This window comes from Roseobacter sp. MH60115 (genome assembly GCF_015644665.1).
Classification (GTDB): domain Bacteria; phylum Pseudomonadota; class Alphaproteobacteria; order Rhodobacterales; family Rhodobacteraceae; genus Roseobacter.
Genome location: NZ_JADOBQ010000008.1, coordinates 56,212 through 108,724, shown reverse-complemented (window position 1 = coordinate 108,724; position 52,513 = coordinate 56,212). Strand labels below are relative to the sequence as shown.

Sequence of the window (52,513 nt, the reverse complement as noted above, 5' to 3'; positions counted from 1 at the left end):
CGATCTCCTTGAAGCCGCCGATGTAGAGGTTGGAGAAAAAGCAAGAGAAATAGGTCCGCGACGGCTCCACCAGCGTGACCTCCACGCCGCCCTGGCTGTCCTTGGCAATGTAGCGCGCCGCCGTGGCCCCGCCTGCCCCCCCGCCAATCACCACCACCCGCGGTTTGCCATGCCCCTCGGCCAAAACCGAAGGCGCCGACAAGGCCCCCAATGCTGCAGCGCCGATGAAATCCCGTCTGTTCAACCCCATTGCAATCCCTCCCCAAGACCAATTTCAGTCCAGGCTACCGAAATACGCCGCCAGTGCGGCAATCTCCGCATCCCCCAGACGCCTGGCCACCATCTCCATCACCGCGTGCCGCCGGGTGCCACACCGGTAAGCCTGCAGCGCCGCGACAAAATCAGATGCCGCCAGACCGGTGATCACGGGGATGCCCGCCGCCGACCCCACGGGCCGGTGACAGGTCACACATTCGCCCGCCAGATACGCGCCATACTCCACATCGCCCGCCCCAGGCTCAGGGGCCGTGCAGGCCGCCGCCGCCCCGGCGCTCAGAGCGCCGATCACGCCCAACCCGATGAACCGCCAAAACATGTCAGACAGTATCGCGCGGCGATCGCAGCTGGCCCAGCCAAACTTTGGTCGGCGTCGCAGCGCCACCGCTGTCACGTGACCGCAATGGCTTTGCTGTCGGTGTAGACCGCCCCATCATCGTCATACCAGGCAAAGCTGAACACACCGCTGCGCGACACGCGCGCCCGGAACGCGAAAAACGGGTTGGTCGAAACGCCGGGATGCACCTGCACATCGACAACCGGCTCCCCCTCGAAATCGCAGGTAAAGCGGTGGATGATCGAGCGCGGGATGACCGCCCCCGCGTCGTCACGCCGCTGGCCGCTCTCCATCCGGTGCGTGATCAGCGTCTTGATCGTGATCACCTCTCCAGCGGCTGCCGTCTTGGGCAGTTTCACCCGTGATTTGACCCCTGTCGCCATACGCCTAAGCCCCGCAGCCGCCAACAACGACATCGACATGCTGGCTGACCTGCCGGACGGTGCCATCGGCCATCCGTGCCAGCGCCATGACCTCCTGCGTGCGGGCCAGACGGATGCGGGTCGCAAGTTCCTGTTCCACCGCCATCGGGCCGAACCGGGCCAGCGCAATCGGCGGCACCGGGTTTTCCGGCGCCACGATCATCAATGCCGCCGCCCCCTCTGCCGCCACCGTGACCGGCACCCGGAAACCATCCTCGGCCACCGCCTCCAGCGTCAGCGTCACGCCACCGGGGCTGATCGGGGCGCCTTTGGCAAAGGCCGCGATCGCCTCTTCGGTGGTGATCTCTTCCGCCGCAAGATGCCCCGGAAAGCCAAGCGCCAGAAGCGTGGCCGAGCCGGACACCAGCATCCCGCGCCGCGTGAGTTCCACGATATCGCCTCCCTGTGGCATGGGGCAAGGCTATGTCATCCGCCAAAAACCCGGCAATGACAACTTCGTGATGGGCGCGCACCGCCCTTTGCTGTTGCGACCAAAGGCTATGCCGCAGCGCTTGTCGCGCCCGGGCTTTCGGGGCAAGCTGCGGCCATGACGGGGCGGAGCCGGGAGGACGCGTGACCAGAATGATCCAACCGAGGTCACTGCGATGACCGGCGGCCTCAGCGTCCGCGACCTGAGCTTTGATTACGGGCCAAAACGCGCGCTGGATGCGGTTTCGCTCGATGTGGCGCCGGGGCGGTTCTGCGCCTTGCTGGGGCCAAACGGTGCGGGGAAATCCACGCTGGTCTCGCTGCTCACCCGCCTGCTGGTCGCGCCAAAAGGGGATATTCACATCGCCGGGCACGATCTGCGCCGTGCCCCGCGCAAGGCGCTCGCCGCCCTCGGCGTGGTCTTCCAGCAGCCGACGCTCGATCTGAACCTCTCCGTGCGGCAGAACCTCAGCTATTTCGCCGCCCTGCACGGGTTGCCGCGCAGCGAGGTGCCGGGCCGCATTGACGCCGCCCTCGACCGGCTCGACATGGCGGAACGCGCCGATGAAAAGGCCCGCGCGCTCAATGGCGGCCACCGCCGCCGGATGGAGCTGGCCCGCGCCCTGTTGCATGACCCCAAGGTGCTGCTGCTGGACGAGCCGACCGTCGGCCTCGACGCCGCCGCGCGCGCCGCGATCACCGCCCATGTGCATGATCTGGCCGATCAGGGGCTCTGCGTACTCTGGACCACGCATCTCACCGACGAGGTGCGCGACAGCGACGCACTGCTGGTGCTGCATCAGGGGCAGATCCTGCACGCGGGTACCACCGGGGATGTCCGCGGCGACATGCCCCTGTCAGATTGGTTTCTGGCGCAAACCGGAGCCCCGGCATGAGCGGTTTCTGGGGCGTCACCCGCGCCATCGTGGGCCGCGAATTCCTGCGCTTCATCCACCAGCGTGAGCGCTTCATCGCCGCGCTTGTGCGCCCGCTGGTGTGGCTCTTGATCTTCGCGGCGGGCTTTCGCGCGGCGCTCGGCCTGTCGATCATCCCGCCCTATCAGACCTACATCACCTACGAGACCTATATCGTGCCCGGTCTCTGCGCGATGGTGCTGCTGTTCAACGGCATGCAAAGCTCGCTCAGCCTGGTCTATGACCGCGAAATGGGGTCCATGCGGCTGCTGCTCACCTCGCCCTTCCCGCGCTGGTGGCTGCTCTTTTGCCGCCTTTTCGGCTCCACCGCCATCTCGATCCTGCAGGTCTACACCTTCCTCGGGATTGCCGCGCTTTTCGGGATCACCCTGCCCACGCTGGGCTATGTCGCGGTGCTGCCAGGGCTGATCCTGGGCGGTCTGATGCTGGGGGCGCTCGGCCTCGTGCTCTCCAGCTTCATCTCGCAGCTGGAGAACTTCGCCGGCGTGATGAACTTCGTCATCTTCCCGATGTTCTTCCTCTCCTCGGCCCTCTATCCCTTATGGAAGATGGCCGAAAGCTCCCCGCTTCTGCGCGACATCTGCGCGCTCAACCCCTTCACCCATGTGGTCGAGCTCATCCGCTTCCTGCTCTACCTGCAGATCAACCTGCACGCCCTGGCCTGGGTGGTGCTCAGCACCATCCTGCTCACCCTGCTCGCCGTCTGGGGCTACGACCCCGCACGCGGGCTGATGAAGCGCAAGGGCTGAGCCGGTGGCGTCAGGTCTCCCGTTCCGCGAAGGTGACGGTGCGGCAGCGCCAGCTCTTGATCTCAAAGTTGGGGTGGCCTGCCGACCACTTGGCCAGCTCCGGCTGCGCCCCCATCAGACACTGCATCGGCGAAATATCGGTAAAGACAAGGCTGCGCTCGCGGCACTCATCCGGGGCTGTCGAAAGACAGGCAACAAACAAAAGCTCAATCATGGTGCGGGTGTTCCTGTTCTTGTTTTCTGCTCGTGCGCACGGCCAAAACATAGACTAAAGTCGGTAAAATACTCCTTAACACCCCCCCCTGCCCCCTGTTTCAGGACCAAATACCGTCGATTGTGCAGCATTTTTGCGCATCTGCCTGCCGTCCGGGACCTGCGCGCATGACCGCGCTCTCGCTCAAGCTGCGGCTGACCATCGGCGCCGCCCTCCTGGGCGCAGGCACCATCCTGACCGCGCTGATCCTCTCTCTGGGTCTCGCCGAAGTGGCCCAACGCCTCGACACCGCGCTTGCCTCGGAGAACCGCATCGCGCGCTATGCCAGCCTCTCCACCCAGGCCTCCACCTTCCTCGTGGTGGCCACCGAGGCGGTACAGACCGACCAGCCGACCGACAGCCGCATGGCGCGCCTCGCACCCGTGATCGACCAGATGCGCCGCACCTTCGAACAGCTGCACGCCGATGTGGAGGACGCGGTGCAGGCCGCCGAGGCGCTCGGGCTCGACGAACAATCCCGCTATGGCACGCAATCGCTGGGCATCGCGCGGATGCAGGCCGCGCTCGACAGCGCCGAAACGGGCCTTGCCGAGGAAGGGGACGCGGCCCGGCTGCGCGCGCATCTCGACGGCTTTGCCTCGCGCGTCGACCAGCTGCTCAGCCAGGCGGTGAACACCGAGGTGCTCTTTCGCAACGACATCCTGTCGGGCATCGACGCGCTGCGCCAACGGCTGACGCGTGCGGCCCTTGGCATCGTCGCCGCCACGCTACTGGCCGTGGCCGCCTTCACCTTCGGGCTGATCCGACCACAGTTCACCCGCCTCGACAGCCTGCGCACCGCCGCGCATCAGATCGGCACCGGCGACTTTACTGTCAGTCTGCCGGTGACCCGCAATGATGAGATCGGTCAGCTCTCTTCTGAGACCAACCGCATGGCCGCCGCCCTGCTCGCCCGGCAGGAGGAGGTGCAGGCCGAATGGGCGCGCCTGAACGAAACCATCGCCGACCGCACCGAAGCGCTGCGCACCGCCAACGCGCAACTGGCCGAGATCGACGACAAGCGCCGCCGCTTCTTTGCCGACATCAGCCACGAATTGCGCACCCCGCTCACCGTGATCCTGATGGAGGCGGAGATCGGCACACGCGGCAGCCCGGACCCGAAAGCCGCCTTTGCCACCATCGAATCCCGCGCCGCGCGCCTGAACCGGCGCATCGATGATCTGCTGCGGCTGGCGCGCTCCGACACCGGCGAGCTGGCCCTTGACCCACAAGAGGTTTCGCTGCCTGACCTGATGCGAGAGATACGGCGCGAAAGCCAATCCGAGATCGACAGCGCCGGGATGGAGGTCGACACACCCGCCCCGCCGGATGTCGCGGTGCTTTGCGATCCGAACTGGGTGCGGCAGGTGATCGTCAGCCTGATCCGCAATGCCATCCGCCATGCCCGGGCGGGCAAGCTGCTGCGGATCACCGCAGAGGCATCGGCCACCGACGTCACCCTGTCGGTCTGCGACAACGGCCCCGGTGTCGCCCCGGAAGATCAGACGCGGATCTTCGACCGCTTTGCGCAAGGCACCTCTGCCACCGCCAACGCGGGCTTTGGTGTCGGTCTTGCACTGGCCAAATGGGTGATCGAGGCACAGGGCGGCGCGATCTCCCTGCAAAGCCCCCTGCCCCACGGCGCGGCGCTCGGCGATGCACCCGGGACGAAAATCGCGGTTCGCCTGCCGCGCAAGACCGATTAGACTTGGCCCCGTGAACAGGTTGCTGATCATCGACGACGATCCGGAAATCACCTCGGCGCTGGCCCGCGGGCTGGCGCTGCACGGCTATGAAACGGAGGCGGAAAACCGCGCTGATCGCGCACTGGAACGCCTGCAGAACGGCCATCACGTCGGCGCCATTGTCGATGTGATGCTGGGCGCGGACAGCGGTATCGACCTGGTGCGCAGCGCCCGTGCCGCCGGGGCCACGCTGCCGATCCTGATGCTCTCGGCGCTGTCGGAGGTCGAACACCGCACCGCCGGGCTGGAGGCCGGGGCCGATGACTATGTGGTCAAACCTTTCAGCTTTGACGAGCTTGTCGCCCGGCTGCGGGTGCAGGAGCATCGCGTTGGCAGCCAGCGGCCGCAACCGGCCCGTCTGCAGGTGACCGACCGGAGGCTGGAAAACGCAACCGATCAGATCACCCTCACCGAACGCGAATTCGACCTGCTGGCGCTGCTGATGCAATCGCCCGAGGCCCCGGTGCCCCGGAACGAGATTTTCGATACCCTCTGGGCGGCGGAAGGCTCCGGTAACGAAAACGTGGTCGATGTCTACATCGGCTACCTGCGCAAGAAGCTGGCAACGTCGGATTTCGGCATGGAAATCAAAACCCTGCGCAACCGGGGCTTTTGCCTGACCGGCAAGCTGCCGGTCCGGGTCGAGCCCTGAGGCGGGCCGCTCGTCACAGCCTTCTCATAAAATAAGAGTCGCTCAACATGTTCTGCTCTGTCACGGTTGCGGCAACGGATACATCCTTTGGAGGAGCCCCTCATGGCCTGGACAAAACCAACACTGCGCGAAATCGCCTGCGGCATGGAAATCAACATGTACGGACCCGGCGAGGACGACGAGCGCGAAACCCTGATCTAACGATCCGCGCGCGGCACCTTCTTGGTGCGGCGCCCCCACAACACCCACTTTTCTCCCTGACCGCTTTTGCGGTTCCCTGATGCGGTGCCTTACCGGCACCGATATCCAAACTGTTGCCGCAACGCCCATCTCTCCAGTCTACGGGATTGCGGCAACACACCTCCCCCTTCACAGATGCACACGCTTTTTCCGAGTGGCTCACACAGATTGGCGATCCGACGCATTAAGGTGAGCGACACTAGCCGATGAATAAGTTAACTTATTGATTTTATTTGTTTTATTATTATGAGCCCGGGTTACCCATGGGTAACCCGGAACCTCATCAAAGCACCCACCCGCGGATGTTACCCACGGGTAACCCACCGCTCTAGCGGATACGCGGCCCACCCTGCAACGCCTCTTCAAAGGCTTTCACCGCCTCCTCCAGACGCGCCTTGGGGATCGTCGCAAAGTCCCGCTCGCTCACGATACGGCACTCCCCTTCCCGCGCAGTGACCTTGGTCTTGCCCACGAAAAACTCGAACTTCTGCTTAGGCGCCGACGCCTCCCGGGACGCGCCTTTCCCGGCCCGCGCAACATCCAGAAACGCCGCCAGCACGCGGTTCTGCGCTTCCGCCGAGGAGCACCCCTGCAACTGACTGCGCAAAGCCTCCGCCTGCTCCGGCGACTTGATCGCCCGCGCCACATCGACACCAAGATTGCGGGCGATGTCCTTGGGCCATTGCACCGCGTCGCCCAGCACCGTCAGCAGAAAGACGAAGTTGCGGATATAGGAGCGCTTGGTCTTGTGCAGCGCGCCATAGAGCCGGTTGACCAGCTCCGCCGGATCCGTCTCCTCAATCCCGTCGTCCTGCGCCGCAGTGATCGCCACCTGCGCCATCTCGGCAAAGGTCAGGTCTTCGCGCACCACGTTCTCTTCAACCATATCGACATAGCGCGCGATCCGCTCCGCCTGCCCCGGCTCAACCCGCGCGACGATGGTGGCAAAGGCCTCCTCGCCCGTCTCGCTCAGCAGCTGCGACAGCGCCGTGAAACGCCGCCAGCCCTTCTTGAGCTGATAGCCGCCATCCGGGCCCACATAGACTTCGACCGGCTCCTTTTGGCCCCGCTCGCGGATCGACGCCTTCAGCTCCTCCATTTCATCGGAGGCCGCGACCGCCTCAAGTTCCAGCCGGTCGCGCGGCAGATCATCGGTGGAGATCTCACCCAGCGCGAGCCGGACCAAAACCCGGCCCTCATCCTGCGCGGCGCGAAACGCCTTGGCGTCCTCGGCATTCTGACGGCGCTGCGCCACCTTCGCCTCCGTGGTTTCCTGCAGGCTGTCGGCCACGTCCCGCACGGCAGCCCCCATGGGCCCCGGTGTACGATCACGTCGCTGACGAACGGCATCTGCTTCCACGGGCGCAAAACCAAATTTATTCTTACTGCTCATTCCGCAGCCTCCTTCCGGCTGTCATGTTCTGTCCAGGCCGCCAGGACCGTCTTGAGAAACTCGTCATAGGCGCGGTCGAAACTCTGCCGCGCGCGCTTCCAGGTCTCGCGGGTCATCTGCCTGTAATCCTGCTCGTAGACCGACATCTGGAACCGCCCCGATTGTTCCACGGCACGGGTCATTTCGATCGGGTTGGCGCAGACGTCCGCGCCGAAGACATTCTGGAAGGCTTCCATCATTGCCGCGTGCAGCGGGTTAGCGGCCTCGAAGCGGGTCATCAGCAAGCGGATATCGGAAAAGCGTTTCGGGAGCGTGATCCCCGCGTCCGCTGCCAGGTCCTGAAAACCTTCCGAAATATCCGCCATCGCATCGCCGAGCTGGCCCAGATAGCTCGTCGTGCTGTCGTATTCCCAATAGCCCGGGCCGGAGGGAATGTAGAGGATGTCCGCCGCAAAGGCCGCGTTCAGGGACTGGTAGCCAATCGCGGGCGGGCAGTCGAAAACGATGATGTCGTATTGGTCATCGGGCAGCTCATCGAGATAGCGCGCAACGCAGCCAAAAAAGCTCCACGCCTTGTGCACGGAGCGGTACTGCGCGCTGGCGAATTCCACGAAAGCGGCATTGGCGCAAGACGGGATGATATCGATGGTTGGCCAGCAGGTGGGCTGGATGAAATCCTGGAACCGCTGCGACCCGATGGAGCGCACGTCATCCGGCAACTCATCAGACGCGGGGTAGGGGCAGTCGTCCGGGTCATCGTAGCCTTCCATGATCCGGTCCGCCTCGCGGCAGAGATCGCGGCACATGATGCCCCAGACCGTGTTCCACTCCTTGACCTCGATGATGCCCATGGAGTGGGTGAGCGTGGCCTGGGGGTCGAAGTCGATGCAGAGCACGCGGTAGCCATCGAGCGCCGCGGCATGCGCCAGATGCTGGGCCACCACGGTCTTGCCAACACCGCCCTTGAAGTTCGAGACCGCCACCCGCATGGCGCGCCCCTTCGGACGCTCGGGCTGTAAGGACCGGCCGCGAAACCGCATCCGCCGGCGCAGCTCATTGATCTCTTCGAGCGAGAACCAGCGCTGGCGACCGTCCTCTTCCGTAAGACCCTGGGGCAGGGACGGGTCCTCGGCCAGCTTCTTGCGCAACGTGTCGGCGGGGACGTCGAACATGAACTGGCTGATCTCCCAGATGGAGAAGGGCCGCAGCTCCTTCACTTCCCCCGGCGAGAAGGTTGCCCTCCGAACGGCGGCCTGCTGAGCGAGGCTGCGTTCATTCATGGTCAGAAGGTCGTTGTGATTTCTCATGGCGCCTCTCGCGTTTTTACCTGCGCCTCCACGAATAACGGGATTTCAGGAATTGAGCAAAAAGAAATTTCTCATTTAGCCAAACGCGCGTTTTTCGGGTTATTCTCCGTATTAGGCAGTCAATACGCGGGGGGCGTCGATTATTTAGGGACAGCCACCCACCTGAATACGTAGATATGGTGTCAGCAGAGGGCCTATAGGGTGACGCTAGGCTGTCACCCTTAACCAATATACCTTTGATTTAAATTGATTTTGGAAAATCCGCAGAAATTCCCGCTATTCGCTTTGTGTTGACAGAAGACGGGATTTTGATGTTCTCTGAGGTCATAGCAGAATCGACCCGCAAGAGGCTGATCTGTGAGGCAGACATATGGCATGAAACAGGATTACCATCCACGATGGAACCGCAGAGATTGACCGGCCCAGAGGCCGGTGTACTGAAATACGATTTGCTGACAGCGCTGTCGGTGGCAGGGCTCAATGGCTCACCGACCCTGCAAACCTCCTTCATGCGGCTGATGGCGCTGGTGACGGCCCGATATAACTGGCGGGCGGATGAGTTCTGCGTCGGACAGCGTGACATGGCGCGGATGTGGTCGGTGAATGAGCGTACGGTGAAACGGGAGATCAAACGGCTGGTGTCTGCTGGCGTGTTGATCTGCAAACGTAGCGGTGTGCGGGGCAGGGTAGGGGCCTACCGGCTGAACTATGGCGAGATCGCCCGATTGTCGGAGCCGTCCTGGTCCCGCGTGGGTTCGGATTTCGAACAGCGCATGCGGGCCCGTTATCGGCAGATAGAGACGAAAGTCATCAAGTTAGAGACGTATTTGCGAGATGAGGAGCGCACGCCTTCCGCCCCGCTGAAGGGATCACCCTGGGGGCGTGCGATGACAGCTGTGGCTGCAGAGCATCCCAACCTCTACGAAGCCTGGTTTGCGCGTTTGACGTTCCTGACCTTTGAGGGCGGTCAGTTGCACCTGAAGGCCCCCAGCGGTTTTATCCAGCGCTATGTCGAGATGCATCACATGCCGGTATTGCTTGGCGCTGTGGAAAAGGAGCTGGGGCCGGTCGACCGGGTCGCCTTCGAAATCTAGGTGGAGACCGGGGCCCGGTCCTTTTGGGGGAGCCTGTTGCGGCAACGGGGCGAACGCCGCCGTATCACACCTCTAGAGGTATACATCAAATATATTTATTGCTGTATAGCTATGTGTGCCATATTATACATCAAAACATATTTCTGAGGTATAACGCATGCGGTTCCATTCCCAGATTGGTATGTCGGCCTATCACGACCTGCTGCGGCTGCTGCGGGATGACGTTGTTTCCGATCTGATCGGAACGCCGGTCGCCGTCACGGTCAAGGGCCGTGTCTTCTGGTACGATAAATACCGTATCGGGGCCAAGATGGGGCAGAAGTACATCGGCCCGGACAGCGAGGATCTGCGGGCGCGGCTCGCGCAGGCGAAAGAACTCAAGGCAGACGCGGAGGCGCGGCGGCGCGCGCGGACCCGGTTGGTGCGTCTGCTGCGCGCCGAGGGCTATACCTCCACCGATCAGCGGACCGGCAGCCTGCTCAACGCCTTCGCCCGGACGGGTGTCTTCCGGCTGGGCGGGACGCTGGTCGGCACGGTTGCCTTTCGGCACTACGAAGGGGAGCTGGGCGTGCAGCTGGGGGTCGATCACTTGGCGCAGACCGGCGACATCGACATCGGCAGTTTCGAGCGGCTGTCTTTTGCCGTGGATGATGTGGTGGAGACGCCTTTGGTGGAGGTGTTCAAATCCCTGGCCTTTGAGCCAGTCCCGTCGCTGGATAACGCACGGACCTGGCGCTGGTCGCAGGGTGGGGGGGAGACGCTGGTGGAATTCCTGATGCCTGCGCATCGCGATGAGGGCGTGCGGGATCTGCCGGCCCTCGGCGTCAGCGCCATTGCGCTGCGGCATCTGGACTACCTTTTGCACGATCCCATTCCGGCGGTCGCGCTTTACCGCTCGGGCGTGCTTGTCCAGATCCCGCGGCCGGAACGGTTTGCGATCCACAAGCTGATCGTGGCGGATCGCAGGGCAGGGGGGCCGGACGCGCAGAAATCCGCAAAGGATCGGGCCCAGGCGGCCTATCTCATCGACGCGCTGCTTGAACTGCGCCCGGATGAGCTCAGCGATGCGTATCTGGCGGCGCGGGCGCGCGGGCCAAAGTGGGTCGCGCGCATCGAGGCGAGCCTTGCCCGCATGCCGCGGACGGCGGATAGTCTTGCGCGCCTGTCCGGGGCGGTCGACGGAGAGGGCACGGGGTGACCGCTGGCAAAAATCGCACTGTTAAGGCAGCGGCAGTGGGCGGGGGGGTCTGAGAAGCCCGCTCTGGCCTCTCAGGGGCGCGGTGTGTGCCGTTCTGACGCGCCGCGACACCGACAGCGGGCGGGTCACGTGATGGCGCGTGACTGCTTTCCCTTGCGTTCGGGGTAGGCGACCCGCACCATCACATCGGCCAGACCGTCATACGCCTTGCCCCAGGCGATGCGGGCCTCATCGGAATAGGCGCTGTCGAGCACGATGCCGAGCATTCTGAACAGTGCCTCGCGCACCTGACCGTAGTGCTGCTCTTCCACACCGTAGGCCAGATGCCGCAGCGCCAGATCCTTGACGACAGGTTCCAGCGCCTCGGAGTTCTGCAGTTGCGACACCACCAGCCCGATGGTGCTCATCAGCTTCATCGCCTGCGAGGACATGTCGGCCAGAAACAGCTCCCGCGTGTCGGGGGCAATGTCGAACAGCGCCTCGTAGAACACGTCCCCCGACCGCTGGAGATCGGAGGACAGCTGCATGTAGGAGGCGCGGATAATGTCGATGTCGTCCTGGGTCAGGTCCATTGAACATGCTCCCCCTTTTTATTCATATGCGGGTCGATCCTGGCATGCCACGTGGCCGCCGGGATGAACACGCTGGCCTCTCCGCCCGGTGCTGAACTCTAGATTTTGCACCTGCGTCGAACAACCTGCAGATCTGCATAAGGGTCCGGCAAAAATGCATGGGGCGGAACACGGCGCGGCGACGACAGGACATGGTGACGGCCCGGCAGATGGGTGCACCTGGCTGGCGCAATACCTAGAAGTCTGAAATCAAATGGAATTTATTGACGTAAGGCGAGATCCTGCACCCGTGCATGACCTGCTTGCAGCGCTGCGGGTTCTGCGCTCACAGATCTGTGAGTATCTCGTCAGACAGCGAAAGCCCGGCCGGTATGGTCCGGCTCATTTGAACAAGTGATTTAATCGGTAAAGCGTCGAGGAGAAACAACGTGCCTGCCCCAATGCCTTTTCACGGGTCTGATTTAAGAGACTGGATCTTCATTCATAATCTGCCCAACTGGTTCGAAGGCCCTCCGAACGGCTGGTTTTATGGACACGGCGGCGACGACGAGTTCAACTATGAATTCAGTCTAGCCAACGGGACCCGCTACGGCTTTACACATCATTACGACGGCGGATCCGGCACCGACCGGATCAACTACAACTGGACCACGCATGATGTCAGCGTGGATTTGTCCAGCGGCGTCGGAGGAATCCACGGCCTGATCGCCCATGTGTACAACCCGGTCACCAGTCACTTCGATCCTACGCCTTACGTCGCACAGGAACGGTACTATTCCATCGAGAACGTGGAGGGTGGCCTGGGGAATGACACGCTGCTTGGGAATGATGTCCAGAACAGGATCTACGGGTCCGATGGCGATGATGTCATCGAAGGGCGCGGCGGGGACGACAGGTTGAACGGCGAAGCTGGTGATGACACGGTCCGCGGCGGGGACGGAGACGACACCATAAGCGGATCGGCGGGTGACGATTCCCTGATGGGGAACGCCGGCAATGATCTGATGTCGGGCGGTGGCGACAACGACACCATGTCCGGCGGCGCCAACAATGACACCATGGAAGGCGGGCATGGCGATGACCGCATGTATGGCGGCAGCGGCAACGATGACATGGACGGCGGCGAGGGCGATGACCTGCTGCGCGGCAACAGCGGCAATGACTGGATGGAAGGCGGTCTGGGCGACGATACGCTCGACGGCGGTTCGGGCATCAACACCGCCATCTATGACACCAGTGGCGTGGCCGGTGACATCATCGTGCAGCTTTTCATCGGGTCCAGCAACGGTGCCCTCGGCCATGATTCCCTGTCTGACATCCAGAACGTCATCGTGCTTGGCGACAGCAACGCAACAGTTGTCGGTGATGCGGATGGTAACCTGTTGATGACGGGATCGGGCAATGACGATGTGCACGGTCTCGAAGGGGACGACACCATCTATGGCAACGACGGGAACGACACCCTGAATGGCTACAGCGAAAACGACTATGTCTCGGGTGGCGATGGGCACGACCTGGCCTATGGCGGGTCCGGCAACGACACCATCAGCGGCGGCGAAGGCAATGACACGCTGTTTGGGGATAGTGCCCATGACATGATCTATGGCGGTGACGGCAATGACGACATCGACGGTGGTGCGGGCTGGGATACCCTCGAAGGTGGCGATGGCCACGATGATATTGAAGGGGCCAGCGGCAACGATAGTATCGAAGGTGGTGACGGCAATGACACCATCGACGCGGGCAGTGGCAATGACACGGTCGATGGCGGCATCGGCAACGATACGATCTTTGGCGGCAATCACCATGACGAGATCAGAGGCCGCACCGGCAATGACTATATTGATGGCGGTTCGGGCAACGACGTGGCCGATGGCGAGGGCGGCAACGACAAACTCGTCGGTCGCGAAGGCGAAGACACCCTGAACGGTGGTTATGGCGAAGATACGTTGGACGGCGGCGACGATGATGACGAGTTGAACGGCGGCCAGGGCGACGATGTGTTGTCTGGCGGCGACGGCTACAATGAGGTGCGCGGCGGTCTGGGCGCGGACACCTTTCACTGGAAAGCCGGAGCCGGTGTCGGCTATGCGGATATCTTTGATTTCGAGCTGGGCACCGATAGGCTGGACTTCGAAGATGGCTTCTTCGCACAGCAAGGTCTGACCCACAGAACCGAGCTGTCTGATCTGCTCACTGTTGTCGGCTATGGGCCGGACACATTCCTTGCCGCCGAGACGGCCGAGGAAGGGTTTCAATGGATTGCCAGATTCCGCAATGTGGATACCGATGCCTTTGCCGCCAAGGTGGAGGATGGCTCGATCCTCGAGTTCGGCGAGGAGGGGGATGGTCCCTTGCCATGGGGGACCCTGTCGATGGAACTGTCGGATAACTTCGTCTTCTGAGATTTCTCCGGTACTGGCCCAGATCTCTCTGCCTTGTGTCTCTGTGTCAGTCTTCTTTACCGGGGATCGGTTGGAACGCGGCGCCCCCCCGCACGCCAACCAAAAAGCGCCGCGCGATCTTTTCGCGCGGCGCTTATTTTCATCTCTTTCAGGTTTCAGCTGTCGAAGGTCGCCATTTCACCTTCCAGCCACTTGCGGAAACTGCGGATCTTTGGCGCATTCCGTCGGCTTTCGGGATAGGTCAACCAATAGGCGCTGCCGTCATCGCAGGTCAGATCGAAGGGTTGCGTCAGCAAGCCCAGCTCAATTTCATCCTGAAAAAAGGCCGGGGTCAGCATGACGACACCGTGCCCGGCAATCGCCGCATTGGCTTCGATCACCTGAGATCCGAAATTCTGCGCGCTGCTGTCCGGCACATCGGCGGCCTTGACGCCCGCCGCCTCGAACCAGATCCGCCACCATGGATCGGATAGCGCGAGGATCGGCAGTTTCAAAAGATCTTCCGGGCGCGAAACCCCGCCAATGGACGCGGCCAGCGCCGGGCTGAGCATCGGGGTGAAGGCGGTTTTCATGATCTTGTGACAGGTGAGACCGGGCCAGTCTCCCCGACCGCCGCGAATCCCTAGATCGAAACCGCTCGCGTTGAAATCGACCAGCGCTTCGCTGACTTCGATGCGGACCGCGATGTCGGGGTTGGCCAATTGAAAGCGGCCCAGCCGCCGGGCCAGAAAATTGGTTGCAAAGGTCGGAATGACGCTGACGGCCAACATGCCCTGGGTTGTGCCTTTTGCTTCGGCGTAGGCGTCGGCGATCATGTCCAGCGAGGCGGTCATCCGGTCCGAAAACCGGGCACCAACGTCGGTCACCTGCACCCCGCGCGGCTGGCGGTGGAAAAGCGAGGCCCCGACGCGATCTTCGAGAACCTTGATCTGATAACTGACCGCCGCCTGCGTCATCCCAAGCTCGGAAGCGGCGGCGGTGAAATTGCCGTAACGCGCCGCCGCTTCAAAAACGCGCACCGCGGCTAGCGGGGGGAGGGGTGTTCGGGTCATCCATAAAACTCATTTATACCTATAGCGCCTGGATTTGTTGGGAATGCGCCGGGTGAAAGGGCATGCTGGTGCCGCGACTCAGTGCAATTCAGAATCCATGGTGCTTGTATGCGAATATATCAAAAACTACTGAAAAAGATAGGTTTTTTACAGAGTATGCGCCGTTTGGAAAAGCGGAATCAGCGACTTTTTGAATGTGATGACCGGCTTCTTGATATGTCTGCGCATATTCGCAAAGACATTGGCTTGGCTGATTGCACGCCGCCGCGCGATCGGCGGTCATTCGGACATCATTGGATTTAAAAATCGACCCGGCGGCGCGCTGCGGATGCAGGTTCTTTGTCCCCTCGCGGTGGCCCGTTCGTGCGTTCGAAAGGCCAATGGAGGGGGGCAAAAGGCCGTAGATGGGTGGTGTCTGCGGAGTGGGTCGGGGCAAGCATCCGGCGTCCGCCTGCCCGCTCAGTTTTCAAAATATGGAAGACAGGCCGCTTGGGTCGGTCGCCGCGCCTGAAAAGGAGGTCACACCCCGCCAGATGGGTCTGAGTGAGCTGCCTATAATCCGGTGGCGGTCAGGGGGACAGAACTGCCGTTGCTTCGATCTCGACCAGCGCCTCATCTTCGATCAGATCGGCAACGACAACCATGGTCATGGCCGGGAAATGGCGCCCCAACACGCTGCGATAGGCTGCACCTACTTCGCTTTGTCGCGAAAGATACTCTTTTTTATCAGTCACATACCACGTAAGCCGGGTGATGTCGGCCGCCGCGCCGCCGGCCTCTTCGACAACCTGCAGGATGTTGCGCAGGGCCTGGGTCATCTGCCCGATGAAGTCATGTGTCTCGAACCTCTGCGCGGCGTTCCACCCGATCTGGCCGCCGACAAAGAGGTGGCCATCATCGGTCAGGACACCATTGGCATAGCCCTTTGCAGGCGCCCACCCGTCGGGATCAATGATGCGGTGTGGCATGGTGTCTCTTCTTATTTGAAAAATTGAAATGTCGGGTCACCTAAGGGTCCTCTTTCAGCCGGAACCGCTGTATCTTGCCGGTCTGCGTCTTGGGCAAGGCTGTGATAAACCGGACGGATCTTGGGTACTTATAGGGCGCGATGGTTGCCTTGACATGCTCCTGCAGCGCCTCTGCGGTGGTCTGATCCGCCGCCACGCCGTCGGCCAGTACGACATGCGCCTCGACGATATGCCCGCGCTCTGGGTCGGGCACACCGATCACGCCGCATTCCACCACCGTGTCATGGGACAGAAGGGCGGCCTCCACCTCCGGCCCCGCGATGTTATAGCCGGAGGAGACGATCATATCGTCATTCCGCGCGGCGAAATGCAGGTAGCCGTCCGCGTCCATCACGAAGGTATCGCCGGTGACGTTCCACCCGTCCTGCACGTAGAGGGACTGGCGTTCGTCCGCGAGGTACCGGCATCCCGTCGGTCCTTTCACGGCCAGACGTCCCGGCGTGCCGGTCGGCACGGGGGTGCCGTTCTCATCGATCAGGCGGACCTGGTAGCCGGTGACGGGTTTCCCCGTGCAGGCCGGTTTGTGGTCGTCGAAGCGGTTGGAGATGAAGATGTGCAGCATCTCGGTCGCACCGATCCCGTCGAGCATGGGTTTGCCAGTCTTGGTCCTCCATTCCTCGTAGACCGGGCCGGGCAGGGTCTCACCGGCGGAGACGGCGGCGCGCAGGCTCGACAGGTCGGCGCCGTCCTCCATGGCGCGCATCATCGCGCGGTAGGCGGTGGGTGCGGTGAAACAGACCGTGGCGCGGTATTTCTCGATGATGTCGATCATGTTCGGCGGGGAGGCGGTTTCGAGCAGGGTTGCCGCCGCGCCAAAGCGTAGGGGAAAGATTGCCAGGCCCCCGAGCCCGAAGGTGAAGGCCAGGGGCGGGGAGCCGACAAAGATATCCTCTGGTACCACGCCCAGAACCTCGCGCGCGTAGCCGTCCGCGATGATCAGCAGATCGCGGTGGAAATGCATCGTGGCCTTGGGATCGCCGGTTGTGCCGGAGGTGAAACCCAAAAGCGCCACATCATCCCGCCCGGTCTCGACCGCGTCGAACTGCACTGGTTTTTCAAGTGCCAGCCGGTCGAGTTCCGCATCGTGGTTGGAGGTGCCGTCGAAGCCCACCACGGATTTCAGGAACCTCGATCCCTTGGCGCAGGCCACCATCTCGTCCATCAGACGGGTGTCGCAGAGCGCGTGGGTGATCTCTGCCTTGTCGACGATCTGGGCAAGTTCGCCCGCGCGCAGCATCGGCATGGTGTTGACCACCACCGCGCCCGCCTTTGTCGCAGCCAGCCAGCAGGCCACCATCGCGGGATTGTTGGCAGAGCGGATCAGCACGCGGTTGCCGGGTTTGATCTTAAGGTCCTCGACCAGCGCGTGGGCCAGCCGGTTGGTCCAGTCGCTGAGCTCCTTATAGGTGCGCCGCCGCCCGTTGCCGATCAGCGCCGTGTTGTCCCCCATGCCCCGGGCGACCACCGCATCGGTCAGTTCCACCGCGGCGTTCAGCCGGTCGGGATAATCGAACCCCTCCAGCAGGAACTCGGGCTGCGCGTCGGAGGGCGGCAGGTTGTCCCGGGCGAAGGTGTCGGTATGTGCGGAAGGCCCCAGCATGGTTCACGCGTTGGCTTCGGGCGGCAGGAAATCGACGTCATGTTCGGCAGAGATGCGCGCGGCTTCCTCGGGGTCGGAGAGGTTGTGCAGCTGGTCGAAGAGGTCCTTGAGCTTGCCCATAGGCGAGACCCAGAAGAGCGCGCGGCAGGGTTTGTCGGACTTGTTGAAATAGCCGTGCGGAATGCCCTTGGGCATGCGGACCACATCACCGGGATAGGCCTTGGACCAGACCCCGTCGAGCTTCAGATCAAGCTCGCCTTCCTGCACGAGGATGAATTCGTCCTGCGTCGGGTGGATGTGTACGGGCACGAAATCGCCCGGGTTCGAATTGGTCTCGAAGGCAAAGGTGGTGTCGCAGATCGCCTTGGGGAAATAGGCCTGACCGAGGATGTTCCATTCGGTGCCGTCAAGGCCCGCGCCGTTTTTGGTGATGCCTTTTTCAAGATCGGTCATGGTATATTTCCTTTCGAGTGAATGGGTTACGTGCCCATGGTTTGACGCGCGATGATCACGCGCTGCACGTCCGAGGCGCCCTCGTAGATGCGCAGGGCGCGGATATCGCGGTAAAGCTCTTCGACCTTCTGACCCTTGCGCACGCCGTCGCCGCCGTGCAGCTGTACCGCGGTGTCGATGACTTTCTGAGCCTGATCGGTGCTGAAGAGCTTGGCCATTGCCGCCTCGCGGGTGACGCGCGGTGCGCCACTGTCCTTGGCCCAGGCCGCGCGGTAGATCAGCAGGGCGCTGGCGTCGATGTCGAGCGCCATATCCGCGATATGGCCCTGCACGATCTGCAGATCGGCCAGCGGCGCGCCTTGCACCTTGCGGGTCTGGATGCGGGTCAGGCTTTCGTCCAGCGCGCGGCGGGCAAAGCCCAGGGCCGCCGCCGCCACGGTGGAGCGGAAGACATCGAGCACCGACATGGCAATCTTGAACCCCGCGCCGCTGTCGCCGATGCGGGCAGAGGCGGGGAGGCGGACATCGGAGAAGCGCAGGGTCGCGAGAGGGTGCGGGGCGATCACCTCCAGTCGCTCGGTCACCTCGAACCCGGGCAGGTCTGCGGGTACGACGAAAGCCGAAAGCCCGCGCGCGCCGGGGCCGTCACCGGTGCGGGCAAAGACCGTGTAGACATCGGCGATCCCGCCGTTGGAAATCCATGTCTTTTCACCGTTCAGGATGTAGCTGTCGCCGTCGCGTGTGGCCGTCATGGTGGCATTGGCCACGTCCGAGCCCGACTGTGGTTCGGTCAGCGCAAAGGCGGCGATGGCCTCGCCGCGGCGCACCTTGGGCAGCCAGGCCTCCTTTTGCGCATGGGTGCCAAAGAGCGTGAGCGCGCCCGTTCCGAGACCCTGCATGGCAAAGGCGAAATCCGCGAGCCCGTCGTGGCGCGCCAGGGTTTCCCGGATCAGGCAGAGCGCGCGCACATCGAAGGCGGGGCCTTGCGGGGCGGCGTGTTCGAGGAATGTTTCCTGTCCCATCGCCGCGACCAGCGCGCGGCAGGCGGCATCGGTGTCGGCGTGGTCGATTTGCCGTGTGGCCCGCGCTGCCCAGTCGTCGATCCACGCGGCGAGGGCGCGGTGCTTGCCGTCGAAGAAGGGCCAGTCGAGAAAGCTCTTGTCTGCCATCAATCCCCCTCGAACACCGGTTTTTCCTTGGCCACGAAAGCGGTATAGGCGCGTTCGAAATCGCCGGTCTGCATGCAGATCGCCTGCGCCTGCGCTTCGGCCTCGACGGCCTGTTCGATCGACATGGACCATTCCTGCGCCAGCATCGTCTTGGTCATCATATGCGCGAAATTCGGGCCTGCAACGATCCGTTCGGCAAGGCTGCGGGCTTCGGTGGTGAGGTCTTCGGCGGGCACGAGACGGTTGTGGAAGCCCCAGGCGTGGCCTTCCTCGGCGCTCATCGACCGGCCCGTGTAGAGCAATTCCGCTGCGCGGCCTTGCCCGATGATCCGGGGCAGTATCGCACACGCGCCCATGTCGCAGCCGGCAAGGCCCACGCGCGTAAAGAGAAAGGCGGTTTTCGCCTCGGGCGTGGCGATGCGCATATCGGATGCCATGGCGATGATCGCGCCCGCGCCGACGCAGATGCCATCGATGGCGGCGATCACCGGTTTGCCGCAATTGATCATCGCTTTGACCAGATCGCCGGTCATACGGGTGAAGGTGAGCAACTCCTTCATGGTCATCCGGGTCAGCGGACCGATGATGTCGTGCACGTCACCGCCGGAACTGAAATTGCCGCCCGAGGAGGCAAAGATCACCGCATCCACATCCTCCGCATAGACCAGATCGCGGAACCAGTCGCGCAACTCCGCATAGCTGTCGAAGGTCAGCGGGTTTTTCCGCTCTGGCCGGTCGAGGGCGATGGTGGCGATGCGGTCGCTGATGGTGCAGTGGAAATGCTGTGGCGGGTTACGCATCGTCGGCGTCCTTTCTGTCAAGCGTCAGGGCGGTGCCCAGATCATCCGCCATGCGGCGGGTGTCGTCCGGGTCCAACCCGCCCAGAAGGTCGCTGACCCACTCTTCATGAGCCGCAGCCTGTCGTTCGAACTCGGCAATGCCGTTCCGGGTCAGGCGCACGCGCGCGGCACGCCGGTCGCCGGGCACCGCCTCGCGCAGCATGAACCCGTCTTCGGTCAGCCGGTCGACGATGCCGGTCACATTGCCGTTGGAGACCATCAGGAGCCGCGACAGCTCGCTCATCTTCATGCCCTTGGGATTGCGGTAGAGCGCCGACATGACGTCGAAGCGGGGCAGGGTGGTGCCGAAGCTCAGGCGCAGGCGTTCGCGCAATTCGGCCTCGACCAGACGGTTGATTTTCAGCAGCCGCAGCCAGAGGCGCAGATGCTCCTTGGAGGCGGGATCGGCGGAGGATTGATCTTGCGGTTTCATATCTCGCCCCCGGACAGGGCCAGGGCGTGGCCATTGACCATCGCGGCCCCGGGAGAGGCAAGGTAAAGCGCGGCAGAGGCGACTTCGTCGGTGGTGATCAGCCGTCCGATGGGGTTGTTGGAGACGACCATTTTGCGGGCGGCCTCCTCATCAAGGTCGCGGCCCTGCATCACACTGTTCACGGCGGCCTCGGCCATGGGCGTGTCGACAAACCCCGGACAGATCGCATTGCAGGTGATCCCCTTGCGCGCGACCTCATGCGCCACCGACCGTACGAGGCCCAGCACCCCGTGTTTCGAGGCCGCATAGGCGGCGATCCGGCCCCCGCCTTTCAGCGCTTGCGTTGAGGCAATGGCAATGAGCCGCCCGCCGTCGGCCATGTCGCGCAGGGCAGCGCGGAAGGTTAGGAAGGTGCCGGTGAGGTTGGTCGCCAAAGTGGTATTCCATTCCTCAAGGCTCACCTCGGTCAGTGGTGCTGCGCGTCCGCTGCCCACATTGGCGATCACCACATCAAAGGGCTGTGCAAAGAGCGCGTCGACGGCGGCCTCATCGGTGATGTCCGCTGGCACGCAGGTCATGCCGCGGCCTGCGTCGGTGTCGTGCAGGGCCTCCGCGCGGCGGCCCGCGATGGTGACGTGATCGCCTGCATCGGCGAAGGCGCGGGCAATGCCCCGTCCGATGCCCGACCCGCCGCCCGTGACCAGAACCCGTCTCATACCGCCCCTCCCATTTCCGCTTCGCGGTCCGCGAGGCGCCAGAGTTGGTCGCGGCCCGCCTCATAGGGCAGGGGCCAGGGCTGTGCCCGGTCGCCGATTTCTGCGCCCGCGTGCAGCGTCCAATAGGGATCGGCAAGATGCGGGCGGGCGAGGCAGACCAGGTCGGCGCGGCCCGCCATCAGGATCGAATTGACGTGATCGGGCTCGTAGATATTGCCAACGGCCATGGTGGCGATGTTGGCCTCATTGCGGATACGGTCGGAAAACGGCGTCTGGAACATGCGCCCGTAGACAGGCTTGGCCTGCGTCGAGGTCTGCCCGGCGGAAACGTCGATGATGTCGGCGCCTGCGGCGGAAAAGGCCTTGGCGATCTCGACGGCCTCTTCGGGCGTGACCCCGTCCGCGCCCGCCCAGTCACTGGCGGAGATGCGTACCGACATCGGCTTGGCCGCTGGCCAAACGGCGCGCATGGCGTCAAAAACCTCCAGCGGATAGCGCAGGCGATTGTCGAGGGGGCCGCCATAGTCGTCGTCGCGCCTGTTCGACAGGGGCGAGATAAACGACGAGATCAGATACCCATGGGCCGCGTGCAGTTCGATCATGTCAAAGCCCGCGCGGTCGGCCATTTCCGCCGCCGCGACGAATTCCGCCTTTACCGCGTCCATGTCATCGCGTGTCATGGCGCGGGGCACGGCGTTCTCCGCCGACCAGGGGATCGCCGAGGCGGAGATCAACCCCCAATTGTCACGCGCCAGTGGCCTGTCCATGCCTTGCCACGCCACATTGGTGGAGCCCTTGCGGCCCGAATGGCCAATCTGGCAGCAGATCTTGGCCCTCGTTTCCGCGTGCACGAAATCCGTCAGACGCCGCCATGCGGTTTCATGGTCGGGGGCGTAGAGACCGGGGCAGCCGGGGGTGATCCGGCCCTTGGCCGAGGTACAGGTCATTTCCGTATAGATCAGCCCGGCCCCGCCCTTGGCGCGCTCGGCATAGTGCACGAAATGCCAGTCGGTCGGACAGCCCTCGGCGGCCTTGTATTGCGCCATTGGCGAGACGACGACGCGGTTTTCCAGCGCCATGTCGCGCAGCTTGAAAGGCGCGAACATCGGCGCGCGCACCGGAGTCTCCGGCCCGCCGGCCTGGGTCTGGAACCAGCGTTCGGCGCTTTCGAGCCACTCCGGATCGCGCAGGCGCAGGTTTTCGTGGCTGATCCGCTGGCTGCGGGTGAGCAGGGAATAGTTGAACTGCACCGGGTCGAGGCCGAGGTAACGCTGCACCTCTTCGAACCACTCCAGCGAATTGCGCGCCGCCGATTGCAGGCGAAGGACCTGAACCCTGCGTTCCTCCTGATAAAGGGCAAAGGCCTCGGCCAGCGTGTTCTTGGTGGTGACGTAGTCGGCCAGCGCAATGGCGCTTTCCAGCGCCAGTTTCGAGCCCGACCCGATGGAGAAATGCGCCGAGGCCGAGGCGTCGCCCATCAGCACGACGTTCTCATGGCTCCAGTTTTCGCAGAGCACCCGGGGAAAGTTGATCCAGGCCGAGCCGCGGATATGGTTCGCGTTGGTCATCAGCGCATGGCCGTCCAGGTGGTCTTTGAAGACCTCTTCACAGACCGCGATGCTTTCCTGCTGGCTCATCTCGCCAAAACCATAGGCGTTCCACGTGTCTTCATCTGTCTCGACAATGAAGGTCGCCGTATCTGCATCGAACTGGTAGGCGTGTGCCCAGAGCCACCCTTTGTCGGTCTCTTCGAAGATGAAGGTGAAGGCATCGTCGAATTTCTGACGGGTGCCTAGCCAGACAAACTTGCAGGCGCGCATCTCGATGTTCGGCTTGAAGTGATCGGCAAACTCGCTGCGCGCGATGGAGTTCAGCCCGTCGGAGGCCACCACCAGATCGTAGCCTTTGGCAAATTCCGCAACGCTGTCGATGCTGTGTTCGAAGACAAGGGTCACGCCAAGCTCCCGGGCGCGCGCCTGCAGCAGAAGCAGCAGGCGCTTGCGCCCGATCCCGCAGAACCCGTGCCCGGTGGAGAGCTGTTTGCTGCCCCGGTAGAAGACCGCGATATCGTCCCAATAGGCAAAGTGATCGCGGATCGCCTTTGCGCTGGTGGGGTCGTTCTGCATCAGGTTGTCGAGGGTTTCGTCCGACAGCACCACGCCCCAGCCAAAGGTATCATCGGGCTTGTTGCGCTCAAAAACAGTGACATCCGCGTCCGGTTGGCGCAGTTTCAGCGATATCGCGAAGTAGAGACCCGCAGGCCCACCGCCGAGACATGCGACACGCATGAGCATCCCCTTTGCAGAAATCCGATTGCTGGTAGGGTAGGCGGGGGGTCAGACTATTTCAAGTCTGAAATTTTAAGCTTGAAATAAAAGCGGCGCGACCATAGGAATTTGGCGAACAGGAGGCCCATGTTCATCACCCCGCGCAGAGGAAAGGCCCGCAGATGACCGATGCCTATGATCCGGAAGACGATGGTGCCAAGATGTCCTTTTCCAAGGACATGAGCTATGGCGATTATCTGGGGATGGACGGCATTCTCGGGGCGGCCAGGCCGCTGTCCAATGCCCATGACGAGATGCTGTTCATCGTGCAGCACCAGACGTCGGAGCTGTGGATGCGGCTGGTCTTGCATGAATTGAGTTCCGCGCGTGCGCTGATGCTGCAGGGCAGGACACAGGAGGTTTTCAAGATGCTGTCGCGGGTCGCGCGCATCTTTGAGCAGCTCAACAACGCGTGGGATGTGCTGCGCACCATGACGCCGAGCGATTACACCGCCTTTCGCGAGGATCTGGGTCAATCCTCGGGGTTCCAGTCGCATCAATACCGGCTGATCGAGTTCATCCTCGGCAACCGCAACCGCGCGATGATGAAGGTGCATGAGCATCGCACGGAACTGCACCGGATGCTGGACTATGAGCTGACGCAGCCCTCGCTTTACCATGTGGCGCTGCGGCTGTTGGAAAAGGAGGTGGGCGCGACCTTTGACCCGGCGATTTTCCACATGGACACGCCGCATGCGCCGGACCCGGCGGTCATGGATGCCTGGACAACGGTCTACAGGGATCCACATGCGCATTGGACGCTTTATGATCTGGCGGAAAAACTGGTTGATCTCGAAGATTACTTCCGGCGCTGGCGGTTCAACCACGTGACCACGGTGGAACGGATCATCGGGTTCAAACGCGGCACCGGCGGTACCAGTGGCGTGAAATACTTGCGCCGCATGCTCGAAGTGGAGTTATTCCCCGAGCTGTGGCACCTGCGCGGAGGATTGTGATGAGTTTGCCGAAAAAGCACCTGTTCGAGATGCCCGAGGGCGTGATTTACCTCGACGGAAACTCGCTGGGGCCGCTGCCCAAAGGGGTCGCGGAGAAGGTGCAGCAGGCGGTTACTGACGAGTGGGGGCAGGCGTTGATCCGCGGCTGGAACGGCTGTGGTTGGATGGACCAACCGGCGCGCGTGGGCGACATGGTGGGGCGTTTTATCGGCGCGCCCGCAGGCAGCGTCGTCATGGGTGACACGCTCTCGATCAAGGTGTTCCAGGCCCTGTCTGCCGCGCTGGCGATGCGTCCGGACCGCCGGGTGATCCTGTCGGACACCGGCAACTTTCCCACCGATCTTTACATGGCCGAAGGGCTCATCCGGCTGAAGGACGCCGGGTACGAGCTGCGCAAAGTGGCGCCTGAGGATGTCGCGGACGCCGTGACCAGCGATGTCGCGGTGGTCATGCTGACGGAGGTGGATTACCGCACCGGGCGCAAACACGACATGGCGGCCATCACCAAAAAGGCGCAGGCCGCGGGCGCGGTGATGATCTGGGATTTGGCGCACAGCGCGGGCGCGTTGGAGGTTGACGTTACCGAGGCAGGGTGCGAATTCGCGGTTGGTTGCACCTATAAATATCTCAACGGCGGTCCCGGCGCGCCGGCGTTCATCTACGTGCGGCCGGATTTGACAGAGCAAGCGGAGCCAGCGCTGTCGGGCTGGCTGGGGCATAGCGCGCCCTTCGCATTTGATGTGACCTACACGCCCGCGCCCTCGATTGAACGGATGCGCGTGGGCACACCGCCGGTGCTGCAGATGACCGCTTTGGAAGAGGCACTGCGGCTTTGGGAAGACGTGGAGATGGCGGACATCCGCGCCGCCTCTCTGGCGCTTTCGGAGCAGTTCATCGCAGAGGTGGAAGACCGCTGCCCGGCATTGAGCCTGATCAGCCCGCGCGAGGGCGCGCGGCGCGGCTCGCAGGTGTCTTTCGCGTTCGAGCACGGCTATGCCGCCATGCAGGCGCTGATTGATCGCGGCGTGATCGGCGATTTCCGCGCGCCCGATGTGATGCGGTTCGGCTTCACGCCGCTCTATCTGGATGCGTCCGATGTGACCGCGGCGGTGGAGATCCTCTCCGACGTGCTGGACAACAGGCTGTGGGATGATCCGACGTATACGGCGGCCAAAAAGGTGACCTGAGAGGTCCGGGACCTGTCCATTTCTGGACTGCGTCGCCGTCCTGAGAAGATCGAAGACCGCCAAGACTGGGACAGGAACGCTCGCGGTTCAGGCATGGAAATTGCAAGTCGCGACGCTTCTCCCGATCAGGACATGGGCGGCGCGCAGGCAATGAGAAAAGGGTCGGTGGGAGCGTCGGGCGCGCAGGTAGAGAGCACGGGACGGTGCGTCACGACCCCTGCGCGGGAAACGCGGCGCGAATGGCGGTGCACATGGCCTCAAGGGCCGCGTTCTCCGGGGAGGTCGCCTTGGACAGAACAAGCTTCGACACCGGTGTCGGTCCGAAGGCCATCCCGTTGCTGATGTCGACCAGGCCCGGGGCGAGCGACGACCGTCCGAGCAGACCCACCGCGATCCCGGCTTCGACCGCGGCAATGACGCCTGAAACGCTCTGGCTGGAATAGACAACGCGGTAGGGCTTCCCCTGTGCCTCCAGCGAGGCGATGGCGGCGTCGCGCCACCAGCACTCATTGTCGAAGAGGGCAACCGGCAGCGGATCGGTGGTGGCGTGATCGCGTGTGGCGGAGGATACCCAGCACGTCGGGTCCTCCATCAGCAATTCCTCTCCCGCAGCCTGCGCTTCAACCTCATAGACCGCCAGATCGAGCGCACCTTTCCGCAGGGCCTCGGGGAAGGCGGAGCTCATCGCGCAGACGACATCCAGTTCGACACCGGGCTGGGCACGACTGAAATCCGCGACAATGCGGGCGAGCCTCTCGCGCCCATGATCATCGGGCACGCCCAGCCTGATCTTGCCTTCGACCGGCCCTTTTGCAATCCGTTGCAGGGTGGCATCAAGGCGCGCGGCGACATCTATGGCAATCGGCAGCAGGGTCTTGCCGACCTCGGTGGGCACGACACCCCGGCCGTGCCGTTCGAACACCGGGTGGCCGAGGATCTGCTCCAGCCGCTTGACCTGGATGCTCGTGGCCGACTGCGACCGGTGAATGCGCGCGGCACCCTCGGTCACGCTCCCGGCCCGGGCGACGGCGACAAAGGTCCGAAGGAGATCGCTATCCAGATTTTCCATTCGATTTTCCGATAGGTGATATCAAAACTATGCGTTTCATATATGCTATTCGGTGGATTTAGTCTACGGCCTCAAAGGAGACGCCGATGATCGACCAATCGATACCAACCCGGAAATTCACGCGCCGGCAGGGCATCCTGCTCTTTGGGGCTGCGCTGGCAGGGGGCGCAAGTCTTCTGTGGCCGGGCCACGCGCTGGGGGCCGCAGCCTTTGTGTTCTGGGGGCTCTTGTCCGTCGCCCCCATCGTCATTCCGGGCATCTTTCTGGCGGCATGGATCATCGCGAGCGGCGCAGACACGCGGATCGCGGGCGTCTTTGAGGCCAGAATGCTCCGGGCGGTGATGGCCGCATCGCTGATCGGGGCCATCACGCCGGTCTGCGGTGTCACCGTGCTGCCAATGATGGTGGGGTTGCTGGCGGCGGGCGTGCCGCTGGCCCCGATCATGGCGTTCTGGCTGTCCTCTCCGATCACCGACCCGGCCATGCTGGCGACCACAGCGGCAACACTCGGGATGAGTTTCGCAATCGGCAAGACCGTGGCGGCCTTTGGCATCGGGGTCTTCGGCGGCGGTGTCACGGCGCTTTTTTCCGGGCGCGCTTGGGCACAATCCGCATTGCGCAGCCGGGGGATTGCGCAAAGCCTGGCCCGGTCCCGCTGTGGCGACGACCGCCCGTTCGCGCCGCAGGTCTGGAAGACAGCGGACCGCCGGGCGGCGTTCGGGGCCCAGTTCCGCGCGACATCGCGTCTGATCCTGATCTGCCTGATCCCCGCCTTCGCGGCAGAATACGCCCTCAACGCAGCGCTCACCCCGGGGTCGCTTGCCGCCTATGTCGGCGAGGATCAGTGGTGGGCAATCCCGGCGGCGGTGTTTGTCGGCGCGCCCGCCTATATCGACGGCTACGCGGCCCTGCCCCTGACCCGTGGTCTGATCGACAACGGCATGTCGCAAGGGGCGGCGATGGCATTCCTGATCTCGGGCGGGGTGGTCAGCATCTGGGGCGCCATGGCGATCGCGCCGGTTCTGAAGCCGAAACCGTTCTTTCTTTATCTGGTGCTGGCAATCCTCGGGTCGCTGGGGGCCGCGTATGTCTTTGAGTGGGTTGTCTGAAAGCCGCTCTGCCACATGCGACGGCCTCAGCGAGACTGTAGAGGTCTGATCGCCCCTTTCCCAAACCCGTTCCGCCTCGGCGTCTGCGTTCTACGCTGATTTTTGTCCTGCCCGGTCGCCCCGGACGCCCCCTGGCGTCGGTCGTGTCACATCAGGGTCAGTGAAACCACTCGACCCGAGACACGGACAAAAGGACCCCATAATGTCGACATTCGATCCATCCGCCCTGCAGACGGCACCGGACAAAGCGATTGACACCTTCTTTGCAACATCACCCGCGCCCGCCGTCGTGATGGAGATTGCGCGCGGCGGGGTGTCCGTTGCCACCGCCCGCGGCACCGCAGACGAAAGCACGGGCGAAGCCGCCACCACGGATCACCAGTTTCAGGTTGGCTCCCAGACCAAGATGATGACCGGCGTTGTCGTTCTGAACCTTGTCGCCGAGGGGCGGATCGATTTCGACGCCCCGCTGAGCGATCAGATGGATATTGCTGGGCTGGAAGGCATCGCAAACATCGAGACCGTCACCGTGCGCCAGCTGCTGGCCAACCGCTCCGGCATCCCGGATTTCGACACGATACCGGGGGAGGAGGGGCTTCCGGCTTTCATCGAGATTCTCCTGGCGGATCCGACACGCCCTCTGCTTCCCGATGCGTTGCTGCAATTGACGTCGGACCATCCGCGGTCTTTCGCGCCCGGGCAGGCCTATGAATACTCCAACACGAACTTCCTGCTGTTGCAGAAGCTGGTGGAATCGGTGACCGGGCAGGAATTCGGGGCCGTGCTGGATGCACAGATTTTCGCGCCATCCGGAATGACCAACAGCAGCCTCGGCCCGCACAACGGGTCCGAGACGATGCTGCACTCCTACACCGATCTCGGTCTGGGTCGGGACATCGAGGTCACCGACGTGCCGATGCATTTTGGCGCGGCGGGGGGCGTGGTGTCGACGACCGGCGACATGATCCGGTTTCTCGATGCGCTGCTGGTGTCCAAGACCTTGCTGCCACCGGAGCAGCTCGCCGAAATACTCGATTTCCGCGCGCCGGATGGCACACCGGACCTGAACGGTGAAAGCTATGGGCTCTCCTCCGGGATCGTCTTCGGGCAGCAACTGATCGGCTTTCAGGGCGGGACGCTGGGCACAAACACCGCGACGTTCCTGCATGTCGAAAGCGGGACGATCATCTCCGTTGCGGCCACCCATTCCAATGCCGAACCGATTGACCTTTTCGTGCAGGCCTTTGCCGCCATCTTCAAGGATGACCACTGGGCACACTTCGACCCGGAGGCGGACACCTTCGAGATCGCCGGATCGGCTGCCGAGGTATCCCTGAGCGAGGGGGTCGATGTCACCGGTCACCCCCAAACAGTTCTGGAGCTGGATGGCGCAAAGCTCGCCTTCGAGGGCGCATTGGAAGACTTCGACACCGGCAGGATCAGTTTCGAGGATGGCTCCACCCTGTGGGTGGGCTCTGGCGGGCGGGATTATTTCGATGTTCTGCGCAGCGCAGAGGATGCTGCCAACGCGGACAACCAGCTGCTGGGATTGGAGGGCAACGACTATCTGAAAGGCGGTTTCGGCGATGATCGGATATCGGGCGGTGAGGGCCGAGACTATCTGCTGGGACGCGCGGGGGATGACAGTCTCGACGGGGGTGAGGGTCGCGACCTTCTGAAGGGCGGTGAGGGCAACGACATGCTTTCAGGTGGCGCTGGCAACGATCTGTTGCGCGGCGATGACGGCGACGACCGCCTGGATGGCGGCACCGGGCGTGATCAGCTGTCCGGGGGTGCGGGTGACGATCTGCTGACCGGCGGGGCGGATCGCGACCACCTGCGCGGCGGGGCGGGCGATGACACGCTGGACGGCGGGCGCGGCAACGATCTTCTCTGGGGCGGGCAGGGGGCGGATGTTTTCGTCTTCCAGTCGGACGCCGGGCAGGACCGCATTTTTGGCTTCAACCCGGAAGAGGACGTCCTGGACTTCTCAGCAACTGGCTTGGCGTTTGACGATCTGACCATCGACGCGCGCGGGCGCGGCTTTGTGCAGATTTCCTACGGAGAGAGCGAGATTGACCTCTTTCTTGCATCGCCCTGCGAATTGACCGAAGACGCCTTCGTTTTCTGAGCCCTGAACGACCGGGGCATCACCAGGCCGTTTTCCGGGGGCGCAAGGTCCCCGGAAACCACCGCGCCGAAAGATGAGAGTGACATGGACCCAACTCAGGGCATATCCGATCTGGAGACCTGGCGTCTCGCGCTGTCTGTCGGGCTGCTGATGATATCGGCGTTCTGCGCGCATCTGCTGCTTTTGCCGGGCCCCTTCCGGCGGACCCGCCTGCCGCTGGGGCTGTTCTTTCTGTCGAACGTGTTTCGGCTTCTGGCCCTTCCGGCGGAGCATCTTCTGCCCGGGGATGGCATCTCGGTCCTGGAGATTGCGCTGGAACTGATCGAGGTGCCGATGAGCATGGTTCAGCCCTTCCTGCTCTGGCTCTACGTCCGGCGGCTCACATTTGATCCGACCGTGGTGAAAGTGCCACTTCGGCTGAGATGGCACCTCTTGCCGGTTGTCTTTGCCTGTGCGGTATATCTCTTTGTGTTGGCGCAACAGATTGCCCTTGGTCATCCTGTTCTTGGTGCGCGCGCGCAAAGCCTGCAGGGCGCGGCAGTTGCCTGTCTCTGGGCCGCGACCATTCTTTTCTACGCACTCCTTCCTGCCTACGCCGGTCTGACACTCCGGCGTCTGCTCATCTACAGGACGCGGTTGAAGGATCTCTACGCCAGCACGCTCGGGCGGGAGCTTCGATGGATTTGGTGCCTGACCGGGGCCGTTACGCTGTTCTGGACCTTCAACCTGTTGGGCATCCTCGCGGAGGCAATCGGTGGCTGGACGTGGTTTGTTGCCTCCGAAGGGTCATTCTACGTCAGTGCCTTTGCGCAGATCGCACTTTTGTGGGCGATCGCGATCTGGGGTACCCGCCAGCAGCCCGGCATACGCAGCCCTGCCCGCGCCGCCGAAACGCGCACTACCCCTCAGGCGGAATTCAGGAAATACGGCAAATCCGGGCTTGATCCGAGGACACTTGCCCGGATTGCTGCCCGGATCGAGACGGCGATGACTCGTGATCAGCTCTATCAGAACCCGGATCTGTCCCTGTGGGATCTTGCCGACAAGGTCGGGGCCAAGCGACACTATGTCTCGCAGGCGCTGAATGAAGAGCTGGGGCGCAGTTTTTTCGACTATGTGAACAAGCACCGGGTTGAAGCCGCAAAGGCGCAGCTGCGATCAACCGATGATTCCATCCTCGCGATCACTTACGACGTCGGCTTCAACTCGCGGTCGGTGTTTTACCGCGCCTTTCGGGACGAGGTCGACATGACCCCGTCGCAATACCGCAAGAGCGGACCGGGTGAAAAGCAACAGCAGCCTCAATGACCGCCCCGCGTGAGCGGTTGCGTTTGATCCTGCCGGAGCAGGTGGCTTCAACGGCCGTCTGTTTTTCGCACATCCGGTGGTGCGGTGGTGCCGGTTTCGTGATGAGAGGTCGGTGACTATGTCACCGAAGCCTGCCGCCTGTCTGTGGGATAGAGCGAATAGTCAAGTGAAGGAGATATCCAATGCAACTCTCAAGAAATCTCGGGACAGCAGATCGTGTGATCCGCCTTGTCGGTGGTGCGGCACTGGTGGTTCTGGCGCTCATGGGGACCATCGGGCTCTGGGGCTGGGTCGGTCTTGTGTTCGTGGCCACCGCCTTTGTGAACTTCTGCCCGATCTACCGCCTCGTCGGTCTCAAGACCTGTTCGGATTGCTAGGCGCCTGCGCCCTCGGGACACGTTGAAACAAACGGCTTAGCCTGTCAAAGATGCGGCATTCATGGATGGTGCATCATGACACGGACCGGCAACAGACATCATAGGCCAAGGGCCCGGGGCAGGGCCGATGCAGGTCGTGCCCGATGACCGGCCAGGGCACACCCTGGGTCGAGCGGTTTCCCGGCCTCTCCCGCCTTGCGCCGGATACCAAGGAGTTGCTGCTGTCGCAAAGCGGCCTTGTAGAGGTGCCGCCCAAAACGGTCATCTTCGGACCCGGCAAGTCGCCCGAAAACATGCTGTTCCTGCTGGAGGGCACGGTGCGGGTGCAGCAAGTCTCCGACACGGGCCGCGAGATCGTGCTCTACCGGATCCATGCAGGTGAGAGCTGCGTGCTGACCACGGCCTGTCTGCTGGCCTATGAGGATTATTCCGCCGAAGGAATTGCGGAGACCGCGGTACGGGCGGTGGCTGTGCCACGCCGGGTGTTTGACGACCTCGTGAGCCGGTCGAAAGCCTTTCGCGAGTTTGTCTTTGCAGCCTTCGCCAAGCGGATCACCGATTTGTTCCTGATGGTGGACGAGGTGGCGTTCCAGCGGATGGATGTGCGCCTTGGTCAGCGTCTCCTCGCGCTGGCGGATGCGGCGGGCGCGATTGCGACCACGCACCAGAAACTCTCGGTGGAGCTTGGCACCGCCCGCGAGGTGGTGTCGCGGCAGCTACAGGAATTCCAGCGGCGCGGCTGGGTGCAGCAATCGCGTGGCAAGGTCACGATATGCGACAGACCCGCGCTGGAAAATCTGGTGGAAAACCACGGATAGGGTAGGCTGTCGGTGACAATGTCACTGAGATCCGGGCGGCGGCTGGGTAAAATGCTCTCAACATCTGCGCGACCCCCGTCGCAGGACCCATCGAAACACGGAGCCGCTCCGAATGCTGATCGAAACAGAGTTCACCCCCATACAATCGCTTGCAGGCGGCGTGCTGATTGGCACGGCGGCCGTGCTGCTCATGGGTCTGATGGGCCGCATCATGGGGGCCACGGGTGTTCTGACGGGCCTGATCGTGCCGCAAGGGTGGCCGGACTGGTCGTGGCGCGCCGCCTTGATCCTCGGCATGATCAGCGGGCCGATTTTTGTCTTTGCGCTGACCGGGCAGATGCCGGCGGTGCAGGTGCCGGTGAGCCTGCTCATGCTGATCATCGGCGGCTTTCTGGTTGGGGTCGGCGTCACCTATGGCGCGGGCTGCACGTCCGGGCACGGGGTCTGCGGTATGGCGCGGCTGTCGCCCCGGTCGATTGCAGCAACGGTAACCTTCATGGTCGCCACCGGTGTGACCGTTTTCATCATTCGACATGGGATTGGAGGATAGGGGATGAGGCTGCTGGCAAGCTACGGTGTGGGTCTGATCTTTGGGATCGGCATTGCCATCTCGGGCATGGCGAACCCTGCCAAAGTCACGAATTTCTTTGACGTTGCCGGGATCTGGGACCCGAGCCTTGCCTTTGTCATGGGCGGCGCGCTGATCGTCACTTTCATCGGGTACCGGCTGGTGCTGCGGCGGTCCGCACCGCTGCTGGCCCCCGCTTTTCAGCTCCCCAAACGGGCGGATCTGGACGCGCGCCTGTTGCTTGGCTCCGCGGTCTTTGGCGTCGGCTGGGGGATCGCGGGTTTTTGTCCGGGTGGTGCGCTGCCAGCGCTTGGGACCGCCAGGATTGAAGTGTTTGTCTTCGTCGCGGCGCTTGTCTGCGGGATTCTGGTCGCTAAAGCGGTTCAGCACCGCGCGGCCCTCCGGCACAGCGCTGCGTAACGCGCCCTATGGCAGCAGACCCGCCGACCTTTTGCACGACGGCCAGTCGTGGTGTTTCAAAAGCCTTGGCCAAGGGTCGGAGGCAGACAGATGGGCGCATGTAGACACGGCTGGGGTGGCTGTGATCAGCACGGGCCGGAGCGGTGGAGCTGTGTCTGGCCCTCGTCTTTTTCTTTTGTCGACGCCGAAGACAAGCGGCGTCTATGGTGCCCTCTTGCTGCGGGCAATCGCATCGGTCGGTCCCATGGCCAGGACCGGATTGCAGGCAAATGCATCCTTGTTCAATTATTAATGTTCCTGTAATGTTCTGTTTTAAAGCGACGTGTTTTACAGGGAGAGGTGCACCGATGATCAAGGGAAGCTGTTGCTGTGGGGCGGTGAAGTTCGAGCTTTTGGCCGAGCCCTCGATGATGGGCACCTGCCATTGTTCGAGGTGTCGCAAGCTGGGGGCGAGCGTGATCGTTTTCATCAAGAAAGACGATTTGAAATGGGTTCAGGGCAAGGAACACATCGCCGTTTTCCAACCTGTCGAACCCTATAAATACAACAGATGCTTCTGCAAAACCTGTGGTACCTCCTTGGGTGAAATCCTGTCCGAGGATGACAGTTTCCCGATTGCGGCAAATGCGCTGGATGGCGATCTGGCGGTGACAAACCGGTTTCACGAGTTCGTGTCGGAAAAGCCGTCCTGGTACGATATCTGCGACAACGCCAAACAATTTGACGGGCATCCGACCCCGTCGTGACACACGGACGCGCGCGGTAACGGGGCGCGACAGGGTATTGTCTAAACTGTGGCTAAAAATCGAAGTGCATTCCGGAGATCTGCGTACCGCTTCTTAACCGACCTGCGCCAGAAATGGATGTGATCACGCATTCGAGAGCTTTGATATGGCTGCTGAAACTCCGTCCGTAGAAGCTGGACCAGGTTCATTTCTGAGAAAGTCCATGTTTTCGTTGGCCGCATTGGTCGGGTTTGTCTGCGCCATTGTTTTCGGGGTTCATCTGCTGATCGACAGGGCGATCAATCAGGCGATCAAAAGCCACGCGGACATGGACGCCATGACATGGGCCAGGGAGCTTAACGCGAATCTGCTGGCGTCCGACGGGGCGCTGAGCTCCGGGATGCTGACCGAGGATCAGAAGGCCGTGATCGATGCGGCTATTAAGTACGGCAAGGTCTACGCGTTCATCGTCTATGACACGAAGGGCCGGATGGTCTACTCCTCGGATTACGGTGCCCCTGATCCGGGCGCGGACCGCCCGGTCAACCAAACAGCACAGGAGGTGGTGACGTCCGGCACGTCGAATGTGCAGGTGCTGCAACGCATGAGCCCCGCCGGCGACCAATCCGTTTTCGTCGATGCCTTTGTACCCGCAAAAGGGCAGGACGGCAGGGTTATCGGCGCCGTTCAGGTCTATCTGGACAAATCCGAGATCGCTACTTTCTACCACAGCTTCCTGGACTGGATCGGGTTGTTGCTGCCGGTCGTTTGTGCGGTGATCTATGTTGTGCCGTCGGTTGCCTTCGTGATGAAGCGCGAGCAGGCTTTTGCCCGCGGCGAAGACGTCCGCCAGCTGTCGCGGTATGACGCGCTGACCGGGGCCCTGAACCGTCACACCATGAGCACGGAAGCCAAGAAACGCTTTGCGGATCGTGGGCAAGACACACAGATCGGTGTGTTCTTTCTGGATATTGATAAATTCAAGACCGTCAACGACACCCACGGGCATGAGTTTGGAGATGCCTATCTCAAACACATCGCCTCCATCCTGATCGCCAGTGTGCGGGAAACCGACCTGGTAGGGCGTATGGGGGGCGATGAGTTTGTTGTCTGCTTTCCCGATGCCTGTCTCGATCTGCTGGAACGGGTGGGTCAGAAGATGATGCACGCGGCCAACCAACCCTTTGAATACAAGGGCAAGACCATTCAGGGGAGCCTGAGCATTGGTGCTCATCTTGCAGATCCGGATGAAAGCGGGCCGGAAGCGTTGCATGCCGCTGACTTGGCGCTTTACCATGCCAAATCGACTGGGCGAAACAAAATGCAGGTTTACTTCAAGGCCCTGGATACGGCCCTGCTGCGCCGGTGTGAGGTCGAAGCGCGGATGCGGCAGGCGTTCGACAGGAATGAGTTTGAAGTTCACTTCCAACCGCTGTCAAAACCAAGTGATGGATCAATCATCGGGTTTGAGGCCCTGTTGCGTCTGAATGGCGCCGATGGGGCGCCGATCTCTCCAACGGAGTTCATCCCGATTGCTGAGGAAACCGGGATGATCCAGGCTCTGGGGATGCGCACGCTGAGGCAGGCGATTGAAACGGCAAAAACCTGGCCGGATGATATCTTTCTGTCGGTCAACCTGTCGCCAGCGCAGTTCCAGAAGGGTGATCTGGTCTCAGAGATAGAGGCGCTTCTGACCGAGCTGGCATTCCCGGCCGGCCGTCTTGAGCTTGAGGTCACCGAAAACCTTCTGATGGCCGATGAGGAGCGGGTGTCCGCGCAACTGGTCGGGCTGAAGCGCATGGGTATTTCCATCGCGATGGATGATTTCGGGACCGGGTATTCAAGTTTGGGGTATCTGTGGAAATACGACTTCGACAAGCTGAAGATCGACCGGGTGTTTCTGGAAGGATTCGAGTTCGACAACCTGCGATATCGCGAAATCATCGAAACCATCGTCACCCTTGGCCATAAAATGGGCATGCAGGTCACGGTGGAAGGGGTTGAAAACGAAGCTCAGACCGAAATGCTGGATGAGTTTGCATGCGATCAATATCAGGGCTTCCTGATTGGCAAACCAATGCCCGCGGCGCAGGCATTGGAGACGATAAATGCCGAGCGCCCTGGAGAAACATCCGCCGCCTGAACGCAATGGGCTGGTTGCATTGACGGTGTCTCCCGCGCGGTGACGCGTGCCCGTACCGATAGGAAGCTCGAAGGTAACTGCGCGACCGGTCTTGCTTCAGGCTCTTTCCAGCCAATTCCTGAACCTGCGGTCCCCTCGAAGCGCCGCGCAGAGTCTGGGACTTTGGCGTCAGTTGAACGCCATACAATAAAATCGTTGACAGAACTTGTTATCGGTAACATGTTATCGGTAACAAGCGTCTGGCATACGTCATATCTGCCGCAGGGGGAGAATTCATGACCGATTTGTTTTCACTGAACGGCAGCAGAGCGGTGATTACCGGCTCGTCTCAAGGGATCGGCTTTGCGCTGGCCCGCGGACTGGCGGAGGCTGGTGCCGAGATTGTGCTGAACGGTCGCGACACTGCGAAGTTGGATAAGGCTGCGGAAATACTGCGCGGCGAGGGCGCCACGGTCCATACGCTTGCCTTTGATGCCACCGACCATACCGCCGTACGCGCCGCCATCGATGGGTTTGAGGCAGACATTGGGGCGCTTGACGTGTTGGTGAACAATGCCGGCATGCAGCACCGCGCGGAGCTGGAAAACTTCCCGGCGGATGCTTTTGAAAAGCTGCTGCAGACCAATATCGCAAGTGTCTTTCATGTAGGCCAAGCGGTCGCGCGCCATATGATCGGGCGGGGCAAAGGCAAGATCATCAACATCGCCTCGGTTCAAACCGCCCTGGCCCGTCCGGGCATCGCACCTTACACGGCCACAAAAGGCGCGGTGGGGAACCTGACCAAAGGGATGGCGACCGATTGGGCCAAACACGGGCTGCAGTGCAATGCGATTGCGCCGGGATATTTTGACACGCCATTGAATGCGGCCCTGGTGGCGGATCCTGCGTTTTCCGCGTGGCTGGAAAACCGCACACCCGCAGGGCGCTGGGGCAAGGTGGAAGAGCTCGTGGGCGCGTGCATTTTCCTCTCGGCACCCGCCTCGAGTTTCGTCAACGGGCATACGCTTTATGTCGACGGCGGCATCACGGCGTCCCTTTGATGCGGTGCTATGTGCTCATGGGTGTTTCGGGGTGCGGCAAGTCTTCCATCGGGATGGCGCTGTCAGCGCTGTGTCAGATGGACTTCATCGATGGAGATGATCTGCACCCGAGTGCGAACATCCGCAAGATGTCGCACGGGAAACCGTTGGATGACGCGGACCGGGCACCTTGGCTTGCCGAGGTCGGGCGCCGGTTGGCCGATCACGACGGGCGGGTGGTGATTGGCTGTTCCGCGCTGAAAAAGAAGTACCGCGACATGATCCGGGCGGAGGTGCCTGAGCCCGTGCATTTCCTGCATCTGGACGCGTCACCAGAGGTGCTGGCCAGGCGCGTGTCATCCCGCGCGGACCATTTTATGCCGACCAGCCTGCTCGACAGTCAGTTTGCCACGTTGGAGCACCTGGAAGCAGGGGAGTGGGGCAGGGAAATCGACATCGCGCGCCCCTATCGGGATGTAGTCGCACAGTCGGAAAGTTATGTCAGAGGAACCATGATATGAGCGAAAAGATTGCCCTCATCGGGGCAGGGGCCATGGGCGGGGCCATTGGCACCCGGCTGTTGGAGACGGGCAATCGCCTGAACGTCTTTGACCTCGACACCGAAAAGGTTGCGGCGCTGGTGGCGAAGGGGGCGGTTGCCGCGGCCTCTGCGGCAGAGGCGTCACGGGATGTGGATTTTGTGATCACCAGTCTGAACGCCTCGCGCATCGTGGGGCTGGCGGCGTTTGGCAAGGACGGGATCGTCGAGGGTGCCCAGGAGGGCACGGTGATCATCGACATGTCATCGATTGAACCGGATGCCACGCGGAATTTTGCCAAGATGGCAGCCGAGCGTGGTCTGGCCTGGGTCGATAGCCCGCTGTCGGGCGGTGCGCCCAAGGCGCTGATCGGCGAGCTGACGCTGATGGCCGGGGGGGAGGCGAGCGATGTTGAACGGGCGCATCAGGCGTTGAAACATGTCGCCTCGAACTACACCCATATGGGACCGTCCGGGGCGGGGCAGACAACCAAGCTGATCAATCAGGTGCTCTGCGGTCTTGGCTTTCTCGCGGTGGCCGAGGCCACGCAACTGGCGCTGGATGCCGGTGTCGACGCGGAGAAAATACCGCAAGCGCTGAAGGGCGGACGCGCGGACAGCGCGCTCTTGCAGGAATACCTGCCGCGCTTTGCCACCAAGGATTACCGGCGCACGGGCCGGATCGATAATATGGTCAAGGACCTGAACGCGGTGAATGATCTGGCGCGGCAGACCGGGACGTCGATGCCGATGACGGCGCTTTGCGCCGAGATCCATCGCATGTTGACTGCGGCCGGGTGGGGTGGCGAAGACCAGGCCGCCGTGATGGAGTTTTTCAAAGGGGCAAAAGAGGAGCCAGAGGCATGATTACGCGATTTGCGTTGTTTGAAGGAGCGGTGAAACCCGGCAAGACGGAGGCGTTCCGCGCCGCCGTCAAAGAGCGTCTTGTCCCCTTGTGGACCCAATTCCCGGGGAACAGTGATGTGCGGGTGATGTTCAGTGATTACCGGGACGAGGGCGCGCCCGAGTTTCCGCTGATCCTCGCCATCAGCTACCCTGACGCCGCGGCGATGACGGCGGCGCTGGACAGCCCCGCGCGATTTCAGTCTAAAGACGTCACGGGTCAGATCGTAGAGGAATTCTTTGACGGGCGTATTCATCACCATGTCACCGAACGCCATGAATACCGGGCCTGACGGCCAATGAATGCGCGCATCACCATGCGGGACGTGGCGCGCAAGGTCGGCATGTCGCCGATGACAGTGTCGCGTGCGCTGCGCGATGATCGGACGGTCAATGCCGAAACGCGGGCGCTGATCCGCCAGACGGCGAATGATCTGGGCTACATCTACGACACGACCGCGCAGGCGTTTCGCACCCAGCGCAGCGGGTTTGTTGCGGTAACCCTGCCGTCGATCAACAATGCGAATTTCGCAGAGACCTTTCGCGCGTTGTCGGATGGGTTGAGCGGGTCGGGTAGTCAGCTTCTGCTGGCCAGTACGAACTATCGCGCGGGCAAGGAGGAGGAGCTGGTGCGTCAGCTTCTCACCCGCAATCCCGAGGCACTGGTTCTGACCGGCGGTTACCACACGCAGACCACGCGCGATCTGGTCCTGGCGCGGGGCTTGCCGGTGATCGAGATGTGGGATCTGCCGTCGGAGCCCTTGGGGCATGTCGTCGGGTTCTCGAATGCCGAAGCCATGGCGCATGTCGTGCGGCATCTGGCAGACACCGGGCGGCGCAAGCTGGCTTTCGTCGGGGCTTCCAGCGGCGCGGACATGCGCGGGGCGGCACGCCGACAAGGGGTCGTGGATACGGCCGCCGCTTTGGGCCTGCCCGAGGTATCGATGATTGACGCGGGCCCTGCACCGGTGTCCATGCGCCATGGCGCCCGCGCGGTCGCCGAGATCGGTGCGGATCTGCGCAAGTATGACGCGCTGGTCTGTGTGTCTGATCCGGTGGCTTTCGGCTGTCTGAGCGCGTGCCAGAGGCAGGGAATAGATGTGCCCGGCGATCTGGCGATCACCGGCTTTGGCCGGTTTGAAGTGGCGGAGGTTGCGCATCCTAGGATCACGACCGTCAACGTGCACGCCCGGAAGATCGGGGAGCAGGTGGTCTCATTGCTGCATGATGTCGTGGACGCGGAGCAGCCGCTTGAGACGCGGATCATCGACGTCGGCTCCCAGCTGGTGCCGGGCGAGACCAGCTAGCTTTTGTGCGCGGTCCGCACCGTGGAGCCGGGGATCAGGCGAAAACCGATATCGCGACAGGATGGCACCGGTTCATCGGACAGGCGCGCCATCATCATTTCTGCAGCGGCCTGACCCAGTTTCAGGTGCGACACATGCATCGAGGTAAGCCGCTTTGACAGGACGGAGGCGACGGGCAGGTCTCCCCAGCCGGCAATTCCGATATCTCTGGGCACCTCCAACCCCTTGGCACTGCAGTATTGCAGACCCCCAAACGCCATGGAGTCGTTCTGGTAAAAGATGCATTCGATATCCTTGGCGGAGGCGAGTAGCTGCTCTGTCCCGTAGTAGCCCGGATAGTAGGTTGCGGTATCGTGCAGGCAGAGCTGCCGGGTGACCTCTCCACCCCCGCCTTCCACGGCCTTGCAGAAACCGTCCAGCCGGGTCGTGGCCGCATTCGCCGTATCGTGCGATGTGCCCACATATCCGATCTTCCGATACCCGCATCCCACCAGATACCGCCCCATGTCAAAGCCGCTGTCAAAGTGGTTGATGCCGACGCTCATATCGAGCGGGCTGGAGTTCAGATCCCAGATTTCGACGATGGGAATACCGGCATTGCGCAGCATGTCGGCGGCGCGCGCCGAGTGGTACCGCCCGGTCAGGATCAGGCCCGCGGGCTGCCAGGAGAGGACGGTCTTGATCCAGTCCTCCTCCTCCTGCAGCGTGTGCTGTGTAAGCCCCAGAACGGATTGATGCCCGAAGGTGCCGAGCTTGCGGTCGATGCCTTCCAGCACCTGGGAAAATACCTCGTTCCCGAGGTCCGGAATGGAGACCCCGATGAAGGTCGAGTTCTTGTCACCGGCAAAGACGGTCGCCAGGCGATTCGGCAGGTATCCAAGCTGGTCGACCTGCGCCATCACTTTGACGCGCGTCTTTTCCGAATACCCCCCCTCGCCCCGCAACACGCGACTCGCCGTCATCTTGGACACGCCTGCGGCCTCAGCCACCTGACTGAGGCTCACCTTATTGTTTTTGTTGTTCTTTTTATCCATTCGGACGCGTTTATGTTACGGGTAACTTAAAGGTTGACAGAGGCTGCATTCCTCATGGATGCTAACGAAATGTTACGGGTAACTCAACGGGGGAGTTGAGGTCCGAGCTTGGGAGGAGCCAAATGCAAAACCTGCAGTCAGGTTTGTTTTTCGATAGTATCGACAAGCATTTTGGCGGGACCTATGCGCTCAAGGATGTGTCGCTTTCCGTTGCGCGTGGCGAGATCGTTGCCCTGCTGGGCGAAAACGGCGCGGGCAAGTCGACCCTGATCAAAGTCCTCGGCGGCATCCACACGCCGGACGCCGGACGCGTGATGATCGATGGCACTGCTTACCAGCACAAGACAGCCGGTTTCGGAGAGCGCCAGAAGGTTGCCTTCATTCACCAGGATCTTGGCCTGATCGAATGGATGACCGTGGCGGAGAATATCTCGCTTGCGCTCGGTTTCTCGCGCAAGAACGGCCTGATCAAATGGGACGATGTGGAGCGTTTCGCGGTCGAGGCGCTCAAGAAGGTGGATTGCGATTTCGATCCGACCACGCGGGTCGAGGACCTGACCCGGACGGAAAAGTCACTGGTGGCGATTGCCCGGGCGCTGGCGGTGGACAGCGAATTTCTGGTGCTGGATGAGCCCACGGCGTCTTTGCCAGCGGATGAGGTTGAGCGGCTTTTCCGCGCCCTGCGTCCTTTGCGGGACCGTGGGGTCGGCATGATCTATGTCAGCCACCGTCTCGACGAGATTTTCCAGATTGCCGACCGTGTGGCCGTGCTGCGCGACGGGGCGATGGTGGGTCTGCGCAGCATCGCGCATACGACCCCGGAAGAGCTGGTGCAGAAGATCGTCGGGCGCAAGACGCGCGAAACGGTGAAGGGTGCGGAGGCGCCGGGCGCGCCTATCCTGACGTTGAAAGACTTCCGTGTCGCCGGTGTCGGCCCGCTGGATTTCGAATTGCGCCGCAACGAGGTTGTCGGGTTTGTCGGCTTGCGCGGGGCAGGGCACGAGGCGATTTCCCGCGCGCTTTTTGGTCTGGAGGATTTTTCGGGGCAGGTCACGCTGAACGGCGAGACCCCGGATGTCTCCAGCCCGCAAAAGGCGTTGCACTCCGGTGTCGGGCTGGTGGCAAAGGACCGGACTGAGGAATCCGTTGCCATGAGCCTGACGATCCGGGAGAACACTTTTCTCAACCCCGAGGGGATCGGGCGCAAACTGCTGAATATGCTGTCGCCCAAGACCGAGGCGGATCAGGCGGCGATCATCGGCGCTGAACTGGGCCTGTCGCCCAATGATCCGACCCTGGCGATCGAGGCGCTCTCGGGCGGTAACCAGCAAAAGGTGGTGATCGGCAGGTGGCTGGCCACCAAACGCAAATTGCTGATGTGTGAAGACCCGACGGCAGGTGTCGATGTCGGCGCCAAATCCGAAATCTACGCGCTTTTGAACCGCGCTTTGGCCGATGGTGTTGGCATCCTCGTCGTCTCGACCGATTTCGAAGAGATCGCGACCGTCTGCCACCGCGCCATTGTCTTCAGTCAGGGTGCCATCGTCGAAGAGTTGAGTGGCACCCGGCTGACCACGGAAAACCTGATCCAATCCGCCTCCGCCGGAAACATCTCGAAAACAGAGGACGCAGTCGATGCAATCGCTTGAATCCAGCGCACTGGAACCCACCAAGGCCGATCTGAAAGGCCTGCCCATGGGCAAACGCATCACCCGATTTCTGCCGGTCTACGGTCTGGTGATCCTGACGATATTCCTGATCGGGCTGTTTTCCGTGCTGCTGCCGAACACCTTCCCGACGATGCTGAACCTGCGCGCCATCATCTCGGATAAGGCGATCATCGCCTTGCTGTCCCTTGGTGCGATGATCCCGATGGCCGCCGGGCGGATTGACCTGACGGTCGGTTACGGGATTGTCCTGTGGCACATTCTGGCGATCAGCCTGCAGACCATGCTCGGGCTGCCCTGGCCCATCGCCGTGGCGGTGGTGCTGGTGCTGGGCGCAACGGCGGGGTTCCTGAACGGTCTGCTGGTGGAGGTCGCCAAGATCGACAGCTTCATCGCGACGCTCGGCACGGGCACGGTTCTCTATGCGCTGGCGCTGTGGCACACCGGCGGGCGTCAGATGGTGGGGCTGCTGCCGGATGGTTTTTACGCGCTCAACACCACCTTTGTCTTCGGGCTGCCGATCACCGCCTACTACCTCGTGGTGATCACCGTGGTGATGTGGGTGGTGCTCGAATACACGCCCATCGGCCGCTACCTCTATGCCATCGGGGCAAACCAGAAAGCCGCGCAGCTGAACGGCATTCCAACCCGTAAATATGTGATCGGCGCCTTTGTCGCGTCGGGCACAATGACGGCGCTGGCCGGTGTGCTGCTGGCCTCGAAGCTGCGGATCGGTCAGGCCTCTGTCGGTCTGGAATTCCTGCTGCCCGCGCTGGTCGGGGCCTTCCTGGGATCCACCACGATCAAACCGGGGCGGGTGAACGTCTGGGGGACAATTGTCGGCGTGGTGATCCTCGCCGTTGGCATCTCGGGTATTCAGCAGTTTGGCGGATCCTTCTGGGTCGAGCCGCTCTTTAACGGCGTGACCCTGCTCGTTGCCATCGGCATCGCGGGATACGCGCAACGTCGCAAAGGCGCAGAAAAGCGCTGAATTGAAATCATGCATTGGGAGGAAAACATGCAAAAGAGAACATTCATTAAGGCCGCATTGGCCACGACCATCCTGACAGCGCTGAGCGCGCCAGCCTTTGCTGCAGGCGCCTGGGACGGCCCGACAACCGGCCCGACAGCGGCGGAGGGTAAATCCATCGTCGTGGTGGCGGGCGATCTGAAAAACGGCGGCATCCTTGGCGTGACCGAAGGCGTCGAAGAGGCTGCCGCCAAGATCGGTTGGGAGGTGCGCGTGCTGGACGGCGCAGGTTCCATTCAGGGGCGCACGGGCGCGATTGGTCAGGCGCTGGCCTTGCAGCCCGACGGCATCATCATCAACGGCTTTGACGCGGTGGAACAGCAGGCCGCTCTCGAGGGCGTGGTCTCAGCGAACATCCCGATGGTGGCCTGGCACTCCGGCCCCGTGATCGGTTGCGATGCCCCGGGCGGCATCTTTGCGAATGTCTCCACGGACGCGATGACCGTATCGGAAGTGGCCGCAAAATGGGCGATTGAGGATGGCGGCAAAGACATCGGCGTGGTGATCTTCACCGACAGCACCTATCAGATCGCCATCGACAAGGCGGACCGTCTGAAAGAGACGGTCGAAGCCGCGGGCGGCAAGGTGCTGGAATATGTGGACACGCCGATTGCCGATACCTCTACGCGTATGGGGCCGCTGACCACGAGCCTGCTGCAGAAATACGGCGACAGCTGGACACATGCGCTGGCGATCAACGATCTCTACTTTGACTTCATGGGCCCGTCTCTGGCCGCGGCCGGGTTCTCGCCCGACAAGGGCCCGCAGGCAGGCTCTGCCGGGGATGGGTCCGAGGCGGCCTTCCAGCGTATCCGGTCCAACGGCTATCAGGCGATCACCGTGGCAGAGCCGCTGAACCTGCAGGGGTGGCAGCTGGTGGACGAGCTGAACCGCGCGGTGCAGGGCGAGGCCTGCTCGGGCTACATCACCTCGCCTGCGCTGGTGACACAGGAAGGTCTGGCGAAACTGGGCGACAGCAACCAGTTCGACCCCGACATTCCGTACCGGGATGCCTATTCCAAGATCTGGAATCAGTAAGTTCTCCCAGGCGCGGTCCTCGTTCCGACACGGAGCGGGGGCCGGCCAAGTTCAATCCCCTATCGCGACCGTCGCCCCCTTGCGGCGCCCGCCAACCCAGACCGGAGACGCAACGATGACAGACCAACCTCTCATAGACATGCGAGGGATCACCAAACGCTTTGGCGGTGTGACCGCGTTGTCAGGTGTCGACCTGACGGCTTACCCCGGAGAGGTGCTCGCAATTGTCGGTGACAACGGCGCGGGCAAATCCACGCTGATCAAGATCCTGACGGGCGTCTACCAACCGACCGAAGGGGAAATTTACCTCGACGGGAAAAAGATTGAATTCGCAAGCCACGCCGAAGCCATCGAGGTGGGCATTGATGCTGTTTATCAGACGCTGGCGCTGGCCGATCATCTCGATCCGGCAGCCAATATGTTTCTGGGCAATGAGCTGACCAAGAACGTCCTCGGCCTCAATATGCTCGACAACAAAAAGATGCGCTCCGAGACCGAACGCGTGTTGATGGATCGGCTGGGCGTGAAGCTCAAGTCGCTCGATGCCCCGACCGAGAGCCTGTCCGGCGGACAGCGGCAGGCCGTGGCCATCGCCCGCGCCGTTTACAGCGAAGGGTTGCGGGTGCTGGTGATGGATGAACCCACCGCCGCTCTTGGTCCGCAGGAAACGGCACGCACGCTCAAGCTTATTCAGACGCTGAAGGCGCAGGGACTGGCCGTCATCCTGATCAGCCATTCGCTGGATGATGTCTTCGAGGTCTCCGACCGCATTCATGTGCAGCGGCGTGGCCAATGTGCGGGCGTTGTCGAGACCGCACAAAGCAATAATCAGGAGGTCCTCGGCCTCATCGTCGGCGCGGAGGAAGCAGCATGACAACCGCAGCAAAACCACTGACTGAACGGCTTGAGCCCTATATCGCGATCATCGGTCCGATGGTGATGATTCTGGCGATCCTGCTGTTCATGGGCGCGGTCGAACCGGCCCGGTATTTCCGCGCGACAAACATCAACCTGATCCTGCTGGATGCGGCACTCTATATGCCCATGGCGATGGCCATGACCTTTGTCATCACGCAACGTGGCATTGACCTTTCCATTGGTTCCATCGCCGCCCTGTCGGGCATCATGATGGCCTTTTTGATCAAGCAATACGGGTTTTCCGTCTATGTCGCGGTGCCCATTGCGATCATGCTGGGGGCCTTGATGGGGCTGATCAACGGGCTGATCATCACGCGGCTGAACGTGCCTGACCTGATCGGGACACTGGCCATGGACCTTGTCTACCGCGGCTTTGCGCTGGTTCTGGCCAAGGGTCTTGTGCTGGCCCGTTTCCCTGATTTCCTGACGGATATCGGGCGCGGACAGATCCCCGGCTTCGTGCCCATCCCAGTGCTGATCGGTGTGGCCACGATGATCGGCGGCTACGTTCTGCTGACCCGCAGCTACTTCGGGCGCTACACCATTGCCATCGGTTCCAATCCGGAGGCGGCGGAGCTGACGGGGATTGCGGTCAAACGGCACAAGGTCTTTGCCTATGTGCTTTGTGGTGCGGCGGCGGCCCTTGCGGGTGTGATGCTGACCGGCAAGCTGAACGCCATTCAGGCAACATCGGCGCCCTATTTCAACCTGCACGTCATCGCGGCGGTGGTTGTGGGCGGCACGTCCCTCTTTGGGGGCCGCGCGTCGATGCTGGGGTCTTTCGCCGGTGTGCTGCTGCTGAGCATGATGATCAACGCGCTGGTGACCCTGCGCATCGAATTCTTCTGGCAGTCCGTGGCTTCCGGCGTGGTGATTGTCAGCTCGGTCGCCCTCTACACCTGGATGCAAAAGAAAGACCGGGACGGGGCAGGCGGCCTGCTTGCCGGTCTGATGACCCCGGAAGGACAGAAAATGCTGCGCTTCAGCGCGGCCCTGATCGGTGTCCTGATCGCGCTTCTTGCGGTTGGTGCATTGTTTGCCACGACACCCGGTGCAAGCGGGTAAGTGGCGTAAGACGCGAAAGGACAGGTCGGGGTTTTGCGCCCCGGCCAAGCCGAAAAATTTCGCATTCAATACTTGGGAGGAACTACCATGAAACTATTTTCAACCACTGCTCTGGTCGCCAGTGTCGTATTCGCGACATCCGCTTTGGCGGACGGCCACGCCACACTGCCGCTGAAAGAGTTGGACGGCATCGCGGATCGCAACTACTGGGTCCCCGGTGAGGTGAACGCCGAGGGCGCTTTGGAAAAGCTGCAAGAGGTTGTCGGCTCCGAGGCCGTGCAGTTCTCCGGCACTCTCGACAAGCCGGTGCAAATCGCGCTGATTTACCCGTCCGCCGACACATCCGACTTCTGGGCGCGCAACTACCTGGCACTGACCAAGCGTCTGGAAGAGCTGGGCATCCCGTTTGAAACGACCGAATTCGCCAGCCGTCAGATCGAACATTCGCTGCAGGCGACATATGCCAGCCAGGTGGAACAGGACGCGGATCTTTATGATTACGTGATCTTTGGCCCCTCCGAACTGGAAATTCAGGCGGACAACATCGACAAGCTGTCCGGTAATGACGGTTTCGCCACTTACGTCTGGGCGTTCCACACGCCGCTGAAAGACTTGACCAACCAGCCCGATGCCTGGTTCGATTTCTCCTCGGCAGCCGGTGCGTTGACCATGTGTGACTACATGCTGGGCCGTCTGGGCAATGATGTGACCATGGCGATGAACCGCGGCATTCCCGGCATCACTGACAACCAGCGTTCCGGTGATTTCAAAGCCTGTGTCGAGGAAAAAGGCAACTGGACGACGGCCTATGAACACTATGGTGAGTACCAGCGCGAAGGCGGGTTCGAAGGCACGTCCCTGATCCTGCAAGCCTATCCGGAGGCGGCCATCATCCACAATGCGAACACCGCCATGGCAATGGGCAGCGTCGAGGCGCAGGTGTCCCAAGGCAAGGAGAAAGAGATTTTCTCAACCGGGTGGGGCGGCACAGGTCTGGAGCTGGACGCGATCCGGCGCGGCGAGCTTGATGCCACCCCCATGCGGATGGGTGACGACGTAGGTGCCGCAACGGCCGAAGCGATCAAGGCCGACCTGGAAGGCCGTGCAGATGAGTTGCCGATGGTGTTCCTGGGGCGCATTACCGTGGCTCATGACCAGATGAGTGCCGACGAGATCGACGCGCTGGAACAGGAAGCCTTCCGCTTCTCCGGCGTGGGTGCCTTGGAGCGCTAAACCATCCTGCAAGGGCCGGTTCAACATCGGCCCTTGCGATCCCACACGGCATTTTTCCGTATGCCCTATCTCAAAGGCGAACCATGTACTTTGAAAAGACCCTGAAACTGACACATCTCGCCGTGATGGAGATGCTGCGTGGAGCCATCGCCAAGGCGGACGAGATCGGCCAGCCGCAGTGCATCGTCATTGTGGATGCAAGCGGTGTGACCCTTGGTCAGATCAGGATGGACGGTGCGAAGTACCTGAGCCTGAAAAGTGCGCTGGCCAAGGCGCGCACAGCCGCCTCCATCGGCGGTCCAAGCGATGCGATCCCGGAGGCCGTTGGCCTCGCAATCGCTGCCGCAACAGAAGGTGAGGTGACGCGGTTGGGCGGCGGCTTGTCCATTTACAGCGACGGCATTCGACTGGGCGGCATCGGCGTCGGGTCCGGGTCCCCGGATCAGGATAAGGCTGTCGCCGAGGCCGCGATCACGGCCATTGGGGCGACAACGTCACACGGATAGCAATGAATGAGACGGCGGCAGCGTCTTGTCCCGGCCTCTTTTCTCTCAGATCCCAAGAGAGGTCACCGGACGTAGACTCTGATGACACGACCTCAGATTGTCGGGGTGGTGCGGAAAGGCTCGCTGAATGATTTTGAACTCAAGGTTTGGCGTCACGGAAAACGGGTGTATTGCCCGACCAATGTCGGCTAACCTTGTTGGATCGCGTTGGAATGTTGCGGGTATCGCTGGGCTGGTCCGGCAGTCAGAAGATGCGACGCCCGAGAGACGTGGGCCATTCTATCCACTCAGCAAAGAGGCTCAAAACCCGGCGTTAGAGTCAGCTGCCTCCAAGATGACTTGTGACGCGCATCTTCGTTGACCCCTAGCGCCTCACCGACATGTGCGATCCAGACCAACTGATGGCTTCGGTCAAAAGGACGTTTCCCTAGAATATCTTCCGGTCTCTCGATCTGGAGGCTGACCGTCGAATTCGAGATCATGCTTCATGCCACGTAACAATCATCTCTTTTAAATGTCCACGGCATGCCTATCGTGAAAGTGGCGGTGACGGTCATATCAGGTCCGTCTGCGCGCTGTACGCTCGAGGCAACCCGCATATCCCCCTTGGGAAATGCCGCTACCGGGCAGGATTGGCGTATGAAGTGGTGCCATCCTATCCATAGAGTGCGCGCCAAGCCACGAAAGGAGTGCAAGACAATGGGGACGGAAAGCCATCAACGGAAACAGGATCAGTTTGACCAACTTCACCGTGCCAGTCAGGCGTTTTTGATGCCCAACGCCTGGGATGCGGGCACAGCCCTTGTTCTTGAAAACCTTGGTTTTCAGGCTCTTGCAACAACAAGCGCGGGCTTGGCATTCTCGATGGGTATCCGCGATTCCAGTGGAGCCCTGACCCGTGATCACGTGCTCCAAAACGCACGCGCTATCGTTGACGCAACCAGTCTGCCGGTTTCGGCGGATCTCGAAGATGGCTTTGGCGCCTCACCTGATGCCTGCGCGCAGACCATCCGGGAGGCGATCGAGATCGGGTTGTGCGGCGGGTCCATCGAAGATGCGACAGGCAACCCGGCTGATCCGATCTACGCGTTCGACAAGGCCGTCGAGCGGGTCCGGGCGGCCGTGGACGCAAAAGCCAAAACGGGTTTTCTGATCACCGCGCGCGCAGAGAATTTCATCCATGGTCGCCCTGATCTGAAGGATACAATCCGGCGCTTGCAAGCATTTGAAGACGCAGGCGCAGATGTCGTTTACGCACCGGGGCTTCCGGACCTCGCGACCGTTCGCCAGATATGTAAATCCGTGTCCGTGCCGGTTAACGTCGTCGTCGGTCTTTCGGCGACATCCTATAGCGTCGATGATCTCTCCGCCGCGGGTGTCAGACGCATCAGCACTGGCGGTTCACTCGCCCGCGCGGCCCTGGGAGAGATGATCCGCGCCGCGCAGGAGTTGAAGGAGTGTGGCACATATTCATATGCTGCCGATGCGATCTCTGATGCCGATGCCGCGCGTCAAATGAGAGCCCCGACACGTGCCGCGCGCTGACAGGGGGGTGTCGTCATCCTGTCCTGAAGGTTCTCAGGGTTCGTGCGCATGTCTGCCAGGAATTTCTTCATCTACTCTTCGTTTTCATGATGTTAACGGCCCGAAGACTTTCCAGCGCAGTTTACTACGCAGTCACTGAGGTGACATCCAAACACGGTTCTTATTCACCATAATCAACCTTATAAGTTGGGTGCATCGCTGGCCCAAGTTGAACTACGTTGGTGCTGATCAAAGAGAGCTAGGCAGATGTGGGGCCGACATTGACCGCACAAATCCTGGCCCAGTAGCACGGGGTTAACGCCTCACGCGAGGTGCCGCGCGAACGGGCGCACGACTTAACCGCCATTCAAGTATATCAGATATTGCTTTGATCGGCGGCCACTTCCAGCAAAAGACCACGCAGGAATTTCTGAACAGTTTCGTGCCGTTTCGCCGCAAGCGTGCCTCCAGTCAAAGTCTGGAACGAAGCAGACAGCCGCAGGAGTTTTGTTTGAAAATGGTCGATAGCGAAAGTCAGATCATCAAGGTCTCGGTTTGACGCTGCAGGGTCGTGAGGATCGTAGATTGCCCTTCCAAGGCGCCCTGAAACGTAGAAACATCGGGCAATTCCGATGTACCCGATTGCATCCAGGCGATCCGCATCTTGCAGAATCTGAGCTTCCAAGGTCTTTGGCTCGACACCAGCTGAAAAGCTATGTGCTTCAATAGCATGTGCGACCATGCCCGCTGTGTCTTTCTTCCATCCCAGACCCGAGAGTATTCCCAACGCTTTTTCCGCTGCCATGCGAGAGGACGAAGACCTGAGTGGCGAGTCCTTCGGTATGTCAACGCAATCATGTAGCAGTGTTGCAGCGGCCAGAATTCTATGATCACCACCTTCTTGTGCGGAGATGACCTGAACGTTGCGCCACACCCGGAGAAGGTGGGACACGTCATGTGACCCATCATCAACCGTGCCAAGTGCGTATGGGGCCAGTTCCATGGCAATGTCGTCGCAAGGGGTGAAATGCTCAGCAAAATTCATACTTTTGATGTATCGAGGCAAACCATTGGTCGCAATGCTGCATCAGGTGAAGGAGCTCAAACCCGCGCTGCAGTGGAGTAAACGACCCGGGTCCACCGGTCCAGCCAAGGTCGGCAACCCAGACTTCAGCGGCATGCGGTCAGTTGATCGGAGTCCGTAGGCCCTTCGCACTCCCTAGCACAGGTCATCGCAGGTATTGTGAAGGGCGCATGACTTCCCGGCATACAGAAGCCAAGCACTTACTAACACTCAAAACGTACCGCTCAGATAGTGGCGATCATTGGCGCCGAGGTCAGACAATTAGTCCGGTATTAAGGCAGATCTGCTAACGCAGTGGTTGATTGATCTTGGAGTATGGCATGAGTGCGTCGCGTCCATCACCAAAAGAATGGGCCGCAGAAATAGAAGCCTTCAAAACATCGCGCAAAATGACGCGGGCGATGATGCGTTTGACGGTGACGGTTACCCTCTTGCTCAGCCTTGTCGCTGGCGGATTCCAACTCTTTCTCGACCTTTTTCAGGAGATGGAGAGCGTGAAAAATTCTGCGGGCTCCCTTGTTGAAAGCATGGTGCCGGGCGCAGAAAATGCAGTTTGGGATTTTGACAAAGGTGCTGCGGCCCGCGTCGTGGATGGCCTCTTTCTGCAACGGGCGGTCACGCGCGTCTCGATCTACGACAATGACGATCTCTTTTACACTCAATCTCGCACCGCCGAGCCGACCTTTCCGATTTTGGGCCATTATCTGACATCCAGCGAAACCGTGGTGACCCGACCATTGATGGAGCCGACGAAGAGCGGGTTTTCAGACAGCAATCCGGAGCTGTTGGGCCGGATTGAAATCGTCGTTGACCGCACGATTGTTTCACCTAACGTGGTGCAGCGTCTTGTAACCTACTTTGTTGTCGCCTTCCTCAAGAACGTCCTGCTTTGCGCCTGTTTGGTGATGCTTGCATTCAGTGGTCTGGCGAGACATGCCGTGAGCCTTGCGACATCCCTATCCAGTTGGCGGCCAACTGATGGCGCGGTCTCATTGGAGGCGCCGCCAAAATACCTTCGAAACACCGAAATCGAAACACTCGGGCGCAACATCCAGAAACTCACGGAAATAGCCAGCCGCGAGTTTGCCACTCTCCGCACGTCGAACGACAAGTTTGCGGATTTGAACGCGGCGTTGGCAACCAAGTCCGAAAACCTGTCGCAAACGCTCCAACGCAAGAATTTCGAACTGAAAGTCAAGAACCAGGAACTGC

The 52,513-nt window shown here is 61.7% G+C and carries 54 protein-coding genes (1 of these 54 cut by a window edge); 33 read left to right on the top strand and 21 right to left on the bottom strand.

Going from position 1 to position 52,513, the window contains the following annotated elements:
• The 4 genes from ISX84_RS20680 to ISX84_RS20665 all read right to left on the bottom strand — a co-directional run.
• A partial coding sequence (locus ISX84_RS20680; protein ID WP_195822311.1) for an FAD-dependent oxidoreductase occupies nucleotides 1–250 on the bottom strand: 250 nt, incomplete at its 3' end.
• A 24-nt stretch (nucleotides 251–274) separates the two neighbouring features.
• Entirely contained in the window at nucleotides 275–595 is a 321-nt protein-coding gene (locus ISX84_RS20675) for a c-type cytochrome (protein WP_195822310.1), read from the bottom strand.
• A gap of 71 nt (nucleotides 596–666) precedes the next feature.
• Nucleotides 667–996, bottom strand: coding sequence for a thiosulfate oxidation carrier complex protein SoxZ (gene soxZ, locus ISX84_RS20670; protein ID WP_195822309.1), 330 nt, complete (start codon nucleotides 994–996; stop codon nucleotides 667–669).
• A 4-nt stretch (nucleotides 997–1,000) separates the two neighbouring features.
• A complete protein-coding gene (locus ISX84_RS20665) occupies nucleotides 1,001–1,426 on the bottom strand; it encodes a thiosulfate oxidation carrier protein SoxY (protein ID WP_195822308.1) in 426 nt (141 codons plus the stop codon).
• A 214-nt stretch (nucleotides 1,427–1,640) separates the two neighbouring features.
• Here ISX84_RS20665 and ISX84_RS20660 point away from each other — a divergent pair, with 214 nt between their 5' ends.
• Together ISX84_RS20660 and ISX84_RS20655 are read left to right on the top strand one after the other, a co-directional pair.
• Nucleotides 1,641–2,360 carry an ABC transporter ATP-binding protein gene (locus tag ISX84_RS20660; RefSeq protein ID WP_195822307.1) on the top strand — a complete coding sequence of 240 codons (720 nt, stop codon included), beginning with the start codon at nucleotides 1,641–1,643 and terminating at the stop codon, nucleotides 2,358–2,360.
• Entirely contained in the window at nucleotides 2,357–3,148 is a 792-nt protein-coding gene (locus ISX84_RS20655; protein WP_195822306.1) for an ABC transporter permease, read from the top strand. The genes ISX84_RS20660 and ISX84_RS20655 overlap by 4 nt, the downstream gene beginning before the upstream one ends.
• 10 nt (nucleotides 3,149–3,158) lie before the next feature.
• Here the strand turns inward: ISX84_RS20655 and ISX84_RS20650 are convergent, their stop codons facing one another.
• Nucleotides 3,159–3,362 (bottom strand): hypothetical protein, encoded by a 204-nt coding sequence (locus ISX84_RS20650; protein ID WP_195822305.1) that lies wholly within the window; start codon nucleotides 3,360–3,362, stop codon nucleotides 3,159–3,161.
• Nucleotides 3,363–3,529: 167 nt separating this feature from the next.
• On the opposite strand from ISX84_RS20650, the gene ISX84_RS20645 reads away from it, so the two are divergent.
• From ISX84_RS20645 to pqqA, 3 genes are all read left to right on the top strand, one after another.
• Nucleotides 3,530–5,107, top strand: a complete 1,578-nt coding sequence (locus ISX84_RS20645; protein ID WP_195822304.1) for a sensor histidine kinase — start codon at nucleotides 3,530–3,532, stop codon at nucleotides 5,105–5,107.
• A 10-nt stretch (nucleotides 5,108–5,117) separates the two neighbouring features.
• On the top strand, nucleotides 5,118–5,798 hold the full coding sequence (locus tag ISX84_RS20640; RefSeq protein WP_326838778.1) for a response regulator transcription factor: 681 nt from the start codon (nucleotides 5,118–5,120) through the stop codon (nucleotides 5,796–5,798).
• A gap of 102 nt (nucleotides 5,799–5,900) precedes the next feature.
• Entirely contained in the window at nucleotides 5,901–5,999 is a 99-nt protein-coding gene (gene pqqA, locus ISX84_RS20635) for a pyrroloquinoline quinone precursor peptide PqqA (protein WP_195822302.1), read from the top strand.
• A 367-nt stretch (nucleotides 6,000–6,366) separates the two neighbouring features.
• Here pqqA and ISX84_RS20630 read toward each other — a convergent pair whose 3' ends face one another.
• Both ISX84_RS20630 and ISX84_RS20625 read right to left on the bottom strand, forming a co-directional pair.
• Nucleotides 6,367–7,431: a ParB/RepB/Spo0J family partition protein gene (locus ISX84_RS20630; protein WP_195822301.1), complete on the bottom strand. Its 1,065-nt coding sequence runs from the start codon at nucleotides 7,429–7,431 to the stop codon at nucleotides 6,367–6,369.
• On the bottom strand, nucleotides 7,428–8,738 hold the full coding sequence (locus ISX84_RS20625; RefSeq protein WP_195822300.1) for an AAA family ATPase: 1,311 nt from the start codon (nucleotides 8,736–8,738) through the stop codon (nucleotides 7,428–7,430). The genes ISX84_RS20630 and ISX84_RS20625 overlap by 4 nt, the downstream gene beginning before the upstream one ends.
• A gap of 398 nt (nucleotides 8,739–9,136) precedes the next feature.
• Here ISX84_RS20625 and ISX84_RS20620 point away from each other — a divergent pair, with 398 nt between their 5' ends.
• Both ISX84_RS20620 and ISX84_RS20615 read left to right on the top strand, forming a co-directional pair.
• Complete coding sequence (locus ISX84_RS20620; RefSeq protein ID WP_195822299.1) at nucleotides 9,137–9,832, top strand: DnaA N-terminal domain-containing protein; 696 nt, start codon at nucleotides 9,137–9,139, stop codon at nucleotides 9,830–9,832.
• A gap of 157 nt (nucleotides 9,833–9,989) precedes the next feature.
• The gene (locus ISX84_RS20615; RefSeq protein WP_195822298.1) at nucleotides 9,990–11,030 is read left to right on the top strand and encodes a nucleotidyltransferase family protein; all 1,041 of its coding nucleotides are present in this window, start codon (nucleotides 9,990–9,992) and stop codon (nucleotides 11,028–11,030) included.
• A gap of 125 nt (nucleotides 11,031–11,155) precedes the next feature.
• On the opposite strand, the gene ISX84_RS20610 is transcribed toward ISX84_RS20615, so the two are convergent.
• A complete protein-coding gene (locus tag ISX84_RS20610; RefSeq protein WP_195822297.1) occupies nucleotides 11,156–11,602 on the bottom strand; it encodes a globin domain-containing protein in 447 nt (148 codons plus the stop codon).
• Between the two features lie 428 nt (nucleotides 11,603–12,030).
• On the opposite strand from ISX84_RS20610, the gene ISX84_RS20605 reads away from it, so the two are divergent.
• A complete protein-coding gene (locus ISX84_RS20605) occupies nucleotides 12,031–14,007 on the top strand; it encodes a calcium-binding protein (RefSeq protein WP_195822296.1) in 1,977 nt (658 codons plus the stop codon).
• Nucleotides 14,008–14,162: 155 nt separating this feature from the next.
• Here ISX84_RS20605 and ISX84_RS20600 read toward each other — a convergent pair whose 3' ends face one another.
• From ISX84_RS20600 to ISX84_RS20555, 10 genes are all read right to left on the bottom strand, one after another.
• Entirely contained in the window at nucleotides 14,163–15,059 is an 897-nt protein-coding gene (locus ISX84_RS20600; protein ID WP_195822295.1) for a LysR substrate-binding domain-containing protein, read from the bottom strand.
• 88 nt (nucleotides 15,060–15,147) lie between these two features.
• Complete coding sequence (locus ISX84_RS20595; protein ID WP_195822294.1) at nucleotides 15,148–15,342, bottom strand: hypothetical protein; 195 nt, start codon at nucleotides 15,340–15,342, stop codon at nucleotides 15,148–15,150.
• Between the two features lie 286 nt (nucleotides 15,343–15,628).
• Nucleotides 15,629–16,027, bottom strand: a complete 399-nt coding sequence (locus tag ISX84_RS20590) for a RidA family protein (protein WP_195822293.1) — start codon at nucleotides 16,025–16,027, stop codon at nucleotides 15,629–15,631.
• A 40-nt stretch (nucleotides 16,028–16,067) separates the two neighbouring features.
• Nucleotides 16,068–17,687: an AMP-binding protein gene (locus tag ISX84_RS20585; protein ID WP_195822292.1), complete on the bottom strand. Its 1,620-nt coding sequence runs from the start codon at nucleotides 17,685–17,687 to the stop codon at nucleotides 16,068–16,070.
• 3 nt (nucleotides 17,688–17,690) lie between these two features.
• On the bottom strand, nucleotides 17,691–18,140 hold the full coding sequence (locus ISX84_RS20580; RefSeq protein WP_195822291.1) for a cupin domain-containing protein: 450 nt from the start codon (nucleotides 18,138–18,140) through the stop codon (nucleotides 17,691–17,693).
• A gap of 26 nt (nucleotides 18,141–18,166) precedes the next feature.
• Nucleotides 18,167–19,309: an acyl-CoA dehydrogenase family protein gene (locus ISX84_RS20575; RefSeq protein ID WP_195822290.1), complete on the bottom strand. Its 1,143-nt coding sequence runs from the start codon at nucleotides 19,307–19,309 to the stop codon at nucleotides 18,167–18,169.
• A complete protein-coding gene (locus tag ISX84_RS20570) occupies nucleotides 19,309–20,109 on the bottom strand; it encodes an enoyl-CoA hydratase family protein (protein WP_195822289.1) in 801 nt (266 codons plus the stop codon). Before ISX84_RS20570 ends, ISX84_RS20575 begins: the two co-directional genes overlap by 1 nt.
• Nucleotides 20,102–20,581: a MarR family winged helix-turn-helix transcriptional regulator gene (locus tag ISX84_RS20565; protein ID WP_195822288.1), complete on the bottom strand. Its 480-nt coding sequence runs from the start codon at nucleotides 20,579–20,581 to the stop codon at nucleotides 20,102–20,104. Before ISX84_RS20565 ends, ISX84_RS20570 begins: the two co-directional genes overlap by 8 nt.
• Complete coding sequence (locus tag ISX84_RS20560) at nucleotides 20,578–21,297, bottom strand: SDR family NAD(P)-dependent oxidoreductase (RefSeq protein ID WP_195822287.1); 720 nt, start codon at nucleotides 21,295–21,297, stop codon at nucleotides 20,578–20,580. The genes ISX84_RS20565 and ISX84_RS20560 overlap by 4 nt, the downstream gene beginning before the upstream one ends.
• Nucleotides 21,294–23,585, bottom strand: coding sequence for a bifunctional salicylyl-CoA 5-hydroxylase/oxidoreductase (locus tag ISX84_RS20555; protein ID WP_195822286.1), 2,292 nt, complete (start codon nucleotides 23,583–23,585; stop codon nucleotides 21,294–21,296). Before ISX84_RS20555 ends, ISX84_RS20560 begins: the two co-directional genes overlap by 4 nt.
• A 161-nt stretch (nucleotides 23,586–23,746) precedes the next feature.
• Here ISX84_RS20555 and ISX84_RS20550 point away from each other — a divergent pair, with 161 nt between their 5' ends.
• Both ISX84_RS20550 and kynU read left to right on the top strand, forming a co-directional pair.
• Nucleotides 23,747–24,580, top strand: a complete 834-nt coding sequence (locus tag ISX84_RS20550; RefSeq protein WP_195822285.1) for a tryptophan 2,3-dioxygenase — start codon at nucleotides 23,747–23,749, stop codon at nucleotides 24,578–24,580.
• Nucleotides 24,580–25,767: a kynureninase gene (gene kynU, locus ISX84_RS20545; protein ID WP_195822284.1), complete on the top strand. Its 1,188-nt coding sequence runs from the start codon at nucleotides 24,580–24,582 to the stop codon at nucleotides 25,765–25,767. The genes ISX84_RS20550 and kynU overlap by 1 nt, the downstream gene beginning before the upstream one ends.
• Nucleotides 25,768–25,975: 208 nt before the next feature.
• Here the strand turns inward: kynU and ISX84_RS20540 are convergent, their stop codons facing one another.
• Nucleotides 25,976–26,836, bottom strand: coding sequence for a LysR family transcriptional regulator (locus tag ISX84_RS20540; protein ID WP_195822283.1), 861 nt, complete (start codon nucleotides 26,834–26,836; stop codon nucleotides 25,976–25,978).
• 86 nt (nucleotides 26,837–26,922) lie between these two features.
• On the opposite strand from ISX84_RS20540, the gene ISX84_RS20535 reads away from it, so the two are divergent.
• The 14 genes from ISX84_RS20535 (at nucleotide 26,923) to ISX84_RS20470 (ending at nucleotide 40,202) form a co-directional block, all read left to right on the top strand.
• Nucleotides 26,923–27,945 (top strand): permease, encoded by a 1,023-nt coding sequence (locus ISX84_RS20535; protein WP_195822282.1) that lies wholly within the window; start codon nucleotides 26,923–26,925, stop codon nucleotides 27,943–27,945.
• A 202-nt stretch (nucleotides 27,946–28,147) separates the two neighbouring features.
• Nucleotides 28,148–30,076 carry a serine hydrolase gene (locus tag ISX84_RS20530; protein ID WP_195822281.1) on the top strand — a complete coding sequence of 643 codons (1,929 nt, stop codon included), beginning with the start codon at nucleotides 28,148–28,150 and terminating at the stop codon, nucleotides 30,074–30,076.
• An 84-nt stretch (nucleotides 30,077–30,160) separates the two neighbouring features.
• Nucleotides 30,161–31,384: a helix-turn-helix transcriptional regulator gene (locus ISX84_RS20525; protein WP_195822280.1), complete on the top strand. Its 1,224-nt coding sequence runs from the start codon at nucleotides 30,161–30,163 to the stop codon at nucleotides 31,382–31,384.
• A gap of 182 nt (nucleotides 31,385–31,566) precedes the next feature.
• A complete protein-coding gene (locus ISX84_RS20520; RefSeq protein ID WP_195822279.1) occupies nucleotides 31,567–31,761 on the top strand; it encodes a YgaP family membrane protein in 195 nt (64 codons plus the stop codon).
• 143 nt (nucleotides 31,762–31,904) lie between these two features.
• The gene (locus tag ISX84_RS20515) at nucleotides 31,905–32,579 is read left to right on the top strand and encodes a Crp/Fnr family transcriptional regulator (RefSeq protein WP_195822278.1); all 675 of its coding nucleotides are present in this window, start codon (nucleotides 31,905–31,907) and stop codon (nucleotides 32,577–32,579) included.
• A 112-nt stretch (nucleotides 32,580–32,691) separates the two neighbouring features.
• Entirely contained in the window at nucleotides 32,692–33,129 is a 438-nt protein-coding gene (locus ISX84_RS20510; RefSeq protein ID WP_195822277.1) for a YeeE/YedE family protein, read from the top strand.
• A gap of 3 nt (nucleotides 33,130–33,132) precedes the next feature.
• Nucleotides 33,133–33,567, top strand: a complete 435-nt coding sequence (locus tag ISX84_RS20505; protein WP_195822276.1) for a DUF6691 family protein — start codon at nucleotides 33,133–33,135, stop codon at nucleotides 33,565–33,567.
• A 347-nt stretch (nucleotides 33,568–33,914) separates the two neighbouring features.
• Entirely contained in the window at nucleotides 33,915–34,313 is a 399-nt protein-coding gene (locus ISX84_RS20500; RefSeq protein ID WP_195822275.1) for a GFA family protein, read from the top strand.
• 202 nt (nucleotides 34,314–34,515) lie between these two features.
• Nucleotides 34,516–36,435, top strand: coding sequence for a putative bifunctional diguanylate cyclase/phosphodiesterase (locus ISX84_RS20495; protein WP_195822274.1), 1,920 nt, complete (start codon nucleotides 34,516–34,518; stop codon nucleotides 36,433–36,435).
• 275 nt (nucleotides 36,436–36,710) lie between these two features.
• Nucleotides 36,711–37,475 (top strand): SDR family oxidoreductase, encoded by a 765-nt coding sequence (locus ISX84_RS20490; protein WP_195822273.1) that lies wholly within the window; start codon nucleotides 36,711–36,713, stop codon nucleotides 37,473–37,475.
• Complete coding sequence (locus ISX84_RS20485; protein WP_229884462.1) at nucleotides 37,475–37,975, top strand: gluconokinase; 501 nt, start codon at nucleotides 37,475–37,477, stop codon at nucleotides 37,973–37,975. Before ISX84_RS20490 ends, ISX84_RS20485 begins: the two co-directional genes overlap by 1 nt.
• A complete protein-coding gene (locus ISX84_RS20480; RefSeq protein ID WP_195822272.1) occupies nucleotides 37,972–38,859 on the top strand; it encodes an NAD(P)-dependent oxidoreductase in 888 nt (295 codons plus the stop codon). Before ISX84_RS20485 ends, ISX84_RS20480 begins: the two co-directional genes overlap by 4 nt.
• Complete coding sequence (locus ISX84_RS20475) at nucleotides 38,856–39,188, top strand: antibiotic biosynthesis monooxygenase (RefSeq protein ID WP_195822271.1); 333 nt, start codon at nucleotides 38,856–38,858, stop codon at nucleotides 39,186–39,188. Before ISX84_RS20480 ends, ISX84_RS20475 begins: the two co-directional genes overlap by 4 nt.
• A 6-nt stretch (nucleotides 39,189–39,194) precedes the next feature.
• A complete protein-coding gene (locus ISX84_RS20470; protein WP_195822270.1) occupies nucleotides 39,195–40,202 on the top strand; it encodes a LacI family DNA-binding transcriptional regulator in 1,008 nt (335 codons plus the stop codon).
• On the opposite strand, the gene ISX84_RS20465 is transcribed toward ISX84_RS20470, so the two are convergent.
• Complete coding sequence (locus ISX84_RS20465; RefSeq protein WP_326838777.1) at nucleotides 40,199–41,206, bottom strand: LacI family DNA-binding transcriptional regulator; 1,008 nt, start codon at nucleotides 41,204–41,206, stop codon at nucleotides 40,199–40,201. The two genes, ISX84_RS20470 and ISX84_RS20465, sit on opposite strands and share 4 nt — an antisense overlap.
• Nucleotides 41,207–41,358: 152 nt before the next feature.
• Here ISX84_RS20465 and ISX84_RS20460 point away from each other — a divergent pair, with 152 nt between their 5' ends.
• The 8 genes from ISX84_RS20460 to ISX84_RS20425 all read left to right on the top strand — a co-directional run bounded on the left by ISX84_RS20460 (nucleotide 41,359) and on the right by ISX84_RS20425 (nucleotide 50,238).
• Entirely contained in the window at nucleotides 41,359–42,885 is a 1,527-nt protein-coding gene (locus ISX84_RS20460; RefSeq protein ID WP_195822268.1) for a sugar ABC transporter ATP-binding protein, read from the top strand.
• Nucleotides 42,872–43,894 carry an ABC transporter permease gene (locus ISX84_RS20455; RefSeq protein WP_195822267.1) on the top strand — a complete coding sequence of 341 codons (1,023 nt, stop codon included), beginning with the start codon at nucleotides 42,872–42,874 and terminating at the stop codon, nucleotides 43,892–43,894. The genes ISX84_RS20460 and ISX84_RS20455 overlap by 14 nt, the downstream gene beginning before the upstream one ends.
• A 27-nt stretch (nucleotides 43,895–43,921) precedes the next feature.
• Nucleotides 43,922–44,971 carry a substrate-binding domain-containing protein gene (locus tag ISX84_RS20450; RefSeq protein ID WP_195822266.1) on the top strand — a complete coding sequence of 350 codons (1,050 nt, stop codon included), beginning with the start codon at nucleotides 43,922–43,924 and terminating at the stop codon, nucleotides 44,969–44,971.
• Nucleotides 44,972–45,086: 115 nt separating this feature from the next.
• A complete protein-coding gene (locus ISX84_RS20445; RefSeq protein WP_229884461.1) occupies nucleotides 45,087–45,845 on the top strand; it encodes an ATP-binding cassette domain-containing protein in 759 nt (252 codons plus the stop codon).
• Nucleotides 45,842–46,954 (top strand): ABC transporter permease, encoded by a 1,113-nt coding sequence (locus ISX84_RS20440; protein WP_195822265.1) that lies wholly within the window; start codon nucleotides 45,842–45,844, stop codon nucleotides 46,952–46,954. Before ISX84_RS20445 ends, ISX84_RS20440 begins: the two co-directional genes overlap by 4 nt.
• Before the next feature lie 87 nt (nucleotides 46,955–47,041).
• Nucleotides 47,042–48,187, top strand: coding sequence for a substrate-binding domain-containing protein (locus tag ISX84_RS20435; RefSeq protein WP_195822264.1), 1,146 nt, complete (start codon nucleotides 47,042–47,044; stop codon nucleotides 48,185–48,187).
• 83 nt (nucleotides 48,188–48,270) lie between these two features.
• Nucleotides 48,271–48,693 carry a GlcG/HbpS family heme-binding protein gene (locus ISX84_RS20430; RefSeq protein WP_229884460.1) on the top strand — a complete coding sequence of 141 codons (423 nt, stop codon included), beginning with the start codon at nucleotides 48,271–48,273 and terminating at the stop codon, nucleotides 48,691–48,693.
• A gap of 699 nt (nucleotides 48,694–49,392) precedes the next feature.
• On the top strand, nucleotides 49,393–50,238 hold the full coding sequence (locus ISX84_RS20425; RefSeq protein WP_195822263.1) for an isocitrate lyase/PEP mutase family protein: 846 nt from the start codon (nucleotides 49,393–49,395) through the stop codon (nucleotides 50,236–50,238).
• A gap of 355 nt (nucleotides 50,239–50,593) precedes the next feature.
• Here ISX84_RS20425 and ISX84_RS20420 read toward each other — a convergent pair whose 3' ends face one another.
• On the bottom strand, nucleotides 50,594–51,262 hold the full coding sequence (locus tag ISX84_RS20420; RefSeq protein WP_195822262.1) for an HD domain-containing protein: 669 nt from the start codon (nucleotides 51,260–51,262) through the stop codon (nucleotides 50,594–50,596).
• A 359-nt stretch (nucleotides 51,263–51,621) separates the two neighbouring features.
• On the opposite strand from ISX84_RS20420, the gene ISX84_RS20415 reads away from it, so the two are divergent.
• A protein-coding gene (locus ISX84_RS20415; RefSeq protein ID WP_195822261.1) for a GGDEF and EAL domain-containing protein crosses the window boundary here: on the top strand, nucleotides 51,622–52,513 show its 5' end (the start). 1,310 nt of this gene lie beyond the right edge of the window; the window shows 892 of its 2,202 coding nt (coding positions 1–892); its start codon is at nucleotides 51,622–51,624; the stop codon falls past the right edge of the window.

Excerpts from the sequence above, each read along its gene's own strand:
- ISX84_RS20675 (WP_195822310.1), bottom strand. The coding sequence starts at position 595 with ATGTTTTGGCGGTTCATCGGGTTGGGCGTGATCGGCGCTCTGAGCGCC.
- soxZ (WP_195822309.1), bottom strand. The coding sequence starts at position 996 with ATGGCGACAGGGGTCAAATCACGGGTGAAACTGCCCAAGACGGCAGCC.
- ISX84_RS20660 (WP_195822307.1), top strand. The coding sequence starts at position 1,641 with ATGACCGGCGGCCTCAGCGTCCGCGACCTGAGCTTTGATTACGGGCCA.
- ISX84_RS20655 (WP_195822306.1), top strand. The coding sequence starts at position 2,357 with ATGAGCGGTTTCTGGGGCGTCACCCGCGCCATCGTGGGCCGCGAATTC.
- ISX84_RS20650 (WP_195822305.1), bottom strand. The coding sequence starts at position 3,362 with ATGATTGAGCTTTTGTTTGTTGCCTGTCTTTCGACAGCCCCGGATGAG.
- ISX84_RS20645 (WP_195822304.1), top strand. The coding sequence starts at position 3,530 with ATGACCGCGCTCTCGCTCAAGCTGCGGCTGACCATCGGCGCCGCCCTC.
- pqqA (WP_195822302.1), top strand. The coding sequence starts at position 5,901 with ATGGCCTGGACAAAACCAACACTGCGCGAAATCGCCTGCGGCATGGAA.
- ISX84_RS20630 (WP_195822301.1), bottom strand. The coding sequence starts at position 7,431 with ATGAGCAGTAAGAATAAATTTGGTTTTGCGCCCGTGGAAGCAGATGCC.
- ISX84_RS20625 (WP_195822300.1), bottom strand. The coding sequence starts at position 8,738 with ATGAGAAATCACAACGACCTTCTGACCATGAATGAACGCAGCCTCGCT.
- ISX84_RS20620 (WP_195822299.1), top strand. The coding sequence starts at position 9,137 with ATGGAACCGCAGAGATTGACCGGCCCAGAGGCCGGTGTACTGAAATAC.
- ISX84_RS20615 (WP_195822298.1), top strand. The coding sequence starts at position 9,990 with ATGCGGTTCCATTCCCAGATTGGTATGTCGGCCTATCACGACCTGCTG.
- ISX84_RS20610 (WP_195822297.1), bottom strand. The coding sequence starts at position 11,602 with ATGGACCTGACCCAGGACGACATCGACATTATCCGCGCCTCCTACATG.
- ISX84_RS20600 (WP_195822295.1), bottom strand. The coding sequence starts at position 15,059 with ATGACCCGAACACCCCTCCCCCCGCTAGCCGCGGTGCGCGTTTTTGAA.
- ISX84_RS20595 (WP_195822294.1), bottom strand. The coding sequence starts at position 15,342 with ATGACCGCCGATCGCGCGGCGGCGTGCAATCAGCCAAGCCAATGTCTT.
- ISX84_RS20590 (WP_195822293.1), bottom strand. The coding sequence starts at position 16,027 with ATGCCACACCGCATCATTGATCCCGACGGGTGGGCGCCTGCAAAGGGC.
- ISX84_RS20585 (WP_195822292.1), bottom strand. The coding sequence starts at position 17,687 with ATGCTGGGGCCTTCCGCACATACCGACACCTTCGCCCGGGACAACCTG.
- ISX84_RS20580 (WP_195822291.1), bottom strand. The coding sequence starts at position 18,140 with ATGACCGATCTTGAAAAAGGCATCACCAAAAACGGCGCGGGCCTTGAC.
- ISX84_RS20575 (WP_195822290.1), bottom strand. The coding sequence starts at position 19,309 with ATGGCAGACAAGAGCTTTCTCGACTGGCCCTTCTTCGACGGCAAGCAC.
- ISX84_RS20570 (WP_195822289.1), bottom strand. The coding sequence starts at position 20,109 with ATGCGTAACCCGCCACAGCATTTCCACTGCACCATCAGCGACCGCATC.
- ISX84_RS20565 (WP_195822288.1), bottom strand. The coding sequence starts at position 20,581 with ATGAAACCGCAAGATCAATCCTCCGCCGATCCCGCCTCCAAGGAGCAT.
- ISX84_RS20560 (WP_195822287.1), bottom strand. The coding sequence starts at position 21,297 with ATGAGACGGGTTCTGGTCACGGGCGGCGGGTCGGGCATCGGACGGGGC.
- ISX84_RS20555 (WP_195822286.1), bottom strand. The coding sequence starts at position 23,585 with ATGCGTGTCGCATGTCTCGGCGGTGGGCCTGCGGGTCTCTACTTCGCG.
- ISX84_RS20550 (WP_195822285.1), top strand. The coding sequence starts at position 23,747 with ATGACCGATGCCTATGATCCGGAAGACGATGGTGCCAAGATGTCCTTT.
- kynU (WP_195822284.1), top strand. The coding sequence starts at position 24,580 with ATGAGTTTGCCGAAAAAGCACCTGTTCGAGATGCCCGAGGGCGTGATT.
- ISX84_RS20540 (WP_195822283.1), bottom strand. The coding sequence starts at position 26,836 with ATGGAAAATCTGGATAGCGATCTCCTTCGGACCTTTGTCGCCGTCGCC.
- ISX84_RS20535 (WP_195822282.1), top strand. The coding sequence starts at position 26,923 with ATGATCGACCAATCGATACCAACCCGGAAATTCACGCGCCGGCAGGGC.
- ISX84_RS20530 (WP_195822281.1), top strand. The coding sequence starts at position 28,148 with ATGTCGACATTCGATCCATCCGCCCTGCAGACGGCACCGGACAAAGCG.
- ISX84_RS20525 (WP_195822280.1), top strand. The coding sequence starts at position 30,161 with ATGGACCCAACTCAGGGCATATCCGATCTGGAGACCTGGCGTCTCGCG.
- ISX84_RS20520 (WP_195822279.1), top strand. The coding sequence starts at position 31,567 with ATGCAACTCTCAAGAAATCTCGGGACAGCAGATCGTGTGATCCGCCTT.
- ISX84_RS20515 (WP_195822278.1), top strand. The coding sequence starts at position 31,905 with ATGACCGGCCAGGGCACACCCTGGGTCGAGCGGTTTCCCGGCCTCTCC.
- ISX84_RS20510 (WP_195822277.1), top strand. The coding sequence starts at position 32,692 with ATGCTGATCGAAACAGAGTTCACCCCCATACAATCGCTTGCAGGCGGC.
- ISX84_RS20505 (WP_195822276.1), top strand. The coding sequence starts at position 33,133 with ATGAGGCTGCTGGCAAGCTACGGTGTGGGTCTGATCTTTGGGATCGGC.
- ISX84_RS20500 (WP_195822275.1), top strand. The coding sequence starts at position 33,915 with ATGATCAAGGGAAGCTGTTGCTGTGGGGCGGTGAAGTTCGAGCTTTTG.
- ISX84_RS20495 (WP_195822274.1), top strand. The coding sequence starts at position 34,516 with ATGTTTTCGTTGGCCGCATTGGTCGGGTTTGTCTGCGCCATTGTTTTC.
- ISX84_RS20490 (WP_195822273.1), top strand. The coding sequence starts at position 36,711 with ATGACCGATTTGTTTTCACTGAACGGCAGCAGAGCGGTGATTACCGGC.
- ISX84_RS20485 (WP_229884462.1), top strand. The coding sequence starts at position 37,475 with ATGCGGTGCTATGTGCTCATGGGTGTTTCGGGGTGCGGCAAGTCTTCC.
- ISX84_RS20480 (WP_195822272.1), top strand. The coding sequence starts at position 37,972 with ATGAGCGAAAAGATTGCCCTCATCGGGGCAGGGGCCATGGGCGGGGCC.
- ISX84_RS20475 (WP_195822271.1), top strand. The coding sequence starts at position 38,856 with ATGATTACGCGATTTGCGTTGTTTGAAGGAGCGGTGAAACCCGGCAAG.
- ISX84_RS20470 (WP_195822270.1), top strand. The coding sequence starts at position 39,195 with ATGAATGCGCGCATCACCATGCGGGACGTGGCGCGCAAGGTCGGCATG.
- ISX84_RS20460 (WP_195822268.1), top strand. The coding sequence starts at position 41,359 with ATGCAAAACCTGCAGTCAGGTTTGTTTTTCGATAGTATCGACAAGCAT.
- ISX84_RS20455 (WP_195822267.1), top strand. The coding sequence starts at position 42,872 with ATGCAATCGCTTGAATCCAGCGCACTGGAACCCACCAAGGCCGATCTG.
- ISX84_RS20450 (WP_195822266.1), top strand. The coding sequence starts at position 43,922 with ATGCAAAAGAGAACATTCATTAAGGCCGCATTGGCCACGACCATCCTG.
- ISX84_RS20445 (WP_229884461.1), top strand. The coding sequence starts at position 45,087 with ATGACAGACCAACCTCTCATAGACATGCGAGGGATCACCAAACGCTTT.
- ISX84_RS20440 (WP_195822265.1), top strand. The coding sequence starts at position 45,842 with ATGACAACCGCAGCAAAACCACTGACTGAACGGCTTGAGCCCTATATC.
- ISX84_RS20435 (WP_195822264.1), top strand. The coding sequence starts at position 47,042 with ATGAAACTATTTTCAACCACTGCTCTGGTCGCCAGTGTCGTATTCGCG.
- ISX84_RS20430 (WP_229884460.1), top strand. The coding sequence starts at position 48,271 with ATGTACTTTGAAAAGACCCTGAAACTGACACATCTCGCCGTGATGGAG.
- ISX84_RS20425 (WP_195822263.1), top strand. The coding sequence starts at position 49,393 with ATGGGGACGGAAAGCCATCAACGGAAACAGGATCAGTTTGACCAACTT.
- ISX84_RS20420 (WP_195822262.1), bottom strand. The coding sequence starts at position 51,262 with ATGAATTTTGCTGAGCATTTCACCCCTTGCGACGACATTGCCATGGAA.